The 56,364-nt window shown below is 56.4% G+C and carries 57 protein-coding genes and 1 tRNA gene (1 of these 58 cut by a window edge); 30 read left to right on the top strand and 28 right to left on the bottom strand.

Annotated elements, in window-relative coordinates; translation table 11 throughout:
• From AC2FFP_RS04810 to AC2FFP_RS04725, 18 genes are all read left to right on the top strand, one after another.
• A protein-coding gene (locus tag AC2FFP_RS04810; protein ID WP_496880773.1) for a DUF2182 domain-containing protein crosses the window boundary here: on the top strand, positions 1-155 show its final stretch. 637 nt of this gene lie to the left of the window's left edge; 155 of the gene's 792 nt are visible here — the last part of the coding sequence; its start codon lies beyond the left edge, outside the window; it ends in the stop codon at positions 153-155.
• 4 nt (positions 156-159) lie between these two features.
• On the top strand, positions 160-864 hold the full coding sequence (locus AC2FFP_RS04805; RefSeq protein ID WP_058271563.1) for a DUF1326 domain-containing protein: 705 nt from the start codon (positions 160-162) through the stop codon (positions 862-864).
• Positions 864-1,370 carry a DinB family protein gene (locus AC2FFP_RS04800; RefSeq protein WP_496843884.1) on the top strand — a complete coding sequence of 169 codons (507 nt, stop codon included), beginning with the start codon at positions 864-866 and terminating at the stop codon, positions 1,368-1,370. The genes AC2FFP_RS04805 and AC2FFP_RS04800 overlap by 1 nt, the downstream gene beginning before the upstream one ends.
• On the top strand, positions 1,371-2,474 hold the full coding sequence (locus AC2FFP_RS04795) for a dimethylsulfoniopropionate demethylase (protein ID WP_496843883.1): 1,104 nt from the start codon (positions 1,371-1,373) through the stop codon (positions 2,472-2,474).
• A gap of 59 nt (positions 2,475-2,533) precedes the next feature.
• Complete coding sequence (gene acuI / locus AC2FFP_RS04790) at positions 2,534-3,529, top strand: acryloyl-CoA reductase (RefSeq protein WP_496765015.1); 996 nt, start codon at positions 2,534-2,536, stop codon at positions 3,527-3,529.
• A gap of 185 nt (positions 3,530-3,714) precedes the next feature.
• Positions 3,715-4,278: a ribosome recycling factor gene (gene frr, locus AC2FFP_RS04785; RefSeq protein ID WP_496722742.1), complete on the top strand. Its 564-nt coding sequence runs from the start codon at positions 3,715-3,717 to the stop codon at positions 4,276-4,278.
• Positions 4,279-4,286: 8 nt separating this feature from the next.
• The gene (uppS, locus tag AC2FFP_RS04780) at positions 4,287-5,018 is read left to right on the top strand and encodes a polyprenyl diphosphate synthase (RefSeq protein ID WP_496722744.1); all 732 of its coding nucleotides are present in this window, start codon (positions 4,287-4,289) and stop codon (positions 5,016-5,018) included.
• Complete coding sequence (locus AC2FFP_RS04775) at positions 5,015-5,797, top strand: phosphatidate cytidylyltransferase (RefSeq protein ID WP_496765012.1); 783 nt, start codon at positions 5,015-5,017, stop codon at positions 5,795-5,797. The genes uppS and AC2FFP_RS04775 overlap by 4 nt, the downstream gene beginning before the upstream one ends.
• Positions 5,797-6,969 (top strand): 1-deoxy-D-xylulose-5-phosphate reductoisomerase, encoded by a 1,173-nt coding sequence (dxr, locus tag AC2FFP_RS04770; RefSeq protein WP_496765008.1) that lies wholly within the window; start codon positions 5,797-5,799, stop codon positions 6,967-6,969. The genes AC2FFP_RS04775 and dxr overlap by 1 nt, the downstream gene beginning before the upstream one ends.
• Before the next feature lie 4 nt (positions 6,970-6,973).
• Entirely contained in the window at positions 6,974-8,326 is a 1,353-nt protein-coding gene (gene rseP, locus AC2FFP_RS04765) for an RIP metalloprotease RseP (protein ID WP_496843882.1), read from the top strand.
• 90 nt (positions 8,327-8,416) lie between these two features.
• Positions 8,417-8,545 carry a hypothetical protein gene (locus AC2FFP_RS04760; RefSeq protein ID WP_282151161.1) on the top strand — a complete coding sequence of 43 codons (129 nt, stop codon included), beginning with the start codon at positions 8,417-8,419 and terminating at the stop codon, positions 8,543-8,545.
• A gap of 123 nt (positions 8,546-8,668) precedes the next feature.
• Complete coding sequence (bamA, locus tag AC2FFP_RS04755) at positions 8,669-11,029, top strand: outer membrane protein assembly factor BamA (RefSeq protein WP_496765001.1); 2,361 nt, start codon at positions 8,669-8,671, stop codon at positions 11,027-11,029.
• Between the two features lie 7 nt (positions 11,030-11,036).
• Positions 11,037-11,621 carry an OmpH/Skp family outer membrane protein gene (locus AC2FFP_RS04750; protein WP_496880772.1) on the top strand — a complete coding sequence of 195 codons (585 nt, stop codon included), beginning with the start codon at positions 11,037-11,039 and terminating at the stop codon, positions 11,619-11,621.
• Positions 11,622-11,693: 72 nt separating this feature from the next.
• Positions 11,694-12,167: a 3-hydroxyacyl-ACP dehydratase FabZ gene (gene fabZ / locus AC2FFP_RS04745; RefSeq protein WP_496843880.1), complete on the top strand. Its 474-nt coding sequence runs from the start codon at positions 11,694-11,696 to the stop codon at positions 12,165-12,167.
• The gene (gene lpxA / locus AC2FFP_RS04740; protein ID WP_496776783.1) at positions 12,164-12,949 is read left to right on the top strand and encodes an acyl-ACP--UDP-N-acetylglucosamine O-acyltransferase; all 786 of its coding nucleotides are present in this window, start codon (positions 12,164-12,166) and stop codon (positions 12,947-12,949) included. Before fabZ ends, lpxA begins: the two co-directional genes overlap by 4 nt.
• Before the next feature lie 3 nt (positions 12,950-12,952).
• Positions 12,953-13,747 carry an LpxI family protein gene (locus AC2FFP_RS04735; protein ID WP_496843879.1) on the top strand — a complete coding sequence of 265 codons (795 nt, stop codon included), beginning with the start codon at positions 12,953-12,955 and terminating at the stop codon, positions 13,745-13,747.
• Positions 13,747-14,913 (top strand): lipid-A-disaccharide synthase, encoded by a 1,167-nt coding sequence (lpxB, locus tag AC2FFP_RS04730; protein ID WP_496880771.1) that lies wholly within the window; start codon positions 13,747-13,749, stop codon positions 14,911-14,913. The genes AC2FFP_RS04735 and lpxB overlap by 1 nt, the downstream gene beginning before the upstream one ends.
• Positions 14,906-15,481 carry a hypothetical protein gene (locus AC2FFP_RS04725; protein ID WP_496704259.1) on the top strand — a complete coding sequence of 192 codons (576 nt, stop codon included), beginning with the start codon at positions 14,906-14,908 and terminating at the stop codon, positions 15,479-15,481. The genes lpxB and AC2FFP_RS04725 overlap by 8 nt, the downstream gene beginning before the upstream one ends.
• Before the next feature lie 10 nt (positions 15,482-15,491).
• Here the strand turns inward: AC2FFP_RS04725 and mnmA are convergent, their stop codons facing one another.
• Positions 15,492-16,637, bottom strand: coding sequence for a tRNA 2-thiouridine(34) synthase MnmA (gene mnmA / locus AC2FFP_RS04720; protein WP_496764986.1), 1,146 nt, complete (start codon positions 16,635-16,637; stop codon positions 15,492-15,494).
• A 129-nt stretch (positions 16,638-16,766) separates the two neighbouring features.
• Between mnmA and sciP the strand changes: the two genes are divergently transcribed.
• From sciP to AC2FFP_RS04695, 5 genes are all read left to right on the top strand, one after another.
• Positions 16,767-17,045: a CtrA inhibitor SciP gene (sciP, locus tag AC2FFP_RS04715; RefSeq protein WP_496722773.1), complete on the top strand. Its 279-nt coding sequence runs from the start codon at positions 16,767-16,769 to the stop codon at positions 17,043-17,045.
• A gap of 97 nt (positions 17,046-17,142) precedes the next feature.
• The gene (ctrA, locus tag AC2FFP_RS04710; protein ID WP_496733195.1) at positions 17,143-17,859 is read left to right on the top strand and encodes a response regulator transcription factor CtrA; all 717 of its coding nucleotides are present in this window, start codon (positions 17,143-17,145) and stop codon (positions 17,857-17,859) included.
• A gap of 124 nt (positions 17,860-17,983) precedes the next feature.
• A complete protein-coding gene (gene ligA / locus AC2FFP_RS04705; protein WP_496764982.1) occupies positions 17,984-20,110 on the top strand; it encodes an NAD-dependent DNA ligase LigA in 2,127 nt (708 codons plus the stop codon).
• Entirely contained in the window at positions 20,107-22,197 is a 2,091-nt protein-coding gene (recG, locus tag AC2FFP_RS04700) for an ATP-dependent DNA helicase RecG (protein ID WP_496844041.1), read from the top strand. The genes ligA and recG overlap by 4 nt, the downstream gene beginning before the upstream one ends.
• 111 nt (positions 22,198-22,308) lie before the next feature.
• The gene (locus AC2FFP_RS04695) at positions 22,309-22,431 is read left to right on the top strand and encodes a hypothetical protein (protein ID WP_496720389.1); all 123 of its coding nucleotides are present in this window, start codon (positions 22,309-22,311) and stop codon (positions 22,429-22,431) included.
• A gap of 185 nt (positions 22,432-22,616) precedes the next feature.
• On the opposite strand, the gene AC2FFP_RS04690 is transcribed toward AC2FFP_RS04695, so the two are convergent.
• Positions 22,617-23,255 carry a MarC family protein gene (locus AC2FFP_RS04690; RefSeq protein ID WP_058271582.1) on the bottom strand — a complete coding sequence of 213 codons (639 nt, stop codon included), beginning with the start codon at positions 23,253-23,255 and terminating at the stop codon, positions 22,617-22,619.
• 59 nt (positions 23,256-23,314) lie between these two features.
• Positions 23,315-23,767 (bottom strand): iron-sulfur cluster assembly scaffold protein, encoded by a 453-nt coding sequence (locus AC2FFP_RS04685; protein ID WP_496843876.1) that lies wholly within the window; start codon positions 23,765-23,767, stop codon positions 23,315-23,317.
• Positions 23,768-23,815: 48 nt separating this feature from the next.
• Here AC2FFP_RS04685 and hisI point away from each other — a divergent pair, with 48 nt between their 5' ends.
• A complete protein-coding gene (hisI, locus tag AC2FFP_RS04680; RefSeq protein ID WP_496695431.1) occupies positions 23,816-24,205 on the top strand; it encodes a phosphoribosyl-AMP cyclohydrolase in 390 nt (129 codons plus the stop codon).
• 5 nt (positions 24,206-24,210) lie between these two features.
• Here hisI and gluQRS read toward each other — a convergent pair whose 3' ends face one another.
• From gluQRS to AC2FFP_RS04660, 4 genes are all read right to left on the bottom strand, one after another.
• The gene (gene gluQRS / locus AC2FFP_RS04675; RefSeq protein WP_496764977.1) at positions 24,211-25,107 is read right to left on the bottom strand and encodes a tRNA glutamyl-Q(34) synthetase GluQRS; all 897 of its coding nucleotides are present in this window, start codon (positions 25,105-25,107) and stop codon (positions 24,211-24,213) included.
• Positions 25,104-25,718: a class I SAM-dependent DNA methyltransferase gene (locus tag AC2FFP_RS04670; RefSeq protein ID WP_496880770.1), complete on the bottom strand. Its 615-nt coding sequence runs from the start codon at positions 25,716-25,718 to the stop codon at positions 25,104-25,106. The genes gluQRS and AC2FFP_RS04670 overlap by 4 nt, the downstream gene beginning before the upstream one ends.
• 37 nt (positions 25,719-25,755) lie before the next feature.
• Complete coding sequence (trmFO, locus tag AC2FFP_RS04665; RefSeq protein ID WP_496764972.1) at positions 25,756-27,096, bottom strand: methylenetetrahydrofolate--tRNA-(uracil(54)-C(5))-methyltransferase (FADH(2)-oxidizing) TrmFO; 1,341 nt, start codon at positions 27,094-27,096, stop codon at positions 25,756-25,758.
• Positions 27,097-27,360: 264 nt separating this feature from the next.
• The gene (locus AC2FFP_RS04660) at positions 27,361-28,146 is read right to left on the bottom strand and encodes an enoyl-CoA hydratase (protein ID WP_282168336.1); all 786 of its coding nucleotides are present in this window, start codon (positions 28,144-28,146) and stop codon (positions 27,361-27,363) included.
• Positions 28,147-28,204: 58 nt separating this feature from the next.
• Here AC2FFP_RS04660 and AC2FFP_RS04655 point away from each other — a divergent pair, with 58 nt between their 5' ends.
• A complete protein-coding gene (locus AC2FFP_RS04655; RefSeq protein WP_282118460.1) occupies positions 28,205-28,648 on the top strand; it encodes a PaaI family thioesterase in 444 nt (147 codons plus the stop codon).
• Between the two features lie 58 nt (positions 28,649-28,706).
• Here the strand turns inward: AC2FFP_RS04655 and AC2FFP_RS04650 are convergent, their stop codons facing one another.
• Positions 28,707-28,934, bottom strand: coding sequence for a DUF1127 domain-containing protein (locus AC2FFP_RS04650; RefSeq protein WP_108858650.1), 228 nt, complete (start codon positions 28,932-28,934; stop codon positions 28,707-28,709).
• 99 nt (positions 28,935-29,033) lie between these two features.
• Here AC2FFP_RS04650 and AC2FFP_RS04645 point away from each other — a divergent pair, with 99 nt between their 5' ends.
• Entirely contained in the window at positions 29,034-30,437 is a 1,404-nt protein-coding gene (locus tag AC2FFP_RS04645) for an aminotransferase-like domain-containing protein (protein ID WP_496843874.1), read from the top strand.
• Positions 30,438-30,441: 4 nt separating this feature from the next.
• On the opposite strand, the gene AC2FFP_RS04640 is transcribed toward AC2FFP_RS04645, so the two are convergent.
• Complete coding sequence (locus AC2FFP_RS04640) at positions 30,442-30,804, bottom strand: nuclear transport factor 2 family protein (RefSeq protein ID WP_496843873.1); 363 nt, start codon at positions 30,802-30,804, stop codon at positions 30,442-30,444.
• A 237-nt stretch (positions 30,805-31,041) separates the two neighbouring features.
• Here AC2FFP_RS04640 and rplM point away from each other — a divergent pair, with 237 nt between their 5' ends.
• Complete coding sequence (gene rplM / locus AC2FFP_RS04635; RefSeq protein WP_496722805.1) at positions 31,042-31,500, top strand: 50S ribosomal protein L13; 459 nt, start codon at positions 31,042-31,044, stop codon at positions 31,498-31,500.
• A 5-nt stretch (positions 31,501-31,505) separates the two neighbouring features.
• On the top strand, positions 31,506-31,991 hold the full coding sequence (gene rpsI, locus AC2FFP_RS04630; RefSeq protein WP_058271904.1) for a 30S ribosomal protein S9: 486 nt from the start codon (positions 31,506-31,508) through the stop codon (positions 31,989-31,991).
• Positions 31,992-32,062: 71 nt separating this feature from the next.
• Here the strand turns inward: rpsI and AC2FFP_RS04625 are convergent, their stop codons facing one another.
• The 15 genes from AC2FFP_RS04625 to AC2FFP_RS04555 all read right to left on the bottom strand — a co-directional run bounded on the left by AC2FFP_RS04625 (position 32,063) and on the right by AC2FFP_RS04555 (position 50,056).
• Positions 32,063-33,223, bottom strand: a complete 1,161-nt coding sequence (locus AC2FFP_RS04625; RefSeq protein ID WP_496722807.1) for an ABC transporter substrate-binding protein — start codon at positions 33,221-33,223, stop codon at positions 32,063-32,065.
• Between the two features lie 30 nt (positions 33,224-33,253).
• The gene (locus AC2FFP_RS04620) at positions 33,254-35,140 is read right to left on the bottom strand and encodes an AMP-dependent synthetase/ligase (protein WP_496880769.1); all 1,887 of its coding nucleotides are present in this window, start codon (positions 35,138-35,140) and stop codon (positions 33,254-33,256) included.
• Between the two features lie 5 nt (positions 35,141-35,145).
• Positions 35,146-35,919, bottom strand: coding sequence for an ABC transporter ATP-binding protein (locus tag AC2FFP_RS04615; protein ID WP_496722812.1), 774 nt, complete (start codon positions 35,917-35,919; stop codon positions 35,146-35,148).
• Positions 35,916-36,680, bottom strand: a complete 765-nt coding sequence (locus AC2FFP_RS04610) for an ABC transporter ATP-binding protein (RefSeq protein WP_496880768.1) — start codon at positions 36,678-36,680, stop codon at positions 35,916-35,918. Before AC2FFP_RS04610 ends, AC2FFP_RS04615 begins: the two co-directional genes overlap by 4 nt.
• Positions 36,677-37,774: a branched-chain amino acid ABC transporter permease gene (locus AC2FFP_RS04605; RefSeq protein ID WP_496764964.1), complete on the bottom strand. Its 1,098-nt coding sequence runs from the start codon at positions 37,772-37,774 to the stop codon at positions 36,677-36,679. Before AC2FFP_RS04605 ends, AC2FFP_RS04610 begins: the two co-directional genes overlap by 4 nt.
• Before the next feature lie 3 nt (positions 37,775-37,777).
• Positions 37,778-38,653, bottom strand: coding sequence for a branched-chain amino acid ABC transporter permease (locus tag AC2FFP_RS04600; RefSeq protein WP_496764962.1), 876 nt, complete (start codon positions 38,651-38,653; stop codon positions 37,778-37,780).
• Between the two features lie 75 nt (positions 38,654-38,728).
• On the bottom strand, positions 38,729-39,757 hold the full coding sequence (locus AC2FFP_RS04595) for an alcohol dehydrogenase catalytic domain-containing protein (protein WP_496764959.1): 1,029 nt from the start codon (positions 39,755-39,757) through the stop codon (positions 38,729-38,731).
• Between the two features lie 183 nt (positions 39,758-39,940).
• Complete coding sequence (locus tag AC2FFP_RS04590) at positions 39,941-40,435, bottom strand: hypothetical protein (RefSeq protein WP_496722821.1); 495 nt, start codon at positions 40,433-40,435, stop codon at positions 39,941-39,943.
• A gap of 344 nt (positions 40,436-40,779) precedes the next feature.
• The gene (locus tag AC2FFP_RS04585; RefSeq protein WP_496764956.1) at positions 40,780-42,201 is read right to left on the bottom strand and encodes an AMP-binding protein; all 1,422 of its coding nucleotides are present in this window, start codon (positions 42,199-42,201) and stop codon (positions 40,780-40,782) included.
• The gene (locus AC2FFP_RS04580; RefSeq protein ID WP_496764952.1) at positions 42,194-43,039 is read right to left on the bottom strand and encodes a hypothetical protein; all 846 of its coding nucleotides are present in this window, start codon (positions 43,037-43,039) and stop codon (positions 42,194-42,196) included. Before AC2FFP_RS04580 ends, AC2FFP_RS04585 begins: the two co-directional genes overlap by 8 nt.
• Complete coding sequence (locus AC2FFP_RS04575; protein ID WP_496880767.1) at positions 43,036-44,367, bottom strand: hypothetical protein; 1,332 nt, start codon at positions 44,365-44,367, stop codon at positions 43,036-43,038. The genes AC2FFP_RS04580 and AC2FFP_RS04575 overlap by 4 nt, the downstream gene beginning before the upstream one ends.
• A complete protein-coding gene (locus AC2FFP_RS04570) occupies positions 44,364-45,464 on the bottom strand; it encodes a BtaA family protein (protein WP_496880766.1) in 1,101 nt (366 codons plus the stop codon). The genes AC2FFP_RS04575 and AC2FFP_RS04570 overlap by 4 nt, the downstream gene beginning before the upstream one ends.
• Positions 45,457-47,913, bottom strand: a complete 2,457-nt coding sequence (locus AC2FFP_RS04565) for a PEP/pyruvate-binding domain-containing protein (protein ID WP_496843863.1) — start codon at positions 47,911-47,913, stop codon at positions 45,457-45,459. Before AC2FFP_RS04565 ends, AC2FFP_RS04570 begins: the two co-directional genes overlap by 8 nt.
• Complete coding sequence (locus AC2FFP_RS04560; protein ID WP_496843861.1) at positions 47,910-48,821, bottom strand: UbiA family prenyltransferase; 912 nt, start codon at positions 48,819-48,821, stop codon at positions 47,910-47,912. The genes AC2FFP_RS04565 and AC2FFP_RS04560 overlap by 4 nt, the downstream gene beginning before the upstream one ends.
• Positions 48,818-50,056 (bottom strand): hydroxymethylglutaryl-CoA reductase, encoded by a 1,239-nt coding sequence (locus AC2FFP_RS04555; protein ID WP_496843859.1) that lies wholly within the window; start codon positions 50,054-50,056, stop codon positions 48,818-48,820. The genes AC2FFP_RS04560 and AC2FFP_RS04555 overlap by 4 nt, the downstream gene beginning before the upstream one ends.
• 236 nt (positions 50,057-50,292) lie before the next feature.
• On the opposite strand from AC2FFP_RS04555, the gene AC2FFP_RS04550 reads away from it, so the two are divergent.
• On the top strand, positions 50,293-50,679 hold the full coding sequence (locus AC2FFP_RS04550) for a hypothetical protein (protein WP_496764930.1): 387 nt from the start codon (positions 50,293-50,295) through the stop codon (positions 50,677-50,679).
• 192 nt (positions 50,680-50,871) lie between these two features.
• Here the strand turns inward: AC2FFP_RS04550 and AC2FFP_RS04545 are convergent, their stop codons facing one another.
• From AC2FFP_RS04545 to AC2FFP_RS04535, 3 genes are all read right to left on the bottom strand, one after another.
• On the bottom strand, positions 50,872-51,939 hold the full coding sequence (locus AC2FFP_RS04545) for a 2,5-dihydroxypyridine 5,6-dioxygenase NicX family protein (RefSeq protein WP_496764927.1): 1,068 nt from the start codon (positions 51,937-51,939) through the stop codon (positions 50,872-50,874).
• Between the two features lie 12 nt (positions 51,940-51,951).
• On the bottom strand, positions 51,952-53,412 hold the full coding sequence (pepD, locus tag AC2FFP_RS04540) for a beta-Ala-His dipeptidase (RefSeq protein WP_496880765.1): 1,461 nt from the start codon (positions 53,410-53,412) through the stop codon (positions 51,952-51,954).
• Positions 53,413-53,476: 64 nt separating this feature from the next.
• Positions 53,477-54,778, bottom strand: coding sequence for a purine-cytosine permease family protein (locus AC2FFP_RS04535; protein ID WP_496843856.1), 1,302 nt, complete (start codon positions 54,776-54,778; stop codon positions 53,477-53,479).
• 174 nt (positions 54,779-54,952) lie between these two features.
• On the opposite strand from AC2FFP_RS04535, the gene AC2FFP_RS04530 reads away from it, so the two are divergent.
• Positions 54,953-55,519, top strand: coding sequence for a TetR/AcrR family transcriptional regulator (locus tag AC2FFP_RS04530; RefSeq protein WP_496764914.1), 567 nt, complete (start codon positions 54,953-54,955; stop codon positions 55,517-55,519).
• 727 nt (positions 55,520-56,246) lie between these two features.
• On the opposite strand, the gene AC2FFP_RS04525 is transcribed toward AC2FFP_RS04530, so the two are convergent.
• Positions 56,247-56,336: transfer RNA gene (locus AC2FFP_RS04525), tRNA-Ser, on the bottom strand.
• Positions 56,337-56,364 lie beyond the last annotated feature (28 nt).

Here is a 56,364-nt window from a genome sequence, read left to right as displayed (position 1 = left end):
GTGTCATGAGCCTGTTGTGGATGGGTCTCGCGACCCTGTTCATGGTTTTTGAGAAACTACCCCAGATCGGGCACGCAGTGACCCGACCGATGGGATTTGCATTGATTGCGGGCGGTCTTGTTCTGCTCGTCTATCCAATAAGCTACGGAGGATAAGCCTATGGCTAAGAACAGAAAACCCGAGGCCGACAAGCTGCCGATCAGTCAGCGCATTGATAGCCGTATGCCCAATCCCAAGCGGCGTGAGATGAGTCCGACAGATTGGGCAATCAAAGGCGAATTGATCCTGAACTGCTCGTGCGATGTGTTCTGCCCCTGCGTGGTTTCATTGGGCGCGCACCCTCCGACCGAGGGGCATTGCCACGCGTGGATGGGTATTATCGTTGACGAGGGCCACTATGAGGGCGAAGACCTGTCCGGTCTGAACGTCGGGTTGCTGGTCGATATTCCGGGCCGCATGGGCGAGGGCCAGTGGAAAGTGGCCGCTTATGTCGATGAGCGTGCCAGCGGCAAGGCCTACAACGGGCTGTTGCAAATCTTCAGCGGTCAGGCAGGCGGGACCACCGGTTTGTTTACCATGCTGGTCAGCGAGATTATCGGGGCCGAGCGCGCGCCGGTTCAGATTGAGCGCGACGGCACCAAGCGCCGCATCGCGATCGGCCGCAAGATACAGGGTGAAATTGAGATGCTGGGCGGCAAAGATCCGGAACACCCGGTCATGGTGTCAAACTCGAAATACTGGATGGGTCCGGACATCATTGTGGCTCGTGGCACCAAGTCCAAGGTCCGCGATTACGGTCGTGTTTGGGACTTTGGCGGCAAATCCGCCGAAATCTGCCCAATCGACTGGCACGGGCCAAAGTGATGATCACCGCCGCCTATGCGCAAGAGATGGCCCGATATAATCACTGGCAAAACAGCCAGTTGAAGGGGTTTCTTACCGCACTTTCGAATGAGGAACTGACCCGCGAGCGCGGAGCGTTTTTTGGTTCGGTCCTGGGCACGGCAAATCATTTGCTTTGGGGTGACTGGATATGGATGTCGCGGTTTGACAAAGGGCAGGGTCCCGGCGGCGGCATCCCGGAAAGCCCGTCACTGTGCATCGATCTGGCAGAATGGTTGCCTCTGCGCGATCAGATTGACCAGCGGACTACCCAATGGGCCGCGTCCTTGAATGACGAGGACCTGCGCGGCCCGTTCAAATGGTTCTCGGCCGCCAAAGAAGCCGATGTCACGAAACCGTATGCGCAATGCGTCATTCATTTCTTCAACCACCAAACACATCACCGGGGCCAACTGCATCAAATGCTGACCGAAACAGGTTCTGCTGCACCGGTGAGCGATCTGGTTTTTCTGCCTGAGGAGGCTTAAGTGGCTCAGATCTCACTCTCGCGTCGCCTGCGCCGAACACCTTTTTCTGATGGTGTCGAAGCTGCCGGAGTTAAGGGATATACGGTTTATAATCGTATGTTATTGCCCACTGTTTTTGAATCCGTCGAAGCGGACTACCGGCATCTGAAAACCCATGTGCAGGTTTGGGATGTTTCCTGCGAACGGCAGGTCGAACTGCGTGGGCCGGATGCCGCGCGGCTGATGCAAATGCTGACGCCACGGGACCTGCGGAGGATGTTGCCCGGCCAGTGCTTTTACGTTCCCATTGTCGATGAAACAGGCGGAATGCTGAATGATCCTGTGGCGGTGAAGCTCTCGGAAGATCGGTGGTGGATTTCGATTGCCGACAGTGACTTGCTGCTTTGGGTCAAGGGCATTGCCAACGGATACCGCCTGGATGTGCTGGTCGACGAACCCGATGTGTCTCCGCTGGCAATACAGGGGCCGAAGGCGAATGACCTGCTGGCCCGTGTTTTTGGCGACCGGGTGCGTGACATTCGCTTTTTTAAGTTCGACAAGTTCGAGTTCGAGGGGTGTGAACTCGCAATCGCACGGTCTGGTTATTCCAAACAAGGTGGTTTCGAAATCTATGTCGAGGGTTCGGACATCGGTATGCCCTTGTGGAATGCGCTGTTTGCGGCGGGCGAAGACCTGCAAGTCCGTGCGGGCTGTCCAAATCTGATCGAACGGATTGAGGGTGGGTTATTGTCATACGGCAACGATATGACCGACGACAACACGCCGCATGAATGCGGACTGGGCAAGTTCTGCAACACGCATACGGCGATCGGGTGTATTGGCCGAGACGCGCTGCTGCGCGTGGCTAAGGAGGGTCCGGTTCAGCAAATCCGTCCAATCGCAATCGACGGTGACGCCGTGCCACCATGCGATCGCCCTTGGCCGATTGTTGCGGGCGGCAAGAGGATTGGTCAGATCACGTCGGCCGCATGGTCCCCTGATTTCAACACAAACGTCTCCATAGGAATGGTCAAACTGAGCCATTGGGAGCCCGGCACACGGATCGAAGTAGAAACTCCGGACGGGATGCGCGGCGCAGTCGTACGAGACAAATTCTGGATTTGAACGGCATATCTCAGATCAGCAAAGGCTGATGACTGATTGAAAACGAAAGGAAAGTTGAAATGTTCAATGCTTTGGTAATGGATAAGGACGAAGACAGCGGACTGGCAAGCGCTTCGGTCAAAAAGCTTTCCGATGGGGATCTGCCCCATGGCGAAGTGACAATCGCTGTTGAGTATTCAACCGTAAACTACAAAGACGGCCTTTGCATGTCGCCGAAGGGCGGCGGGCTGGTACGCAGCTATCCGCACGTGCCCGGCGTTGACTACAGCGGCACGGTCGAGGCGTCCTCGGACGATCGCTATAAGCCGGGCGACAAGGTCGTTCTGACTGGCTGGCGCGTAGGTGAAGCGCATTGGGGTGGGTATTCCCAGAAAGCCAACGCCCTGGCGGATTGGCTGGTTCCCTTGCCGGAAGGTCTGGACACACGTCAGGCCATGGCAGTGGGCACTGCCGGTTTCACAGCGATGTTGGCGGTTATGGCGCTTGAGGATCAAGGCATGCAGCCGGGACATGGTCCGGTGCTAGTTACCGGGGCCGCTGGCGGTGTTGGTTCGGTTGCGACTGCCATTCTGGCCAATTTGGGCTATGAGGTGGCTGCCGTGACCGGCCGGCCAGAGGCGGGTGACTACCTGAAATCATTGGGCGCCACCACGATTGTCCCACGAGAAGATCTCAATGAAACCGTGAAACGCCCGTTGGAAAGCGAGTCCTGGGCCGGGTGCATTGACGCGGTGGGTGGCGAGATGTTGGCCCGTGTGCTGGGTCAGATGAAATACGGTGCCTCAGTCGCAGCCGTTGGTCTGGCCGGAGGGGCAGGGCTGCCTGCCAGCGTCATTCCGTTCCTGTTGCGCGGTGTCAGCCTGCTGGGCATCGATAGTGTGATGCAGCCCTATGACAACCGGGTTCGCGCATGGCAACGCGTCGCAACCGACCTGCCGATGGACAAGCTTGAGGCAATGGTTCATCCCGCAACCCTGGGCGATCTGCCTCAATTGGGTACGGATATCCTAAAAGGGCAGGTCAAAGGCCGTGTTGTTGTCGATGTAAACGCCTGATTCCTATGCACATGGTCGAACCGGCTGACATCAATGTTGGCCGGTTCAGTTGCCATTGAAAGAACCTGAAAATGCCAGAAACACCTCTGGTCATTGGCTCAATTCCAGATCATCATTGCTATACATCCCAATTGCGATGGACTATGAGCCATGCAAACAGCACCTGAAGACGGGGAGTGAGCAGCATGTCTGACGATTTTGAACTGGACACCGACGATCTGAAGCGCCGCATGGAAGGCGCGATGGGCAACCTGAGAACCGAGTTCGCCTCGTTGCGAACGGGCCGCGCGTCGGCCTCGATGTTGGAACCGGTCATGGTTGACGCTTATGGGTCGATGACCCCGATCAATCAGGTCGGCACCGTAAACGTCCCCGAGCCACGCATGGTGACGGTGAATGTTTGGGACAAAGGCCTTGTCGGCAAGGTCGAGAAAGCCATCCGCGAAAGCGGTCTGGGTATCAACCCCCAGCTGAACGGCACAATCATCATGCTGCCAATCCCCGAATTGAACGAAGAACGCCGCCGCGAGCTGGGTAAGGTTGCCGGGCAATATGCCGAGCACGCCCGTGTTTCGATCCGTAACGTCCGTCGCGATGGCATGGATCAGATCAAGAAAGCCAAAGCTGACGGCATGTCAGAAGACGATCAGAAGTTCTGGGAAAGCGAAGTCCAGGACCTGACCGACCAGATGATCAAGAACGTAGATGCCGCGCTTGAAACCAAGCAGGCAGAGATCATGCAGGTCTGATCCACGAAATGCCTGACACGTCGCAACCCTCACCCGCTACCGGACCACGCCACGTCGCCATCATCATGGATGGCAACGGTCGTTGGGCTCAGGCGCGCAACCGGCCCAGGCTGTTTGGGCATCAGGCCGGTGCCCGGCGGGTAAGGGAAGTAGTCGAGGCCTGTCCGGGGTTGGGTATCAAGTATCTGACAGTATTTGCTTTTTCGACTGAAAACTGGAAACGGACCCAGGTTGAAGTCGCCGGATTGATGAGCCTGTTTCGACGGTACATCATCAAGGAAGCTCGCAACCTGACCAAAGCCGGTGTGCGCGTGCGCTTTATCGGCGATCGGGTTCGTCTGGATTCCAAGCTGACCGAACTGATGGACACTTTGGAGGTAGCAACCCAGCACAACGATCTGGTGCACTTGACCATTGCGTTGAATTACGGCGGGCGGGATGAGGTTGCCCGGGCGACCAAACGGCTGGCGCGTGACGTGGCCGAAGGCCGCCTGCGACCCGATGACGTGGATGAGGAAACTCTGCCCAAGTATTTGGATACGCATGTTCTTCCCGACCCGGATTTGGTGATCCGAACCAGTGGCGAAGCCCGTATATCCAACTTTCTTTTGTGGCAATCCGCCTATTCGGAATACGAATTCATCGACACGCTATGGCCCGACTTCACCTCGGCCGAATTGGAACGGCTGTGCCGAAACTTTGGAAGCCGTGACCGGCGGTTCGGAGCGGTTCCGGCATGAGTGAGGGCCGATGGTCTGACCTAACCGCCCGTGTTCTGTCTGCCGCGGTGCTTGTGTGCATCGGTTCAGTCGAAGTGTGGCTGGGCGGGCTGTGGTTCGAAGCCTTTATTGCAATCGCCTGCGGCTTGATGACCTGGGAACTGGTGCGGATGATCGATCCGGACCGCAATGGTATCGCGATCCAGTTGGGCATTCTCACCGGTGTTGCGGTCGTGCTCAGCTATCATCTTCCGCCGCTTTATACGTTGCCATTCCTGCTTGCACCGGCATTGGTCGGGGCAGGGCAAATCAGTCGATCCAAGGGTATCTACGCACTCTTTGCTCTCTGGATCGCTGCGTCGGGTCTGGGCTTCATCTCAATCCGCGAGAACATGGGGTTCGGCTGGATGGTCTGGCTGATCTCGGTGGTCGTGGCAACGGATGTTGCGGGATACTTTGTTGGCAAAACCTTTGGCGGCCCTAAATTCTGGCCAAAGGTCAGCCCAAAGAAAACATGGTCGGGCACTGCAGGCGGGTGGGCTGCAGCAGCTGTGGTTGGCATGATCTTTGCCGTGAATGCCGGTTTTGGCGTCATGTTTGTGGTGATTTCGGTACTTGCGTCGATGGCCAGTCAGGCTGGGGACATTGTCGAAAGCGCGACAAAGCGCAAGTTTGGGGTCAAAGACAGCTCGAACTTGATCCCAGGGCATGGCGGGTTTCTGGATCGCTTTGACGGCATGATGGGTGCGGCCTTGTTCGTTTTGATAGCCGGGATTCTCTATTCCCCCGGAGCGATGTGATGCGCAAAATCTCAATCTTCGGCGCGACCGGATCAATTGGACAGAACACGATTGATCTGATTGATCGCGACCCCGCGTCCTATGACGTCGTCGCTCTGACGGGTGGGGCGAATATCGAAAAAATGGCGGAAGATGCCCGGCGTTTGAACGCAGATGTGGCGGTTACGGCCTATGAAAATCGGCTGGATGATCTGCGCGCGGCCCTTGCGGGTTCGGGCGTCGAAGTGGCTGCCGGTCAAAATGCGCTGACAGAAGCTGCAGCGCGGCCTGCCGATTGGGTTATGTCGGCCATTGTCGGTGCAGCCGGTTTAGAGCCTGGTCTTGAAGTGCTCAGGCAGGGCGGCACGCTGGCGTTGGCCAATAAGGAAACGCTTGTCTGCGCCGGTGCGTTGGTTCTTGAGACTGCCAAGGCGAACAATGCGCGGCTTTTGCCGGTCGACAGCGAACACTCGGCCGTTTTTCAGGCGCTTGTCGGCGAGGATATGGCCGCGGTCGAGCGTATCATCATCACAGCAAGTGGCGGCGCGTTCCGTGACTGGCCACTGAGCAAACTGGCACATGCGACGGTTGAGCAAGCCTCGAGCCATCCGAACTGGGATATGGGGCAGCGGATCACAATCGACAGCGCGTCTATGTTCAACAAAGCGCTGGAGCTGATTGAAACCAAAGAATTCTTCGGCGTGTCTCCGGATCAGATCGAAGTGCTGGTGCACCCGGAATCCATCGTTCACGCTCTGGTCGGGTTCCAGGACGGCGCTGTCATGGCCCATATGGGCGCCCCAGATATGCGCCATGCCATCGGGTACGCTTTGCACTGGCCCGATCGGAAGGACTTGCCGGTCGAACGACTGGATCTTGGAAAACTGAAGCAGCTTAGGTTCAATGAACCTGATGAGGCGCGGTATCCCGCGCTGCGCTTGGCACGCGCCGTGATGGAACGCGGTGGCCTGTCAGGTGCTGTATTCAACGCCGCCAAAGAACGGGCGTTGGATCGGTTCATTGCGCGTGAAATCGGTTTCCTTCAGATGGCCGACATAGTCGAGACCGTTCTGGACAGGTTTGAGGCCGCAGGCGACCTTATTGATGCCCCTTTAACCCTTGATAACGTGCTGCAAACGGACCATTTGGCACGTACATGGGTCGATGACATCGTCATCCAACGAGCAGGATAGAATTTTGGACGTACTTTCTCTGATCCCTCAGTTCGGCAATTTGCTGTATACGATCATTGCCTTTGTCATCGCACTTTCGGTGATCGTGGCGGTGCACGAGTACGGCCACTACATTGTTGGACGCTGGTCCGGTATTCATGCCGAGGTGTTCTCGGTCGGGTTTGGCCCGGTTCTTTGGAGCCGCATCGACAAGCGCGGCACGCGGTGGCAGATCGCCGCGCTGCCTTTTGGTGGGTATGTCAAATTTCTGGGCGACGCGAACGCGGCGTCGGGCAAAGACGAAACGGCGATGGAGGAAATTTCCGAGCAAAGCCCGGAGGATCTGCGTCGCACCATGCATGGGGCACCTCTTTGGGCCCGGTCGGCCACGGTTGCCGCAGGTCCGGTTTTCAATTTCATCATGTCGATCCTGGTGTTTGGTTTGATTTTCCTGACCCAGGGCGTGACCAAAGATCCACTGACAGTTGGGACCTTGCACCCTTTGCCCGGCACTGTTCAGCAATTGCAGGACGGTGACGAAATCGTCGCCATTGGCGGCGTTGCGGTGCCCGATTTCGACGAGGAGGGCGCATGGACAGACTTTGTTGACGCGCTGCCGGTGGAACCTGTTCTGGATTATACGGTCATCCGCGATGATCAGACCATGGATGTGACGGGCCCCTGGCTGTTTCCGCCACTGATCCAGCAGGTTAGCCCGCGCAGTGCGGCCATGGATATCGACCTTCAGCGCGGTGATGTCATCACTTCGGTCAACGGAGACCCAATTTATGCTTTCGATCAGTTGAAAGAGCATGTCGAAGGGTCCGACGGGAAAGTTCTGCTCTTGAATGTCTGGCGCGACGGGGCCGATCTTGAATTCGCCCTTGCCCCGCGCCGCACCGATGAACCACAGGCAGAAGGCGGCTTTGTCACGCATTGGCGCATTGGTATCGTTGGCGGCATGATGCTGGAACCTGCGACTGAATCGGCTGGTGTTCTCGAATCCATTTCGGGCGGCGCACGTCAAACTCTGCGTGTCATAGACGGCTCACTGTCAGGTATCTGGCACATGATTACCGGTGCCATCAGCACCTGCAACATGACCGGCCCGATTGGTATTGCCGAAACTTCGGGGGCGATGGCCAGCCAGGGTGCGCAAAGCTTCATCTTCTTTATTGCTGTGCTGTCTACAGCAGTCGGTTTGCTGAATCTGTTTCCGATCCCGGCCTTGGACGGCGGTCATCTGGTGTTTTATGCCTATGAAGCTGTAACTGGCAAACCGCCAAGCGATGGCGCGCTGAAGATTTTGATGGGGGTAGGGGTCTCCTTGATCCTCGGCTTGATGATCTTCGCACTGACCAACGATCTGTTTTGCTGATTATGGCCTTACGCGCCAACAAAAGCCGCAATTTCGCCTCAATCCGCAGATAATTTTATCGCGTCTCAATTTTATGTGGCAGATACTCAAATGACCAAGGCACTTCGAAAATCGTATCAAAGCTTTAGCTTCCTGTTCATGTTGAACTGGGACTTTTTGCTGTTTTTCGGTGCGACTGCGCTCGCCATCGGCGGCTGGACTTTCTTGGCCAACATGTGATTCTTACCAAAAATTGAACATGATTAGCAGCGGCCCACTGGGCCGCTTTGTGTTTTCGTCTTTTGACAAGGAAACCTAATCTCGCTACTCAACAATAAAGTCCTAAAATTCGGGTAGAAAAAAATGACTGATAGGCGAGGCGCAGGCACATCCTGCGGGGGGCAGAAGCCAGCAAACAATATTTTGTGGCAGACGCTACGTATTTTTTCTTTTGTTTTTGTAGCAAGCTTTACCTTCCTGCCGGAGGTTGCGCGCGCGCAAAGCTACACTATCAATTCGTTCGATGTTGAGGGTAACAGGCGGATCGAAAGTTCGACAATCATTGCCCGGACTGGAATCCAACCCGGCCAGACAGTGACCGCCGGACAGTTAAACGATGCGTTTCAGCGTTTGCTTGACAGTGGTGTTTTTGAGACAGTTGAACTGACGCCGCGTGGAAGCACTCTGGTGATCGAGGTCGAGGAATATCCGACGATCAACCAGATCAGCATCGAAGGCAATCGTCGCGTAAAGGACGATGTTCTGCTTGAGGCGATCAATTCTCAGCCCCGCCGGGTTTTCACTCCACAGCTTGCTGAAGCCGACGCGGATCAGATCGCCGAAATCTATTCCGCGCAGGGCCGCGTTTCCGCGACCGTCATCCCGCGCATCATTCGCCGCAGCGACAACCGCGTCGATCTTGTCTTTGAAATTGCCGAGGGCACCACGATCGAGGTCGAGCGTGTTAGCTTTGTCGGCAACCGGGCATATTCGGATCGCCGCTTGCGCCGAGTTCTTGAGACTAAGCAAGCCAACATTCTGCGCACGTTCCTGCGCGGCGACACGTTTATCGCTGACCGAATCGAATTTGATAAACAGGTCATCCGCGACTTTTATCTGTCGCGCGGATACGTCGATTTCCGTGTGAACAGCGCAAACGTCGAATTTACCCGCGAACGTGACGCCTTCTTTCTGGTGATGAACATCACCGAAGGGCAAAAATTTTCGTTCGGTAAGATTTCGACCGTCAGTGAAATTCCCGGGGTGGACCCTGCCGCATATCAAGCAGCGTTAAAAATCCGTCCAGGTGTGACCTATTCCCCGTCGCTGATCGAAAGCTCGATCGCCCGCCAGGAACGGTTGGGTTTGAAACAGGGTGTTGATTTCCTGCGGGTCGAACCGCGGGTCACGCGCAATCCACGTGATCTGACGCTGGATGTTCAGTTTGTTCTGACCAGAGGTCCGCGGATCTTTGTTGAACGTATCGACATCGAAGGCAACACAACGACACTTGACCGCGTGATCCGCCGTCAGTTCGATACGGTCGAAGGTGATCCGTTCAACCCGCGTGAAATCCGCCAGAGTGCCGAACGTATCCGTGCCCTTGGATTCTTTGCCGTGGCAGATGTTGAGCCGCGCGAAGGCTCCACGCCCAGCCAGGTGATTGTGGATGTGGACGTCGAAGAACAGCCCACCGGCTCGTTAAGCCTTGGTGGTAGCTACTCGATTTCAGACGGTTTCGGGATTGCAATTGGCCTGAACGAATCCAACTTCCTGGGTCGCGGTCAAAACCTTGGGTTGACCCTTTCGACGGCGCAGGATTCCGAGCAATACATCATTAACTTCACCGAACCATATTTGCTGGGTCGCCGGTTGCAGTTCGATCTCGGTCTTGGTCTGGCATCGACGAATTCGAGTTTTGCAAGCTACGATACCAAGCGCGTCTTCTTCGAGCCGCAGCTGAGCTACGCAATCAGCGAATTGTCTTCGCTCCGTCTCCGCTATGGATGGAACCGCAGCGAGATGACGCAGCAGGACGATGAAGTGAACGGTGCTGTTATCGCTTCGGAAATCGAGCAGGGCAAGCGGACATCCAGCACGCTGGGCGTATCCTACCTCTATGATAGCCGTCGCGGTGGTTTGAACCCGAATGCGGGCGTTTTGTTTGAGGTAGGCGTTGATGCAGCCGGTCTTGGCGGCGACAACGAGTTCTACAAGACCACAGCGCGCGGCATCGCGCAGACACGTGTCCTGAACGAGGAAGTTGTTCTGCGGGCATCGATGGAAGTAGGTGCCCTGCATTGGCAGGGCGACGACTTCAGCCGCGTGATCGACCGCTTCTTGATTGGTCCGAACACGTTCCGTGGCTTTGAACCCGCGGGTCTGGGTCCGCGTGACCTGTCGAACGGTCAGGACGATGCGATCGGTGGTAACTATTACTGGGTTGCCCGCTTTGAATCAGACTTCCCTCTTGGCCTGCCCGAAGAACTTGGTCTGCGCGGCGGTGTGTTCTACGATGTTGGTAACGTCTACAACATCAACAACGTGAACACTGCCGGTGCCGACATCGTGGGCGCGGACGGGTCTGTTCGCCACGTGATCGGTGTGTCGGTTCTGTGGGAAACGCCTTTTGGGCCCCTGCGGTTCAACTTCTCGAAAGCTTTGAAGAAAGAAGACTTCGACAAGGAACAGAACTTTGACCTGACCGTTCAGGCGCGGTTCTGATCGCCAGATGCTGAACTTGATAAAATTAATTGCACAGGGCCCATTTCGGGCCCTGTGCGTTTTTCTGGCGCTGGCCTGCGTGTCGACCGCTCAAGCGCAGCAATTGGGCGTTCCTCAGGCGAATGTTCTGACCCTGTCCAGCGACCGGTTGTTTTCCGAGTCGCAATTCGGTCGGCGCGTCATGCGCAAGATCGAAAGTGAAGGCGCATTGCTGGCCGACGAGAATGAACGAATTGTCGCTGAACTGAGTAGGGAAGAAAAAGACCTGACCGAAAAGCGCGCAGAACTGCCAACTGAAGAGTTTCGCCCGCTGGCCGAGGCGTTCGACAACAAGGTTCAGACACATCGCGAAAGTCAGCGCGCCAAACTGGACGCCCTAGCGCGCCGAAGCGAAGAAGCGCGGCAGACCTTTCTGGTTCTTGTGCAACCGATCCTGATCGAGCTGTTGCGCGAATCCGGGGCGTCGGTCGTTATCGAACGTTCCAATGTCTTTCTCAGCTCGGACCGAACCGATGTGACGGACACGGTGATTGCGCGGATCAATGAACAGATTGGCGATGGCAGCCAACTTGAAGACGAAAGCAAAGAATAGGTTTGCTTGCCCTTGAGGCGCGGTGTTGCTAACCACGCGTCAAAGAGAAATCCACAACGGGACGACTGCACTATGACCACGGAAACCAAAAGCGCAGACATTCAGCTGATCCAGCGGATATTGCCCCACCGCTATCCGTTTCTGCTGGTCGACAAGGTCGTCGATATCTCGGGCTTTCAATCGGCGGTTGGCATCAAAAACGTCACCATGAACGAGCCCCATTTCCAAGGGCATTTTCCGGGAACCCCGATCATGCCGGGCGTGACCATTGTCGAGGCGATGGCACAAACCGCAGGCGTCATGCTGGGCGTGGGCATGGATGTGATCGACAGTGAGCTGTTGATCTATTTCATGAACATCGACAAATGCAAATTCCGTCGCAAAGTGATCCCGGGTGACGTGCTTGAAATGCATGTCGAAACGGTCCGCGGCAAAAAGGGCGGCAAGATCTTCAAATTTGCCGGTCGCGCCACAGTCGATGGCGAGGTCGCGGCCGAGGCCGAGTTTTCGGCCTATGTCGACTGGGATATGGAAAAGACCACATGAGCGGCATCCATCCAAGCGCAATCATCGAAGACGGCGCGCAGATTGGTGAAGGCTGCGTCGTAGGTCCGTTTTGCTATGTGGGTCCCCAAGTCAAGTTGGCCGATCGGGTTGAGCTGAAGTCGCATGTTGTCGTGACCGGCGATACTTCGGTTGGTGAAGAGACCGTGATCTTCAACTTTTCGGTCATCGGAGAGATCCCGCAGGATCTGAAGTTCGGCGGTGAAAACACGAGCCTTGAGATCGGTAAACGTAACCGTATCCGCGAACACGTCACCGTAAACACCGGGACCGATGGCGGCGGCGGTGTAACGCGGATCGGCGATGATTGTCTGCTGATGGCAGGCGTACACGTTGCCCACGATGTTCAAATCGGAAATCGTGTCATCATGGTCAACCACGCCGGCGCAGCGGGTCATTGCATCATTGAGGACGACGTGATTGTCGGTGGTATCTCTGGATTGCACCAGTGGGTCCGCGTTGGGCGCGGCGCGATTATCGGCGCGTTGACCATGGTTCCGAATGACGTGATCCCATATGGCCTGGTTCAGGCGCCGCGTGGCGAACTTGACGGCCTGAACCTCGTCGGCCTCAAACGCCGCGGTGTCTCACGCGACGATATTGCCGCTTTGCGGGCGGCCTTCCGCGAACTGTCTACTGGCGATGGCACGTTCATGGAGCGCGCGCATCGGGTCGGCGCGGATAACGAAAGCGAATACGTTCAGCGGATCGTCGATTTCGTGACCGGACATTCGGATCGGTCTTTCCTGACACCGGGGAAATAAACCATGCTGGCGTTGATTGCGGGAACAGGCGTTTTGCCGGGTGAAGTGGTCGCGCAGTTGCCCGACCGCCCGGTGGTCTGTGCGATGGAGGGCTTCGGCCCGGATACTCTGACCCCGGACGTCGAGTTTCCATTGGAGCAGGTTGGAAGCTTTATCGCCGACATCAAGGCGCGGGGTGTGACCCAAATCTGTATGGCAGGTGCGGTGGGTCGCCCGCCCATTGATCCTGCAAGGATTGACGCTGCAACAATGCCTTTGGTCCCAATCCTGCAACAAGCCATCATGTCTGGCGATGACGCGGCGCTGCGCGCCGTTATCGGCATTTTTGAGGATGCAGGTCTGGAGGTTAAGGCTGCCCATGAAATCGCACCTAATCTTCTTCCGAAACTTGGGTGTCTGACGCAGGCGCAACCGTCCGAGGCTGATCTGGCTGATGTCGACCGCGCCGCGGGCATCGTGCGGGCGATGGGTGCTGCGGATGTGGGGCAGGCCTGCGTGGTTTCAAAACGGCAGGCGCTGGCGATTGAGGGTATTTTTGGCACTGCATGGATGTTACAGTCTCTGACTCAGCGCCCCGATGCGGGCGGCGGCGTATTGTTCAAAGCCCCGAAACCGGATCAGGACGTTCGTGCAGATCTGCCGGCGATTGGGCCCGATACCGTGTCTGGCGCAGTTGCGGCGGGGCTGTCGGGAATTGTGATCGAAAAGGGCGGTGTCCTTGTACTTGAGAAAGACCGCGTGATTGCGGAATGTGATCGGCTGGGCCTGTTTTTGTATGTCCGCGAGCGGACGAACTGATGCGGGTTTTCGTTGTCGCCGGTGAACCTTCGGGGGACCGGCTTGGCGGGGCTTTGATGGAAGGCCTGCGCGCGCTGGTACCCGGAGTTGAATTTCAGGGTGTTGGCGGCCCGCTGATGCAGGCACAAGGGTTGGACAGCCTTTTTCCCATGTCCGAATTGTCGGTTATGGGACTGGTTGAGGTTCTCCCCAAGTTTTTTCACCTCAAACGTCGGATTTCCGAGACAGCGCAGGCTGTTCTGGAAAGCAATCCAGACGTTCTGATCACCATCGACAGTCCCGATTTCTCATTGCGGGTTGCCAAGCTGGTCAAAGCGCAAAGTACTGTTCGCACAGTTCACTATGTTGCACCCAGCGTCTGGGCCTGGCGTCCCGGGCGTGCGGACAAGATGGCCAAGGTCATCGATCATGTACTGGCGCTGTTGCCGTTTGAGCCGCCCTACATGCAACGCGCGGGGATGGAATGTGACTTTGTCGGACACCCTGTTGTCAGCGAACCAGTGGCGACCGAACAAGACATTCAGGCCTTTCGCGCTGCGTACGGCCTAGGCCAATCGCCCATCGTTCTGGCCTTGCCCGGTTCGCGGCGGGGTGAGGTGGATCGTCTGGCTCCGGTCTTTGGTCAGGCGTTAAGCCTGTTTTTGAAACAGCACCCTGACACGCGCATTGTCGTGCCAGCCGTGGCCCATATGGTTGATGCGGTCACCGAACATGTTCAGGACTGGCCAGGGTCGCCCGTCGTGGTTGCCCCCCGAGACATGCCCTCTGATCAGGCTCAGGCGCAGAAAAGGGCGGCTTTTGCTGCGGCCGATCTTTCGCTGGCGGCGTCTGGGACAGTTTCATTGGAACTGGCGGCACAGGCCACGCCAATGGTGATTGCCTACAATCTGAACTGGCTGACGACACTGATCGCAAAGCGCATGGTGAATTTGGACACGGCGACCCTTGTCAATCTGGTGTCTGACACGCGCGCGGTTCCCGAATGCCTGTTGGATGATTGCGAGCCGGATAAGATTGCCACGGCATTGTCGGACGTGGCCACCAGTCCGGATGCGCAGCGCAGCGCGATGGATGTGACCATGGACCGTCTGGGGCGCGGTGGTGAGGCACCGGGTCTGCGCGCCGCCCGAGCGGTTTTGAACAGGCTGCCCAATCGCCATGATTGAACACATCCTGTTCGCATTTTCCGCTGCGATCGTGACCATATCAACTAACCTGGACAATCTGGTCATCCTGTTTGGCCTGATCATGGTGATGGAGACACGCCGAGCCGTCTTTGGCTTTGCCGCGGCGCAAATGATAATTCTGAGCCTGTCGCTTGTGATTGCCAGCGGGCTGGATCACAGCCGGTTTCTGAATTGGGTCGGTTATCTTGGGATTATCCCGTTGTCTCTGGGCCTTTATGGCATTTGGCAACAACGGAAAGGGTCGGGCGGGCGTCAACTGCCCGATACTGGGGCCATCACCTCGGTCGTCGCGCTGTTTTTGACGCTATCGATTGATACGCTTGCGGCTATGACTCCGCTGTTCGCGGATTCGACGCCAGCGTTTCGGTTGACGGCCTTGATCGGGGCCGGGTGCGCACTGGCGACGTTAATCGGGATTGCAAGTTGGGGCGCACCACGCGCTCAGGTTTTAGGTCCGCGTTTTGCCCGCCTTGACAGGATTGCACCTTACATCATGGTGGCAGTCGGACTGTATATTCTGGTGAACAGCCCGACCGACGTCTTGTGATCGGGGTTCCTCAGTAACCGCGCCAGATCCAGCCGCCGCCGTATATGCGGCTGCTTTCATTGGAATAGAACACACAGGCCTGACCAGGCGAAATGCCTTCCTCAGGTGTCAGCAATTCGACTTCGGCAGTCGTTTCCGACAGAGGTCGGACAATCGCTTCACGCGGCGGGCGGGTCGACCGCACCTTAACCGACAGATGCCATTCGTCACGCGAAGTAAAAGGTTCATCCCCCAGCCAGTTGATCTCGCGCACCGGAACTGTCCGGGTCGCCAGCAACTCTTTCGGGCCAACCACAACCTGCTTTTTGTCTACGTCCAGCTTCACCACATACAAAGGCTCGCTCAGCCCGCCGATACCCAGACCGCGGCGCTGACCGATGGTGTAGTGGATGACGCCATTATGCTGCGCCAGCACCCGACCGTCGGAATGTACGATCTCACCTGGTTCCGCCGCACCGGGGCGCAGCTTTTCGATCACACTGGCATAGTTGCCATTGGGCACAAAGCAGATGTCCTGACTGTCGGGCTTGTCCGCCACCGACAGCCCGTATTGCGCGGCCATCTCTCGGGTCGCGTCCTTCGAGGGCAAGTGGCCCAGAGGAAATCGCAGAAAGTCCAACTGCTCAGGCGTGGTGGAAAACAGGAAATAAGATTGATCCCGGTTCGCATCCTCGGCGCTGTGCAGCTCTGGCCCGTTCGCGCCCATCTTGCGCTGGATATAGTGACCAGTCGCCATGCAGTCGGCTTCAAGGTCCTTGGCGGTTTCCAGGAGGTCCTTGAACTTCACGCGTTCGTTGCAACGGATGCATGGTACAGGGGTTGCACCAGCCAGATAACTGTCGGCGAATTCGTCGATCACGGCATCTTTGAAGATGTTCTCGTAATCCAGAACATAATGGGGAAAGCCGCGTTCTTCCGCCACACGCCGAGCGTCATGGATATCAATCCCCGCGCAACAGGCACCTTTTTTGGCCAGGGCCGCGCCGTGGTCGTACAGCTGTAGCGTTACGCCAACGACGTCGTAGCCCTGATCGGCCAGATAAGCAGCGACGACAGAGCTGTCCACACCACCGGACATGGCAACAACCACCCGCGTTTCCGACGGGGGTTTGGCAAAGCCAAGCGAGTTCAGCGGTGTCTCGGTATCGAGGGCCATGACGATTCCAGTACGGGTTAAGAAAGACCGGCAGAATATAGGAAAATTCTACACACTCTCAAGGGGCGGTTTCACGCGACATTAAGTAGGCTGTTGGCAGCTTTGTCGCAGCTGAAAAAGGGTCAAGAGATGTATTTGCACAAAGTCGAAGGGCCAAGGTCCGTAACCCTGCCGGATGGAACGGTTTTATCGCGTAGCGATCTACCACCTGCAGAGACGACCAGATGGGTCGCATCGCGCAAGGTGGTTGTGGTGCGCGGCGTTCTTTACGGGCTGATTTCGTTGTCAGACGCCAAGAAGCGGTATGGGCTTAGCGATGAAGAGTTCAATTCCTGGGTTTCTGCAGTCGCTGAGCACGGAACAGACGCTTTGAAAGTCACGGCCTTAAAAAAATATCGACAACTTTAAGATGAATGTGAATAAATGATTCAACGGTAACGTCAGATTAACCATTTTTGATCAGGCTCATTATGAAATTGGTAAGTTGACTAAATTGGAGCAGTAAATGCGTATACTTCTTGTCGAGGATGATCCGACCACATCGAAAAGCATCGAATTGATGCTGACGCATGCCAATCTAAACGTTTATGCGACGGACCTGGGCGAGGAAGGCATCGATCTTGCCAAGTTGTACGACTATGACCTGATCCTTCTGGATCTGAATCTGCCTGACATGAACGGGCACGAAGTGCTGAGACAGCTGCGCATCGCGCGTGTTGAAACCCCCATCTTGATCCTGTCGGGCGCTGACGATACCGAAAGCAAGATCAAAGGTTTCGGCTTTGGCGCCGACGACTATATGACCAAACCGTTCCACCGCGAGGAACTGGTCGCTCGTATTCACGCGATCATTCGGCGGTCCAAAGGGCACTCGCAATCTGTCATTCATACGGGCCGCGTCGCGGTAAATCTGGACGCCAAAACGGTTGAGGTCGAAGGCAAGGCCGTTCATCTGACCGGCAAGGAATACCAGATGCTGGAATTGCTGAGCCTGCGGAAGGGTACAACGCTGACCAAAGAGATGTTCCTGAACCATCTCTATGGAGGTATGGACGAGCCCGAATTGAAAATTATCGACGTTTTTATCTGCAAACTTCGCAAGAAACTCAGCAATGCGACCGGCGGCGAAAACTATATCGAAACTGTTTGGGGCAGGGGCTATGTGCTGCGCGATCCGCAAAGCAACAGTTTAGACGAACGTCGGATCGCTGTTGGAGCCTGACCTAAAATGAAATCCGGTCGCCGTTGGTCCAGGGCGACCCCCTCACTCATGGTACAGCACATCTGGACCTAGCCATGGCCTCGCCCTATCACTGGGTTCAAAGACTATGTGACAGGGCGAGGCCATGAGCGACTCAATTGCGGTAACAGAGCTGACTGAAGATCAAGCACGTGCCGAGCTGGCGCGGCTCGCGGAATTGATTGCGCGGGCCAACACGCTGTATCACGCCGAGGACGCCCCCGAGATCTCGGATGCGGACTACGATGCGCTAAAGCGGCGAAACGCGGACATCGAGGCGCGTTTTCCGGAGTTGAAGCGGTCCGACAGCCCCACAGATCAAGTGGGCGCAAGACCGGCGGAGGGATTTTCAAAACTCGTACATGCCGTCAGAATGATGTCGTTGGGCAATGCGTTCAACGATGAGGACGTTGCTGATTTTGACAGGTCAATCCGCAAATATCTGGGATTGAGCGACACGGCCGAGCTGGGTTTTACTGCTGAACCCAAGATTGACGGTCTGTCCCTATCGCTAAGATATGAACAGGGGAAGCTCGTGCAGGCGGCAACCCGAGGCGACGGCGAGATTGGTGAAAACGTGACTTCGAACGCGCGGACGATCTCGGACATTCCGCACAGCGTCCAAAACGCTCCGGATGTTCTGGAAGTACGCGGTGAAGTTTACATGTCGCATGAAGACTTCGATAAGCTGAACTCGCGACAGACGGAGTTGGGCGAAAAGGTATTTTCAAATCCACGAAACGCTGCCGCAGGGTCGTTGAGGCAGCTTGACGCGAAAATCACACGATCCCGTCCGCTGCGGTTTTTCGCTTATGCCTGGGGTGAGTTGTCGGCCCCTTTGGCCGATACACAAATGGGTGCCATCGAACGGTTGGCGGAATTCGGTTTCTCAACCAACCCACTGACAGCATTGTGCGAAACAACAGATCAGTTGATCGGACATTACCGCAGAATCGAAGCCCAACGCGCCACTCTTGGCTATGACATCGACGGCGTTGTCTACAAGGTGAACGACTTGGCGCTGCAGGCCCGGTTGGGGTTCAGGTCCACGACCCCAAGATGGGCCATTGCGCATAAGTTTCCCGCTGAACTTGCATGGACAAGGCTAGAGGCCATCGACATTCAAGTGGGTCGCACGGGTGCGCTCAGCCCGGTTGCCCGGCTGCACCCGGTAACTGTTGGTGGCGTCGTAGTGTCCAATGCCACGCTGCATAACGAGGATTATGTCGCCGGTCGCGATGCAAAGGGCGGTACGATCCGTGATGGGAAAGATATTAGGGTCGGCGACTGGGTGCAGGTTTATCGCGCGGGCGACGTGATCCCAAAAGTGGCGGATGTCGATATTTCGAAACGTCCAGATGGCGCGCAACCTTATGATTTTCCCACAACCTGTCCGGAATGCGGCAGTGATGCGGTTCGGGAAGAAGGCGATGCCGTTAGACGTTGCACCGGTGGGATTATTTGCCCGGCGCAGGCTGTTGAAAAATTGAAACATTTCGTATCTCGGAAAGCGTTCGATATCGAAGGGCTGGGCGCCAAGCAGATTGAAATGTTCTACGATGACCCGGACTTGCCAATTAAAACTCCGGTGGACATCTTTACACTGCAGACCAGAGATGCGGCCAATCTCAACAAGCTCGCCAACCGTAAGGGTTGGGGTGCCCAAAGTGCCGGGAACCTTTGGGCTGCAATTGATGAAAAACGCCAAATCCCATTCGGACGCCTTCTTTTTGCATTGGGCATTCGACATGTCGGAGAGGCCGCATCGAACCTGATCGCGAACCACTATGGCTCCTGGCCAGAATTTGAACGCGCCGTCACCGCAGCCGCTGATTTCGAAGGTCTTGAGTGGGACGAGCTTTTGGGTATTGATGGCGTAGGTGACGTCATGGCGCGCGCGTTGGTTTCTGCATTTGCTCAGGACGCAGAACGCGCCAGCATCGACGCTTTGGTCGAGCAATTGGACGTGCAGGACGCCAAACGACCCGACACATCGGGCAGTCCGGTGGCTGGCAAGACGGTTGTCTTTACAGGGTCACTTGAAAAGATGACCCGCGCCGAAGCCAAGGCCCGGGCCGAGGCACTGGGGGCCAAGGTCTCTGGTTCGGTCAGCAAGAAGACCGATTTGCTGGTGGCCGGCCCTGGTGCTGGTTCAAAAGCCAAGAAAGCAGCAGAGCTTGGGATCGAGACGCTGGACGAAGATGAATGGCTGCACCTGATCGGTACCGCATGAGTGGCCGTCCTGAGATCCTGTTTCCCCTGTTCGCCGGGCTGGAGACGCTGGAGGGCGTTGGCCCCAAGACTGCGCAGACAATGGTGCAGGCGGGGATCGAGTCGCCGTGCGATGTGCTGTTCGGCTTACCGTATGCTGTCGTTGATCGCAGGCGGCGCGATACAATCCAGGGGGCTGATCTGCCAACGACATTGACGGTTGAAGTCACAGTCGGCACCCACAGGCCGTCGCGAAACAAGGGCGGGGCTTACCGCGTTCACGTCGAAGACACGCAGATCGAGTTTCAGTTGGTCTTTTTCCACGCACGTGGAGATTATTTGAATAAAGTTTTGCCGCAAGGCAGTCGTCGTGTGATCTCTGGCAAGCTCGAACTGTTCGACGGCATGGCGCAGATGGTCCATCCAGATCACATGCTGCCCGTGGAAAGCGCGGATGACATAGCAGAATTTGAACCGGTCTATCACCTGACACAGGGCATCACCCAAAAAACGGCGTACAAGGCGGCACGTAGCGCATTGGCCCGCGCGCCACAGCTGGCTGAGTGGATTGACCCTGCGCAAGTGTCAAAACAGGGCTGGGCGGATTGGGCGACGGCTGTATCCGCGGCGCATAACCCACAGGGGGCGGATGACGTGGCCGCGCACGCGCCAGCCCGGGAACGCCTTGCCTATGACGAACTGTTTGCCCATCAGGTGACGCTGGCTCTGGCGCGACAGCGCGAGCGTAAGGCTCGGGGCATCGTGAGCGTCGGCACTGGTGCTCTGCAGGCCAAAGTTCTTGCTAATCTGCCTTACAAACCAACCGGGGCCCAGACACGTGCGATCAAGGAAATAACTGCCGACATGGGCTCAGACTCGCGGATGAACCGATTGCTGCAAGGCGATGTGGGTGCAGGGAAAACTCTGGTCGCCTTCATGGCACTTCTGGTCGCGGTCGAGGCTGGTGGGCAGGGTGTTATGATGGCCCCGACCGAGATCCTCGCTAGGCAGCATCTGGAAGGCCTGCGCCCGCTTGCCGAAGAAGCCGGGGTGGTTCTGGAAATCCTGACTGGGCGGGACAAGGGCGCTGAACGGCGTGCAAAGCTGGCCGCTCTGAAACAGGGTAACATTCACATCCTTGTCGGCACCCATGCAGTGTTTCAGAGCGATGTTGAATTTCATGCCCTGCGACTGGCCATTGTGGATGAACAGCACCGGTTCGGGGTGCGGCAACGGATGGAGTTGTCGGAAAAAGGGCAGGGCGCGGATGTTCTGGTGATGACCGCCACCCCGATCCCCCGCAGTTTGGCGCTTGCGCAATACGGGGACATGGACGTCTCTGTTCTGGATGAAAAGCCACCAGGACGGAAACCGATCAAAACGGCGATTATTAGTACCGAGCGTATGGATGACGTCGTAGCGCATTTACGTCGGGCCATCGATGAAGGACGTCAGTGCTATTGGGTCTGTCCGCTGGTCGACGAATCCGAGGTCTCGGACCTGACAGCTGCCGAAGAGCGGTTCAAACGGCTGCGGGCGGTGCTGGGCGAAGGCACAGTCGGGCTGGTCCATGGCCAAATGCCCGCTGCCGAAAAGGACGCCGCGATGGCTGCGTTTCAGAAAGGGCACACAAAGGTTCTGGTCGCAACGACTGTGATCGAGGTCGGAGTGAATGTACCCAACGCCTCGATCATGGTAATCGAACGGGCCGAAATATTCGGTTTGGCGCAGTTACACCAGCTGCGTGGCCGCGTTGGACGGGGCGAGGCGGATTCGACCTGCTTGCTCATGTATCAACCACCGCTAAGCGAGGGCGGGCGGAAGCGGCTGGAGGTTTTGCGAGAGACGGAAGACGGATTCCGGATATCCGAGACCGATTTGCAGATGCGCGGCGCAGGGGATCTGATTGGCACGGCTCAATCCGGGCTACCAAAGTTCCGGATCGCTGATCTGGAGCGTCAGGCCGGATTGATGGCTGTTGCGCAGACGGATGCACGAAACCTGTTGTCCAAAGACCCGAACTTGACCACCGAACGCGGGCAAGCTGTCCGTGTTCTGCTGTGGCTCATGAAACAGGATCAGGCAATCCGTTTAATTTCAGTGGGTTAGCAATATCGTTCCGTAAAGTTCACAAATGTTCTCAAAAAGTTCTTTACCGACTCGGTAAAATATGAGAACAAAAGGTCAACAAAGGATTAAAACAAGACCGGAGGTGAGACCATGCTGACCCAGATCAAGACCGCCATAAGCCGTTCGCATTCCACGCTATTGCAGGATGCGGCAGGTGCGGTGTCATTGGTGGTGATGCTGGTGGTTGCCCTTCACCTTCCCGGAACGTTCTGACCCTTTCTGCCTGCGATCTCGTGCCGAAAACACCGTGCTGTCGTCCCCATTTCAGTCAAGGGTGACCTGCCTGTCCCAATTCCCTTGAAAGGGCCATGCCTCGGCCCTGCGCGGAAATACGGATCCCACATGAGACACGCATTGCCTACCGCCGCCCTTTCCGCCCGGAAGGTGCGGCGGTTTTTTTATAGCTGTCCGGTTTTGAAGATTTCCAGCATCGCAGACAGTACCGAATTCACGGCAACCGACGCCAGGATCATTCCCATGATGCGGCTGATAATGGCGGCACCTGAATGGCCAATCAGTCGAATGATCGGCTCGGCCAGCAGCATCAAAACGAAGGCGATGGCCACAACGGATAACATAACCATTGCCGTGATACCTTGATCCGCCACGCTGAACCGGTTGTTGTCGGTCAGGATAACAACGGCCAGCATTGCACCCGGTGACGCCAATGAAGGTACCGCCAACGGAAAGATCGCAGGGTTGGGCTTGTGGAATTTGTCTTCCTGATCGTCTTCCGCTGCGCGTTGTTCAACCTCTTGCTTGCTTTCGCCAAAGATCATCGTCAGGGCAAACAGAAACAGGATGATCCCTCCGGCCACTTGGAACGAGTTCAACCCGATATCCAGCGCCTCGATCAGCAATTGCCCAAATACAAGGAAGAACAGCAAAACTCCGGCACTGATGAGCGCGGCCAACAGGGCAGTTTTGCGGCGCGCCGCAGCCCCAAGCCCGGCTGTAACGGCGATAAAAACGGGAATTGTTCCAATCGGATCAATAACGACCCACAGGGTAACAAAATGCTCCAGCAAACTATTCAAACCAAATTCTCCCCAAAACTATGGCGGAGGTTAGATGGGTTTGAATTGAATTACCATCTTCAGGCGCAGTTGGCCTGTTCGGCTTGTTCCATAGCTTCAGCAGTGGCATCCAACGCCAGCAGGATCGAAGCGTGACGGTTCTTATAATCACGCGCAGGCATGAGAACTTCCAGCCCGTCAAACGGTGCGTCCGGAGCAGGGCCGTCTTTCTTCAACATAGCCGACAGCTGATCCCGCGCGGTTTCGATTTGCGCGCGCGTGGTGCCAATTACAGCGGATCCAACGACCGAGGCCGAGGCCTGACCCAAGGCGCAGGCCTTAACGTCCTGACCGAATCCGGAAACGCGGCCGTCCTCAACCTTGACGTCCACGGTTACGGTAGACCCACACAAAGGCGAACGTTTCTTTACGGTTGCATCTGGGTTTTCCAGCCGTTCCAGATGCGGAATATCCGCAGCCAGGGCCAGAATGCGCCCGGAATAGAGCTTTATCAGGTCGTTCTCGCCAGACATGGCTTTCCCTCGTTGCGTGTTCCCCATACATAGTGAGCATCCAACGGGATGCAAAAGGTTTTTACAATGTCTGAGACCGTCACCTTCGATCCGTCCAGCCTGACGTACAACGACGCTGGTCTGATTCCAGCCATCGCACAAGATGAGGCCTCGGGCGAGGTATTAATGATGGCGTGGATGAACGCCGAAGCGATTGAAAAAACACTGGAAACGCGCCGCGTAACGTATTGGTCGCGGTCGCGTCAATCGTTCTGGATCAAGGGAGAAACCTCAGGCCACATGCAAGAGTTGGTCGATTTTCGCGTTGATTGTGACCGCGACTGCCTGCTTGTTTTGGTGCGACAGACAGGCGCGGCCTGCCACACCAACCGGCGCACTTGTTTCTACACTGCTGTTCGGGATGATGCAGAAGTCGAACTTATGGGCCCAATGGAATAGGTCAATTAAAGCCCGACCATTGCCCGTATCTGTTTCGCGGAAACGCCTTCGGCGCGGTATTTGGAAATGGCGCGAGCATCGTCACGTTTGGCCAAACGTTTGCCCAAGTCATCTCGGATCAGCTTATGATGGTGATAGACAGGTGTCGGCAAGCCTAGCAGGGCCTGCAACAGAACATGGATACGCGTCGCCTCGAATAGGTCCTGACCGCGTACGACGTGGGACACGCCTTGTTCCGCATCATCCAGAACGACGGATAGATGGTAGGATGTTCTCATATCGCGCCGGGACAATACCACGTCTCCGATTGTGTCTCGTAACTCATCGGCCGTGAAAGCGACTGTGCCCGATTCCCCGTTTGGTCCCACGCCATTTTCTTCGAAGAACGGCTTTTGGGCAGATGGTTGAGTGGCGATCCTAAACAGATCTGGAACCACACGCGCAGCCATTTTAATGTCCAATCGAAGGGGCGTTTCGTGCGGGATCGGCCCCGTTCGATCTGACACATCCCTGCACGTGCCCGGATAAATGATCCCATCCGGCCCATGAAGAGGTATACCTTCCTGTGGTGCCCCGGCGGCTGCGGCAATGTCCCGACGATTGCACGTGCACGGGTACAGCAAGCCCCGCGACCACAATGCCCTCAGAGCGTCTTCGTAGGTCGACACACGAGACGATTGCTGCATCACGGGTTCTGGCCAGGTCAATCCTAGCCAAGTCAGATCGTCATAAATCTGCTCTTCCCAATTTGCCCGGCAGCGGGAGCGGTCGATGTCTTCGATCCGCAATAAAAATTGACCGCCTGCAGCGGCGGCCATATCACTGGCAAGAAGTGCAGAATAGGCATGGCCAAGATGAAGCGGCCCAGTAGGAGATGGGGCAAATCTGGTAATGAATGTCACGTCTTCTCAACAACATATACGTCAGATTTAAGGTCCATACCGGGAAGGTGCGGCCCGTATTCCCGAAACAACAACCGCGCAGCGCCCATGTCCAGCCAATCGTTCAAACGGGTGGTGAAGGACGAATCGTCAAGCGTGTGATCGTTGAAGGAAAAGGCCAGCAAGCCACCTTTGGGTAGCGCCTTCATCAACAGGTCGAATGTCTCTGGCGGGGCGGCACCGGTTCCGATCACGCCAATCGCGGTGATTGCCTTATAGGCATCTTGCTCCAGCGGTTCCGGATCGGTGATCTCAAACGTCGTGAGGTTTCTGTAAACCTCCTTAGCGGCCGCCCCTTCAAGCATCTTGGGCGTGGGATCCACACCATCGATTACCTGAAATCCCGTATCATGCAGGGCCTTGCCGGACAGACCCGTGCCACAACCGTAATCCAGAACAGGCGTCTGCGGTTCGGGCATCTGGGACCAAAGCGCCTCGGCCACGCGACCAGGCGTGGCGTAGCCATGTGCTCCAACTTCGGCGTCGTATGACGAGGCCCATTTCTGATAATGCGTACGGGTCGCCTCGGGCGTATCAAGCCCGTAGGCGTCTTTGAGGTATTTGTCGCTCATACCCGTATGTTAGGCCGGTAGGGTGCAATGCGTCCAGTCAGCAATGCGCCAACCAGTCGGTCCATTCCGTCTTGGCCCGGTCGGTGTAGGCCTTGTACCGGTCCTTACGGCCCCGGCGACCGCCTTTGAGGCCATCAACCGGGCGAAACAGACCAAAGTTGACGTTCATGGGTTGAAAGGTCTTGGCTTCGGCCCCGCCGGTAATGTGGTGTATCAACGCGCCCATGGCACTGTCCTGCGGGATCTCGGGCAGGGAACGCCCCAGGATCTCGGCAGCAGCCAGCCGCCCAGCCAACAAGCCCATTGCAGCGCTTTCCACATAACCCTCGACGCCGGTGATCTGGCCGGCAAACCGAATATTCGGTTTTGATTTCAGCCGCATCTGCGCGTCCAGCAATGTCGGAGAGTTGATGAACGTGTTGCGATGAATCCCGCCCAGGCGCGCGAAACTGGCGTTCTCAAGCCCCGGGATCATGCGAAACACTTCGGTCTGAGCGCCGTATTTCATCTTGGTCTGAAAACCGACGATGTTGAACAAAGTGCCCAGCGCGTTGTCTCGGCGCAGTTGCACAACGGCATGAGGTTTGACGTCAGGCTGATGCGGGTTGGTCAGGCCGACTGGCTTCATGGGACCGTGGCGCAGCGTTTCGCGGCCCCGTTCCGCCATAACCTCGATGGGCAGGCAGCCGTCAAAATACCCGGCAGTTTCACCTTCGTGGAATTCTGTTTTGTCCGCCGCCAACAGGGCGTCGATGAACGCCTCATACTGATCGCGGTCCATGGGACAGTTCAGATAGGCCGTCCGCTCCTCTTCGGTTTCGCCCTTGTCATAACGGGACTGCATCCACGCCTGGCTCATGTCGATGCTGTCGGCATAGACAATGGGCGCGATCGCGTCGAAGAACGCCAGAGCCTCGGCACCTGTCTGGGCCCTGATCGACTCGCCCAGCGACGAGGACGTCAACGGACCCGTCGCAATGATCCAGTGGCCGTCGTCGGGCAGGGCGGTGACTTCTTCGCCTGTCACTTCCACCCGCGGATGGGCCTGCAGCTTGGCGGTCACTGCTTCAGCAAACGGATCACGATCCACGGCCAATGCGCCACCGGCGGGCAGGCGATGCGTATCGGCGGTGCCCATGATGATGCCGTTGGCTTCGCGCATTTCCCAATGCAGCAGACCGACGGCATTTTGTTCGTCGTCATCCGAGCGGAAGGAGTTCGAGCACACCATCTCGGCCAGATTACCGGTCTGGTGCGCAAAAGTGCCCACTTTGGGCCGCATTTCGTGGATTACAACATCCACGCCCATTTCCGCTGCTTGCCAGGCCGCCTCGGACCCCGCCATGCCGCCGCCAACTATATGCAATTTCTGTGTCATGAGGTGCCACATAGGGCACAGCATCGCGCAACGCAACACACGCCAAGTTTCGCGTTGATTAGCTAGTAATTTAAGGAGGGTACTTGGGGTCGCCGCAGCGGGAATGTCAGCGCCGGTGAGAGAAACCAGCTTGGAGGGACCTTCCGCCTACAGCGACCCAAAAGCGTATTTGGGCCTAAGCCATGTCTCAGCTTTGCCACAGTGTGGCCCTTTTGAAAAGGACTAAATTGCGAACAGTCGTGAAAATTTCCTTAAATAATCTCGTTATTGTTCCCAATTTGGCGGTCTTTTTTCGATAAATGCAGATATTCCTTCTTCGGTATCCCGATGCATCATATTCTGTGCCATCACCTCGCCGGTATAGGCGTAGGCCTGTTCGATCGGCATATCCAATTGCTTGTAATAGGCCTGTTTGCCCACTTTGACCGCTGATCCAAGCTTGTCCGCCAGTTGTTCGGCCAGCGCCATCGTTTCATGTTCCAACAACATTTCGGGTACTGCGCGATTGACCAGGCCCAGCTCTGTCGCGCGTTCTGCGGAGATGAACGCGCCTGTCGTCAACATCTCAAATGCCTGTTTCCGGGGGATATTCCGGCTGAGGGCCACCATAGGGGTCGAGCAAAACAACCCGATATTGACCCCGTTTACACCAAAGCGCGTGCCTTCGGCTGCAATCGCAAGATCACAAGTGGCCACCAGTTGGCAGCCGGCGGCCGTGGCGATGCCGTGGACTTGCGCGATCACGGGTTGGGGCAGAGATTGAATCGACAGCATCATTTTGGCGCACTGCGCGAACAAGTCCTGGAAGTAGGCTTTTCCCCCATCCTCGCTCTGACGTCCCGCAGTCATCTGTTTCAGATCGTGACCTGCGCAAAACGCCTTGCCTTCGCCGGACAGGATCACAGCGCGAATACTCGAGTCGTTGCTTAAGGCGTCGAATTCAGCCTGAAGTGCTGCCAGCATCTCTTCGCTCAGGGCATTCAAGCGCTCTGGCGCGTTCATTTTCAACCGGGCAACGCCATTCATGTCGTTACGTTCCAGAATTCCCATCTTGCTCTCCGATCTGATGTCGGGCCAACTCTAGGGTGGCAATTCGAGGAGGGGAAGTATGTCGTTGGTTTTGAACCGCGAACAACTGTCAGATTATCTGGTCGAGGTTTTTCCACAGGTCGAGAAGGACTTTGTCATCGACAGCCTGGATGAAAACTCAATCACCATGCGGCTGAAGGTCGGGGACAGGCATCTGCGGCCAGGGGGGACAGTTTCAGGCCCGTCGATGTTCGGTCTGGCCGATGTCAGCGTCTATGCAATGATCCTTGCATTGAAAGGACGTCAGTCGCTGGCGGTGACGACGGGGTGTTCGATGGATTTCATGCGCAAACCCGATGGGGCCAACGATATGATCGCGCGCTGCAGCTTGCTAAAACTGGGCAAAACGCTTGCGGTAGGCGATGTTCTGATGTTCTCGGAAGGCTCAGACAAACCCGTTGCGCGGGCTACGATGACCTACTCATTGCCACCTGCGGGGTCTGCAGCATCGGCGTTTGGATAAAAAAGGGCCGGGTATGAAACCCGGCCTAGGAAGAGGTCCCTATAGGGACTGGGGATAATTAATACTGCCAGAAATAGCGTTTGATCTCGCGGTCGGCCGCGGGGCGGGTCAGGCCGACATCTTTAAGCATGCGATCATCCAGCTTTGACAGGTTGACCCTGCTGCGGCGCTGTCGTTCCCACTGTGTGACAGTCGCCGCAAACCGCACGGCCAGCGCGGCGATCATCGGCAGCCGAGGGCTATCGTTCAGCAGCATGAGGGCGGGGTTGTGCATATGGCGTGTCATCTTGGGTATCCTTTCAAATTGTATTGACACAAAGTACTAATGTTCGGTACATGTGTGTGATACATTCAGGATTGTGCCAAAAGCAAAGGAAGAATTGTAATGGATACAATTTGGCCAGAGGCGTTACCAAAATCCAAAGGTCCCAAGTACACACTGGTCGCCGACACAATACGAAAAGCGATTGAGAACAAAGCGCTGGAGGTAGGATCTAAACTGCCTCCAGTCCGGGAGCTTGCGTATCGGTTACAAATAACGCCCGGCACGGTTGCCCGGGCATATACGATTCTGACGGAAGAAGGCTTGCTACAAGCCGAGGTTGGACGTGGTACATTTGTCGCCCCTCCAAAATCACCTTTGCTGGACGATGTGTGGGCAAGACAACTTCACCTGCGCGACGACAAGTACAACGCCGATGTCAGCCTGTTCAGCCCCAGATTACCGGACGTGGGGCAGGTGGCATTGATCAGGGAATGTCTTAAGAAAGTGTCCCAAGCCGATCCGCGTTTGCTGATGAATTACCCGACGCGCGATGCGTACCAACCCATGCGGCAGGCGGTCGTTGAATGGCTCTCAGATCTGCCGCTTGGCGCAGTGACCCATGATGATGTGGTTCTGACGCATGGTGGGCAAAATGGTCTTTGCCTTGTGTTTCAGACGATCCTGCGCGGCCCCAAGCCGGTCGTTCTGGTTGAAGATCTGTCATATGCCGGTTTCCGTCGGGCAGGTGAGTTGATGCGAGCCGAGGTTGTCGGCGTGAAGATGGACAAGTGGGGCGTTGACCCTCAGGCTATGGATCACATTTTGCGTCAGACCCAGGCGCAAGCGGTTTGCGTCTCGCCCGAGGTGCAAAACCCAACCGGTACACATACGCCGCTGGAGCGTCGAAAAGAGGTTGTGGAAGTCGCCCGCCGCCATGATTTGCAGATCATTGAAGACGATTGTTATCGGATGGGGGATGCCCGCGAGCCCAGCTATCGTGCATTGGCGCCTGAACGAGGTTGGCATGTCTCGTCGATCTCAAAGATCCTGACGCCAGCCCTGCGCGTTGGGTTCGCCATCGCTCCGCGCGAACGCAGCGTCGATCTTCGGCGTTCAGCCGAATACGGCTATTTCGGTTTGGCACAACCGCTTGCAGAGCTGACCCGGCTGTTGTTGTCTGATCCACGGACACGGCAGATCGCGAGGGACGTCCGCGCCCGGATGGGCGATTATGTCCGGGTGACGGTCAATGCGCTTGGCGGCTTTGATCTGAACTGGGCGCCGGACGTGCCATTTGTCTGGCTGAACTTGCCGTCGGGTTGGCGTGCCGCCGCATTCAGCCGAGCAGCCGAGCGGGAAGGTATTCAACTTAGATCCGCAGACGAGTTCGCGCTGCGGGACGGGCGTGCCCCCAACGCCGTTCGCATTGCGATGAATGGGCACGTGTCATTGGAGCGGTTCGAGGCCGCAATGCAGCGCCTGCGTGCACTTTTAGATAATCCGCCGGAACAGATCAGCGTTTAAAGACTCAGCTCGTTGGTTCGGGGTCGCCGAAAAATCCGGCCAGATGTGAGATCTTTCCCTCATCATCCAAATGCGCAAAATCGTGGCCGGCGACAACTACACTGCCGTCCGGGCCAACCAGACGCCATGTGAAGTGAATGACATCGTTGTGGCCATTGGCCTTGCTGGTCAACTCAAGCATTCCGCCCGTGCTTTGCGCCACCTCTCCGATATGATCGCATAGGTTTGAGCGGCCTTTGACCTCGGCCATGGGATCGACATAGATGCCATCTTCAGCAAAGCACCCAGCCAATATCTCAAGCCGTTTCGCCCGGTTAGGTTCTTTCCATGCTGCCCCATAGTCGTTTGCGGTCTGCTGCCAGTTCATTGCGCAATATCTCCCTTTCTGGATCTTGTCGGGTTAATTAACGTTCAATCATGTATTGCGGTTTATATGTTGAGTTGTGGGGTAAAATAATACCTATTTTATAACATACTGTAATTGCTTATTAAAATAAGTTTCAGCGTTCTTGACGCGCATTACGCCTGCATCTAAATACCCAACATCGAATTCGGGCCGCTCCGTATGTGGGCGGTCTTTCACATCAAACAGGACTATCCTGCCATGAAAACCTTTTCTGCAACACCTGCAGACATCGACAAGAAATGGATCCTGATCGACGCCGAGGGCGTTGTTCTGGGCCGTCTTGCCTCGATCGTCGCCATGCGCCTGCGTGGCAAGCACAAAGCGTCGTTCACCCCGAACATGGACATGGGCGACAATGTCATCGTGATCAACGCTGACAAAATCCAGATGACCGGCAAGAAGCGCGAAGAAAACTTCTACTGGCACACTGGCCACCCAGGCGGCATCAAGTCGCGCACCAAGCAGCAGATCCTTGAAGGCAAGCACCCCGAGCGCGTCGTGACCCAAGCGGTCAAGCGCATGCTGCCGGGCAACCGTCTGGCACGTCAGCAGATGACCAATCTGCGCGTTTATGCCGGTGCCGAGCATCCCCATGAGGCGCAAGCGCCCGAAGTTCTGGATGTTGCATCCATGAACAAGAAAAACACCCGGAGCTAATGACCATGGCTGATCAGATCAATACTCTCGAAGAGCTGAGCGCCGTTGCAGGCGTTGAGGTTGTGGCCGAAGAAGTCATCGTGCGTGAACCCGTACGTGACGAGCTGGGTCGTTCTTATGCCACCGGCAAGCGTAAAGACGCTGTTGCCCGCGTTTGGATCAAGCCGGGTTCCGGCAAGGTCACCGTGAACGGCAAGGACCAGGACAAGTATTTTGCGCGTCCCGTTCTGCAGCTGATCCTGCGCCAGCCGTTCCAGGTTGCCGGTGTTGAAGGTGAATTCGACGTTGTCGCAACCGTCAAAGGCGGTGGCCTGACCGGTCAGGCCGGTGCGGTCAAGCACGGCATCTCGAAAGCGCTGCAACTGTACGATCCGTCGCTGCGTGGTGCTCTGAAAGCTGCTGGCTTCCTGACCCGCGACAGCCGCGTTGTGGAACGTAAGAAATACGGTAAGCGCAAAGCGCGTCGTTCGTTCCAGTTCTCGAAGCGTTAATTCGCTGCCGAGTGCACAAATTCAAAGGGCTCGCAGTTGCGAGCCCTTTTTCGTTTGGGATGCGTGTACGGTTATTCTTCGTACACCATCTTCCAGGCGCCATCCTCGACAACGCTCACGTACACTGAGTCGGCCCCCTGATGGTCATCAGGTCCAAAAGTCATGTGGTTTCCAACCAGTTCATCCTGATAGTCCAGCGTTTCCATGGCCGCGATAAAGCTTTCATGAGTCAGATCGGGGCCAGCAGCCTCAAGCGCTTTGACCATCGTTTCAGCAGCAGAATATCCCAGCATTGCGAACCCGACGGGATCTTCACCGGTTGCCGCTTTATATTCCTCGATAAAGGCGGCAGGGGCGGGATCTTCCGCGCGGGACCACAGATCCTGCCAGGATGCGGCGGCATAAAAACCGTCGGTCACACCGCCCGGCACTTGCGCGACGACGGTCAGGAAGCTGGCCGAGGTGCCAAGGAACTTCATATCTGCAAGGCCCATCTTTTTGGCCGTGCCGACAACTGTGATAGCCTGTCGTACGCCCAGAGCGATCGTTACGATATCGCAGCCTTCTTCTTTTAACTTGCTGAGTGAGCCCACGAAATCCGTTTCATCGGGTTTGTGCGTGGTCTCAGCGACGAAAGCGATCCCGGCTTCTTCGGCACCGGCCTTGGTGCCTTCGACGATCTCCTCACCAAAATCGGTTGGCAGATACATCGAACACACAGACTGACCACCAAACTGCTCAGCGAGATATTTCACACCGACACGGCTTTGGTCAAAATATGTGGAAAAGGCCGTGAACTTGTTGTCCATCGGCTCCTGCAACATCTGCCGTGCAGCAGACAAAGGGGCAACATTGGGAATACCTTTTGGATCCAACAGCTTGAACCCCGCGACATTCATCGGCGTTCCCAGCGACTGCAGCATTGCGAACACCTTGTCGCGGTTCAGCAGCTTGTTATAGCCCTGCATCGCACGCGGCATCTGATACCCATTGTCCTCAACAACATAGCGGATCGTCCGCCCGTGTATGCCACCATTAGCGTTCACGCGGTCAAACACCACATTTGCACCCTTGGTCGCCGGAACACCGACGGCTGCGAAGATACCGCTCAGGTCATTGACCGACCCGATGATAATCTCATCATCCGTGACACCCTGGGTCTGTGCATTGGCAAGGGTCGCCGAAGCCGTCAAGGCGGTGGCCGCCGCCAGCCGCATGATCACATTCTTCATCTTTCTCCTCCCTTTAGGTTATCTCTTTGATTAACTGTACATGTCTTCAATAAGATGGCCGTGTTTCTTTTCGACAAAACTGCGTTTCAGCTTCATTGTTGCGGTCAGTTCATCGTCATCTGCGGTCAGAAGTACATCAATCAGGCGAAAATCCTTGATCTGCTCGACCCGTGCAAAATCCTTATTCACCGCGTCGATTTCCCCCTGAATCTGATCTTTGATATCAGGGGCCGCACAGAGGGATGCAAAATTTGAAAAGGGGATTTTCCGATCCTGCGCAAATTTTTCGACGTTTTCCTGATCAATCATGATCAGCGCGGTCAGGAACTTTCGCTTGTCACCGATTATCACCGCGTCCGAGATGTAGTGGCTGAATTTCAACCGGCTTTCGATCTCGGCCGGGGTGATATTCTTGCCGCCAGCAGTGATGATGATGTCTTTCATTCGGCCTGAGATGGTGACGTAGCCATCCTCATCAATATGCCCGAGGTCGCCAGTTCGCAGCCATCCGTCGGCAGTGAAAGTTTCGGCCGTTTTTGCGTTATTGCGCCAATAACCCTGAAAAATGTTGAGGCCCTTTAGCTGAATCTCACCGTCGTCGGATATCCGGATGTCATTTCCAGGAACGGCGCGTCCGATGGTTCCGACCTTGTTGTTTTCGATTGTGTTAAGCGTCGCCAAGCCCGAGGTTTCGGTCATCCCGAACCCTTCGACCAACGGCACACCAATGGCCCAGTACCACTTTAACAGGTCCGTCGAAATCGGGGCCGCGCCCGAACCGCCACGCCGCATCTTGTCCATCCCCAACATACGGCGCAAATTACGCAGAACCAGCCTGTCCCACACCCAGAACTGTGCAGCAACGCCAGCAGGGACGGGTTTTCCAGCCAATATGTATTCCGCGCGCTTGAACCCTGCTCTCAGCGCCATGCCAAAGGCTGCGCGACCGGTGGGCGTTGCGTCCTGCGTCATGATCTGAACATACGAATAGATCTTTTCCCAAACCCGTGGAACGGCCGTGAAGGTCGACGGTGAGATTTCTTGCAAGTTCGCAAACACCGTCTCGGGACTTTCGGCAAAGTTAACGACGCATTTTGCAGCCAGTGGGAAATAGATAGATACGTCCCGCTCAAGAATATGGCACAGCGGTAGAAAGCAAAGCTGTTCGTCAGACTCGAGCGCGGGCAGCGCATGGGCCCCGCATTCAATCGCGGCCAAGATGTTCTCGTGGCTCAGCATCGCGCCTTTCGGCATTCCTGTGGTGCCCGAGGTGTAAATCAGAAGTGCAGTGTCCTGCGGTGATGCCAGAGCTATCTCGGCCTCAAAGCGATCGGGTTCTTCAGCCTCGGCCTGCTGACCCAAAGTATATAACGCGTCGATCATCATGCAGCGCGCATGGTCCAGATCGTGCAGCCCCTCATCGTCCAGAATGATGACATTCAGAAGGCCGGGAACCTCGTCTTCGACCTGCAGAAATTTGTCCAGTTGCTCTTCATTCTCGACGATCAGAAAGCGGCTGTCGCTGTCATTAATCAGGTATTTTAGCTGGTTGGCCGAGTCGGTGGTGTAGACACCAGACGCGATGCCACCAACGGCCTGAATGCCCATGTCGAACCAGGCCCATTCCTTGCGGTCCTCTGACAGGATCGATACAACCTCGCCCCGTTGCAGTCCCAATTTGCGCAGTGCAAGCCCAATCCACTTGGCATGCTGCCAATAGTCCGCCCAGGAATACGACTTCCAGATGCCAAGGTCCTTTTCACGGTGCGCTGTGCGATCGCCAAGCTCGGCGCAGCGGTTCCGAAACAGTTCGCAAATCGTGGTGCTTCCGTCGACACAAACCGGGCGTTGGCCGGGGGTTGCGTTCAGGCGAACGCCGTTGACCGTGATCTGAGGGGGCAGGGTGCTGATGTTCATCTGTTTCACCTCCACGTCTTTTTTCGTTTCCAGCGGCGGTTTTCGCGTGCGCCTTCCTCCTGCACGCCCAGATAGAAGTTCTGGATGTCCTCTGACCGCATCAGAACATCTGCTGCGCCGTCCATGACGATGCGTCCGACCTCCATCACATAGCCATGGTGGGCCAGTTCCAGGGCGGCGTTGGCGTTCTGTTCGACCAGCATCATGGTCATGCTCTGTTCGTCATTCAGTCGCTTGAGGATGCCAAAAATCTCCTGAACCAGCAGCGGTGACAAGCCAAGCGAGGGTTCATCCAACAGCATGATCTTTGGGTTGGCCATCAAGCCACGGCCGATTGCCAGCATCTGTTGCTGCCCGCCAGATAATGTTCCCGCCTCTTGGTTGCGACGTTCCTTGAGGATCGGAAAGTATGAGAACACCAGATCCCGATCGTGATCGATCTGACCCTTGTCCTTCAGGGTATAGGCCCCGAGGCTGAGGTTTTCGTCGACCGTCAGCAGTGGAAACACCTCACGCCCTTCGGGCACATGAACGATGCCTTTCTGCACGACCTTGTGTGGCTCGGACCCCTGAATTTCGTCGCCTTCAAACGTGATCTTGCCCTTTTCCGGATCCATCACGCCAGAAACGGTTTTCATCAGCGTGGTCTTGCCCGCGCCATTGGCGCCAAGGATCGAGACAATTTGGCCCTGATGAACATCCAGAGAAACACCCCGGATCGCCATGATCGGACCATAAAAACTTTCGATGTTGCGGATTGTCAGGATCGGCTCGCTCATGAGGCTTTCCCCAAATAGGCCTCGACCACCGCCGGGTGCGACTGAACCTCAGCAGGTGTTCCCAGCGCCAGTTTTGCGCCGTCCGCCATTGCCAGAACGCGATCCGAGACGCCGGAAACCAGCCCCATATCATGCTCGACCATCAAAACCGTGATCTCCATCTGCCGCCGGATATCATCGATCCACCAGCGCATGTCGGTTGTTTCTTCGACCGAGAGACCCGAGGCTGGTTCGTCCAGCAAAAGCAGCTTTGGATCGGTGGCCAGAGCACGTGCCACCTCGACAACCTTTCGCACGCCATAGGGCAGGCCAGAGATCATCTTGTCGCGGAATGCCTGCAGGTCGAGGAAGTCGATGATCTCCTCTACTTTTTCGCGGTTCTCCAATTCCTGCCGCCGCGCGGAGGGCAGAAACAACACCTCGGACAGCATGTTGGTTTTGCGGTGACGGTGCCGTCCGACAAGGAGGTTCTGCAGGACCGTCGCATGCTCGAAGAGTTCGATGTTTTGAAATGTCCGCGCCACACCATATGCGGCCACGCCGGACGGTTTGGCCTTGAGCAAGTCGTGACCGTTATACCGGATCGACCCGGCAAAAGGGTCGTAGAAACGCGAGATCAGATTGAAGACGGTGGATTTTCCTGCACCATTTGGTCCGACGATAGCAAAAACCTCGCCTTCTTCGACCTCGAAAGACAGTTCGTTGACAGCCGTCAGTCCACCGAATTTCAGAGTGACGTTTTCGAACTCAAGCAAGCTCATCTCAGGCGCTCCGTCTTGAGATAGGATTTTTGACGTTTGAACATGTCTTTCCGATAAAACGGAAACAGTTCGAACCACGTCCGGATTTTCAGCCAGCGCCCGTACAGACCCATCGGTTCAAAAAGGATGAAGGCGATCAGGATCATTCCGAAGATGCCAAATTCCAGCCCCGGAATGGCGACGGTGTTGCCACCGAAAAGGGCACCCACGTATTCCTTGGAGATAGATAAGAACTGAGGCAGGAACCCTATCACAATGGCGCCAAGAAACGCGCCGTGGATGGACCCCAGACCGCCGATCACGATCATCATCAGCAACTGGATTGAAATCAGGACGCTGAATGTCTCATTGTTGAATGCGCCCGAGAACATGCCCATCAGCGCGCCTGCCCATCCGCTGACAGCGCAGGACAACGCGAATGAGATCATCTTGGTCCTGGCAATATCCACGCCCATTGCCTGCGCCGATACCTCTGAGTCGCGCACAGCGATAAAGCTGCGTCCTAAAGGTGCCCGCAACAGGTTGATGTAGCCAAGTGTGACCAACACCGCCACACTGAGGACCAGCCAGAAGAACTGAACCGGAGTGCCCCAGCGGTCGACCAGAAACCCGAATATTTCGACACCGCCCAGATATTTACCCGCGACCCCGCCTGTGATCGGCTCGGCCAGAACAATGACGTCATCCATCAGGATGGACAGGGCCATGGTGAAGATCGCAAGGTAGATGCCATGCAGCCGCAGGGCCGGGATTGCTACGGTCACGCCAACCAATCCGGTTAGGATGCCAGCCAACGGAAAGGCGATCAGAAATGGTACGCCCGCTTCCAAAAGGATGACATTGGCGTAGCACCCAAAGGCCAGAAAAGCTGCGTGACCCAGACTGACCTGACCGGTGTGACCTGTTAAGATCATCAGACCGAGTCCCGCTATGGCCCATATCAGCACGTTTGTCAGCTCGCCTAGATAGAAATCATCCAGCCACCACGGCGCGGCTGCGACGGCTGTCAGTAAGATCATATACAGGCACAGCTGATAGGTGTCCTTCCAAGGTCGGATATCCTGCATATAGTTGGTTTTGAACACAATCCGCATGACTTAAACCTTCTTGACCCGAACCTGACTGAACAGCCCGTTGGGGCGGAAAACCAACACTGCCAAGAGCAGCGCATAAGGCGCGATCTGACTGTATCCTGCTGCGATGTAACGGCTGGCAAAGGGTTCAATTACCCCAACGATCAGCCCGCCTGCGAGGGCACCGGGCAGGCTGCCGAAACCACCAATAACGGCTGCGGCAAAGGCCTTGATGCCAAGCAAACCTGTGGTTGGATCAACCGAGCCTTTGGCCGCGAACAAGATCCCTGCAATCCCCGCGACAACCCCAGCCAAAGCCCAGATGAAACCCTGAACGCGCTTTACCGGGATGCCCATGTAATATGCTGCCAACTGGTTTTGTGACGCGCCTTGCATCGCCAGGCCCAATTTGGTCCGGCTGAAGAAAACATACAGACCCCAGGTCAGAAGGATGGTAACGACAATAACGGCGACGTCCTCCATCCCCAGCACCAGCCCTCCAAACCGAACTTCTTTGCCTGCCAATGGGTTTTGAAGTGTCTGCGGCTCGTGCCCCCAGATCAGCCCGGCCACAAACCGGATTACGAACCCCAAAGCGATGGTCAGAATGACGACAGCTGTTTGGCTTTCCCCAAACAAACGGCGAATGATCAGGCGATCTACCAAGTAACCTAACGCGCCCATGATCCCCAGCGAAATCGGAAGAGCCAACCAGAAAGGCAAGCCCATATATTCGGTATTCGTAAGCCCGATTGTCACAAAGGCGCCCAGCATCATGAAATCGCCTTGCGCGAAATTCACCGCCTCAGTGGCCTTGTAAATCAGAACAAAGCCAAGAGCGATAAGGCCGTAGACACAGCCATTCGCCAGCCCGCTGATCAGCAGCTGCGCGTTATCCAAGTCTGTCCTCCCATGCCGGTATGTCCGGCGTTCCTTACGCCCCGGACATCCTCCTTCGTCCGGGGCTTTGTTCTACTATGGCGTGATAATCACCTTCCCGTCACTCTTTTTCAGAGCATTGGCCAGATTTGCCACCACATCGCGCAAGCCAAGCCGTTCAGAAACATCCGTTTTCCAGCGTCCGTCAGCAAACCGGGCCTGTACTTCTCCAACAACTCTCATCTGGTCCGCCGGAGGCGTTGACGTCATCCACTTGGTCAACCAGAACCCCTCGATCCGCTTGCCCATAAAGATCAACTGACCGGTCTGTGTCAGTTTTGGCAATTCGGGGCTGAGCTTGCCGTAGATGACCCACCGTGCACCGTTGGGCATCGAACAAAAAATCTGCTCGGAAACCTGATCCGTCACGGCATCCAAAAAGACACGTGGTTTTAGTTCCATGCTGAGCGCTGCGAATTTCTGTATCATGTCCGGGTCGGACGTGACCAAGACCTCATGAGCGCCAAGTTCCTTCAAGGATTCAACTGCCTCGGCCCGACGCACGATTGCGATGGGTTTCAGTCCCAAATCGCGCCCCAATGAGCACATGAGTTTGCCCAACTGGCTGGTGGCCGCCGAAACGACAAAAGCATCGCCCGCACCCCGCGCGATGTCCACCATGGCCATCGCAGTCATGGGATTGATGACCTGGGCGGAACCATCTTCGTCCGAGATATCGGGTCGCAGTGGGATGCACATCAACGCCTGCGTCACGACATACTCCGCCCACGCCCCGGAACCAGCCGCCACAAAGGCAACCCGTTGATCCTGCAATGCTTCGGCACCGGCGCCGGTGGCCACCACGTCGCCACAGCCTTCGAACCCGGCGGGCGTGCCTTTTACACGCGGCTGCCCGTATTCGCCTTTGATAAAGTGGATGTCGGACGGGTTCACCGACGATGCCCGCAATTTAATCAGGACCTGACCGGGGCCGGGTTGGGGCACAGGAAGCTCGGCCTCGGCCAGCCAATCGGCGGCATCTTCGATAAACGGACCGGTGGCCGATCCGGAATAACCGTCATGGGTTTGAATGACAGCGAACATGTTTGGGGGCAGGGTGGTCATTTTGTTTCCTATCTCCTGTGCGGACACCGCACAGAACGGGTCTGTTGCCAATGGTGTTGCGTTGGATTTAGGGGCAGCCAATCAAACGGGTGTTGGGACGTCAATCAGAGTTGCGTCTGACGTTGCGGGAGCGTGCGCGCCGTATGGAATAAGGGCCGCTCAATTCCGAACGGCCCTTGGAAATTATTGTTGTCCGGTCAAAAGCACACGGAGCTCTTCGATCTTCTGGGCAATCAACTGAGGGGATGCTTTGATTTCATCCAGGATACCCAGAGCCTTTGTTTTGAGGTCCTGCGACAACTGGCTGTCCTGAACCGAAGTCACCATGGCGTCATAGTCAAAATTCTGGACGGAAAGCGTACCTTCTTCGATCCAGGAATTCAGCAGATCTTGCCCCTGATTGGCCAAAGCGGCGACCTGATCTCCGGCCTGGTTGGCCAGATCAGTAGCTGCTTGTCCGGCTTGCTCGGCCGCTTCGTTGGCTTGGTCTGCAATGGAAGATGCGGCTTCGCTCGCCTGCTCGGTCGCGGCTTCTACGGCATCGTTCACAGCCTCACCGGCTTCTTGGGCCGCCGATTGCAGTTGTTCGGCAGGTGTGGGTTCGGGTTGATTGAGATAATAGTAAGCTCCGGCGCCAAGTCCGGCGACGATAACAGCTAATATGAGAGTACGCGACATGGGGTTCTCCTTGAAATATGTGCCGCTTAGATGAGGGTAAATTATCGGTGATCAAAGGGGAATTCCCAGAAATTCATTTCAATTCGGGGGTTTGAGCCAGCCTGCGCCGATCTGATGGAACCAGGTGGCAATAACACGCCGTCATGCGGACAGCACAGCAGGTGAGCTTGATTATTCGCTAAAATCCGAGACGGAATTGGGCCGGAAGCAGACACATTCTGCACAAAGGCCGCGAAGCTGCCGTTCACCGCGCTGCGAAGCCCAATTTCTCGCTGTACAGGCGCGGACACTCAGGTCTGAAATTCAAGCCAACTGAAAACGGTGCGGTTTCGGCCCATTTTTCGTTAAGAACCCAAGAAGCGTTCAAGTTTCGCGCGATCGACCTTGGAGGCGTGACGCTTGTCCATGGGGATTTTGTCAATTGAAATCACCTTGGGAACACCAAAACTAAGCGCACAACTACTCCAAGCCTCAACTTGAGCAGGGAACCCTTGAATGCAAAGCGCCGGGCCTGCTTTCGTATTCACAAGTGCGCAGTGTTCTACACCTGGCCATTGCCTTGCCGCGACTTCGATTGCGAAGGGAAATAATGAACCCGAGTGCACTTCAATTTCGGACCCCATCCGTCCCCATAACCACAATCGACCGTGCTCGTCCAACGTGCCAGCGTCACCGGTTCGGTGCCAAACGACGCCGCCTTCTTTAATTTTGTTTTCCACTGATTGGGCCGGATCAAGATAACCGTTGTTCACATGTGCCCCTGCGACCTGAATTTCATTGTCGCAAATACGGAGCTTGATCTCAGGCACTGGATATCCGACGAGAAGCCCATCGCCACCGGACATCCGACGGTAATCCTCCTCCGAGATGTCCCTGGCGTCGAGATGGGCAATCGGTTCAGCCTCGGTCGATCCGTAGACGCAAATAACCGAAAGCTTGTGCCGGGTTCTCAACGTCTCCACCAGGTCCGGGAACACCGGGCCACCGCCCGTGAACACCGTGCGCAACGCACCGGTGTCGCCGGATTGAGCAAGTTTTTCACAAAGTGACGGCGGGATGAGGGTTCGGGTGATTTGCTGCACATGGATCCAGCTGTCCAACTGTTCCGGCGACAAGCGGTCCAGCTTGCTCAACTTCCAGTTCGGGAGAACACTTGTGCGCCCAGCCGCCAGATTGATCAGTGTGAACACCGGAAAGGCCACCAGATCGCGCTCGACTTGATCGCTGTTAAGGAGGGGTGCGATGGCATCGTGTTGCGCCATCAAAAACGCATGCGAGCGGGGAATGGCTTTCGGCTGGCCCGTCGTCCCGGAGGTAAAAGAAATAAGGGCGATATCCTCCGGTTGAACTTTGTGGACCACCGGATCGCAGCGACTTTCCCCCGGCTTCAGCAGAGGTAGGGACCAAAGGTTTGGAAACAGAAACTTCAGCAAAGAATACGCGCCCGCTGCACAGAACGCTTTTGGATTCGTGGTCCGGGCGGCGTGGCGCAGACCGGCCAACCCCATGGCCGGTTCCGGCAAGACTACGGTGGCGCCAAGGGACCATAGGGCGGCCAGACTTGCATACAGGTCCGCATCGACAGGCATGGCCAAAAGCACGCGATCACCTGGTTGGATACCCTTGTCCTGCCACCTACCTGCCAAGTGCTGAACCCGCATGTGCAGTGTTTGAAAACTTATCTGGCGGCCCTTGCCGTCCACTATTGCGGTCCTGTCCGGAAACCGTTCAACCGCAGCCGAGAAATGGGCGAGCAGGTCAGCCATTCAGCTTCCGCCCAAGCAGGGAATATCGCCGGAAAATCGTTGCACCTTCCGCGGCACTGCGGTCGGCCGAGTTATTGTCATCATGGATCAGCGCATGAATGGCTGTGTCGTACCCCATGCTGAATGCCGTCTTGTGGAACCTGTGTGCCAGATGCCGCCCGGCGCCGGGTTCGAGACTTGCATAGGTCTTAAGGATTGCGGATGTCGGATCGGGGCCTTCGGCATAGTTGGGAATGCCGAACAGAAACCCGGCCAATGACCCGTCGCGGCGGCGCGCAAACAGGATCAGCTCGCGCTTCATCATTGGCACAACCGGCATATACATGGCCAGGAAGTCCGCCTCAGATATCGGCTTATAGAATGCGTTGTTTGAGAATGCCCGGGTTGAAAGTTCGAATACCTGGCGGAACAGGGCCTCGGGATCTGTTCCATCCCACTCTTCCACCACGAACCCTTCGGTTTCCGGCGGTGCCGACCGGGCGGCGGCCTGCAGCGGCACTCGGGCCGAGAAGTACCGGCTGATCTCTTTAAATCCGGCCGACCGGAACACCTTGGGCTCATGAGGTTTGTTGGTGGGTTCCATCAGGAACGAAGCAGACCCGTCGCTGCCCGAGACAAACCGGTAGCTGTGCCAGGTATCGCCGGACATCGGCCCGATGATCCGGTCGAGGCCCGCGTCTCTGACTCGCCGTATCCCCTTGTGCAGGATCTCGGCTCCGGCCTCGGGGGTTTTGCAGGAAAAATCACCGAAGGTTGCGGTGGGAACGCCGTCCCAGTTTGGGCCGTTCAGATACACGGTCAGCTTTGCATCAGCGGTTTTGATCGTCTCTTTGGTCATGAAACAACTCCGGCAAAGAACCCCGCTCCAAGCGATCCAGCAACGACCCAAACATAGTAGAGCAAGGGCAGGGCGAGGGCCAACAGCGTCAACCTAAGAACCCGGTCTTTTTCGAACCAGTGTGGCCGGGCCAATGGAACCGCGACTGTGCACAGCAGTGAGAGCAGGGTCAGAGCCGTCAGCGGCTCAGCCCAGTTCGACTGTTCAGAATTCTGGGAAACAGCCCAAGTCCTAATTATGAACAGGAAAGCCGCAGCAAACGGTATCGCAATAGGATTGGCACACAGCGCCACAGCAGTGAGCCCCATAGCCAACCCCATCGCACTGAGCCCAAAAAAAGAAATCGCATCCCATCCCGTTGCATTTCCTGCCGCAAGCCACCCGAATCCCAAAAACCCTAATGCGGCTACGATATCCAGATCGGGGTACTTACTGTCACAAGGAGAAGCGGTGCGCGCCCAGCCATGTGCGGCAAGAACCATAATCGGCAGTACTGTGTTCTGCAGTTTAGCGGCCGCAAGCAGCAAAAAAACCGCGACAACATACACTCGGGTCGTATGCTTAGTCAGGCCCAGCTTGGTTCCCACCACGCCGAAACTGGCAAGGGCGGCAAAGAACATGGCGGCCAACAGGGCGAGCTCTGCCAAAGAGCTGTGATAGTGGCCGTTCAGAAAAATTAGCAAGCCAAGCGGCAGGAACAAGTTATCAAACCCCCGCCAACTTTGCGCCTCGACCAATGTGCCAAAGGCCGCAACCATAAGACACAACATCATGACGTTAGATGGCGGGAGTTTCGACAAGAACAAGAAGCAGATGATCGCAACCAATAGCGTTACGACAAAAAACACTACTGACCCTTCTAAGCTCTTGTCACCATCTTCCACCACGTAGCGTTTGGTTCCATACGTGGTCCCGGCAAGCGCTGCGGCAGCATCCGCGAGTGTCAGAACTGCGATTGGCAGCAAGTAGAACAGTATGTTTTCGCCCGCCAGCAAGAAGCAAAGCCCAACGGACAAGGCGAGTAGAAAGTCACCGTAGGATGTGCGTTCGACCCCGTGAAGGGTCGCGCCAAGACCCGATGAAAAACGCGGTAGGCGCAGCACAAGCATCACCAGCATTGTGGCTGCGATCAGCATATAAACCGGCCAGCGATCGGGAAAGAGCCAGGGCAGCAGCAACGCAAAGAGGCCCGTGCTGACATGCATCAGCTTGCGCTGCACTTCGGGGCTTAGGCCCGCCGTGTTGGCCAGACTTCGGATGACCATCATTACTCCGACAAGAGCCAATACGGACCCCGCCGCCAGCAGAACTTGACCAGGAACGGTCACGGCTGCACCTCTTCTACGACGAAATCCGAATAGAAGAATGCCATGTCACGGGCTTTCTGCTGCGTTTCGATGTCGGTCAGGGTGTCTATCTGATCCCTGTATTCCGGCGGAACCCGCCGGGGTGCCATCATGTTCCAATAGACCAGTCGGGCGTGTGGCTCTGCGGCGGTTAGGATGGCACCGTAAACCTGTCGGAAGGTTTCGAGCGACATGTACTCGAAAATGTCGGAAAGGTTGAACCCGCTGGCTTTCTCACCGGCCGACACAAAAGCCTCCAGCGATCCGAGGCGAACGTCCAGACGATCCAGCCGAGATCGGATCGTCTCATAATGTTCGGGACGCCATGCTAATGGCAGCGCGTTACCGTGGTTGCCCTTAAGAATCCAATGCAGATAAGGATTTTGAGACGGATCGGTGGCGACCCCCGCATGACGGATGCGGCGGGCGACATGTTGGGCCGGGCTGCCTTCGACATGATCGAAAAATGCGCTGTCCCGGCCCATGCGCCCCATGACGAAGCGAGAAAAGAAGATGTTCAGCAGAAGACGCCAACGGAATGTGTTGAACCGCGTGTCGAAAAAGGTTTTCCGTGCTTCTGGGCTGCGTGGAGTGAACACTTCGTCGATGGTTCGGCGTGAATGCACCAGCGGCAAAAGCCGGGTCCGAAAGACGCGAAAATAGCGTTCAAATTTGCCGACGCCCCCAATGCCGTGTTTTTTGACCTCCGGAGTCAGAGCCTCCCAGAAGGCGCGTGTGTCGGTATCTGTGGCGTCCAAAACCCGGCCCAGCAATGTACCCCGTCGGGTACTTGGGCGCGAGCCAGTAAGTTCGATGAATTCGGAATGAGTCAGCCGCTGATAGGCCGCGATTCTGAGTTTGAGGCAGGCGATCTGTGCCGGTGACAGGTCCAGAACCACGACGCGCACGGGATCGAGTGTCAGCATAGCCAGCGCATTGTCTCCGGCCGAGCAGATGGACACCAATGTTTTGCCCGCACAATCGCCTAGTGCAGAAGTCAGGACATCTGCGTCCTCCCACAGTTGGGCATAGCGGACATAGTCGAAATCCGCTTTATCCTCAATCTCACTGCTACCCATCGCACCGCTCCACCGCGCCGCTTGCCCCGTCGACCGAGATCATCTCGCCATCTTCGATCCAGTGCGTGGCGCCTTTCAGGCCAACCACGCAGGGGATACCAAGTTCACGCGCCACAATGGCCGAATGTGACAACAGAGATCCCCGCTCGACGACGATTGCCGATGCGTTTGAGAATACGGCGATCCAGCCCGGGTCGGTGTGGCGCGCCACCAGTATATCTCCGGGGTCCAGGGCCTCGGTGCGTGGATCACGGATCACACGCGCACGCGCTTTGATCTGTCCTGCGGAACAGCCCGTGCCGTGCTTCGCCCGTGCCGTGTCCACCTCGAGTTCCGCGTTGTCGGACCAGATAGGCGCGATGGCGGGACCACGGATTTCGATGCGTTCCGGCGGGTCGGGGCGTCGGGATGAGGCTTCATCCTCTTGTTTGCGCCGCGCAACGATGCCTTTCAGATCAGGTGACAGGCTATAGCCTTCGACTGCTCCGAGAACCTCATGTGTTGTCAGGAAAAAAACATCCTTTGGTGATGAAAGCAGATCGTGGGCGGCGAATTCCCGGCCGATGCCCAAAAACACACGTCGTGCATAACCAAAGATTCGCGTGCGTTCAAAACGCAGGTTTTCGCGGTCGCGCACACGCGCCTTGGTCCAGCCAAGAATCCATTTGGCCGACTGCCGTTTGAGGGGGGTTGCTGGAAACAGAGCTTGCCAGTCCGGTTCAGCGCCTTCCTGACGCCCAGACGGGGGACGCTCGGCGCTGGCTGCAATCGCCAGCAAAAGGCTGGTTGGGTCGTCGCGCAGCGGAACGCTTTCCAGCTTGAGCTCTTCGGTGCACCGGTCGCCGAATTTCTCAAGATACGCATCAACCTCGGCTTCGATTTGCCGGTGCCCGGACAAAACTGACAGCTCTGCATTGGCTTTCAAAGTTGCGGCAAGACCTGCCTGCCTAACCAACTTTCCCATTTGGGCAATGCGCTGAGCGGGTTCCGCTGAAACGATATCGCCTTGCCCGATCATGAGGTCATTGTGCAGGGTCAACCCGTCCTCGCCCAGCCACTTTTGTAGCAGGTTGCGCGAGCCGCCAAAGGCAATCATGCATAGAAAATCGTTGATCAGCGGGGCGTCCCAACGATCCAGCAAGGTGCTTTCGATGCGCCTGTACTCGGCCGCCAGTTCGGTCGCGTTGGACGTGTTCACATCGAGCCCCGCCAGCAATATGTCGTTCAGCCTATGATAAAAATTGCGCCGGGTCTGCGGCAGCCGGACAGCCTGCCAGATCAGACCGCCCGCAACCTTGGCGAGTTTCGCGTATTCCACGACCCTAGTCCAACCAGTGGTGGGGGGCGGAGCAAGAGCATCCGTGACCTCACGCGGCATCGGTTCAGAAACGCCCATCATCGTTTCCATATAGTCGCGGTTCATCGAAAACCCTGGCAACAGCGCCAGCGCGCGATACCAGTTGATCAGATTGTAATAGGCACGCCCATCCACGCGCCCCAGCAAATTGTCAAAAACAGTTGGGTTCCGGGCAACCGTGTGCCGGGAAACGCCCAGCAACCTGACGAAAGCGCGATACACCTGAGAATAAACATGCAGAGCAAAAGAATAGGTCAGCGGGCTGACGATGCCCGGATAGCTTTCTACGATATTGGAGTTGTCGAAAATAGTAAGTGTCTGGTCTTCGAGCGGCTCAGGACGTAAGGCCGTGGTAATCGGTCGTGCCTGCAAAATATGTAGCCCTTGCGCATCAATGGCCCATTCGATGTCCTGAGGTGATCCGAACAGAGCTTCGGCCTTTTGGGCAAGGGCCGCGATGGATTGCGCCTCGTTCACGTTCAAATGTGTTGGGGTGTTTGGTGCGCTTTCCGGTGTGCCATCCGCACCGATGATCCAGCCCTCACCGTCCGCTTCACCTGACACAAGCTGGTCTGCAAGGCCTTCAATGGCCGAGATCACGACCACATTGCGCCGACCACTGACCGGATCGGCGGAAAAGGCGACACCGGCCGTCTTTGCATCGACCATGCATTGTACGATGATCGCAGGAGCCTCGGCTTGGCCGCCGGATTTGACCGCCCGGTAGGTTTCGACCGTTGCCGAGAAACCGGATTGCCACACCTGCTTGGCCGCTGCGATCACACTCTTGCCAGGAACGTTCAGGACAGACTCGAACTGTCCCGCGTGACTGTGATCCACGCCATCTTCGGACCGGCCAGAGCTGCGCACCGCGTAAGGCCCGGGCCCGAGCGTTTTAAGCGCGGCAGTCACTGCCGATCGCAGGCCCTTTTTCGCGATGGGCCCGGATTGCCCCATGCGAAATGCGTCTTTGGTGATGACAAAGAACTCGGGCGGGGAAAAACCGTGCTGCGTCAGATGTGACAGTGCCGCCGCTTTGCCTCCGACAACCGAGACATCGTTGGCATCCGTTTGGGCGACGATGGAAGTCATACAGGGGCTCCGAACAAGAAGGGCAGGAAACCAGCCGTGGCATAGCAGAAGAAAACCCACAGGCCGGAAACAGTGTCCATCCTGTTCTGTGCTTTCTCAGTTGGTGACTGACTATAGCGGAATGCGGCAGCCCCGCAGGGAACCAGCGCCAGCGCGCCGATAAGGGCGCTTGGCCAGCCAACGCCCGTGACGCTGCCCGTGCCGACAAGAAGCGCGAAGGACAGCAGAACGCAGCCGATCCAGATACGCCCCGCCCGACGCGGACCCCATAGGGCGGAATAGGTGTCGACACCGGTAATCTCGTTTTCAGGAGCCCACAGTTTGCGCCCGATCTCAAGGACGCAGCCATTCACAAAAGACAACGCCAGGAACAGCCACAGAGAGGGCGCCGCCCCGCCTGCCGGCAGCCATTCGAGGCCGGTCAGCAACAGATCAATCAAGGGCATGATCGCCATATGGCTTAGCAGGTACAAAACCGGCCGCGCCTTCAGCCAGGCCGGGACACCGAATTCGACCGTCATCGCCGCGAGCCAGATCCAAACCGCGCCCAACAGCCACAAAACCGACGGGTACCAGAACCAGGCAGCCGCAAATGCCAGTGGAATGGTCAGTAAACCCAGGCTTAGAACTTCACCGGTTGAGACTAATCCGCGTGGGATCGGCCTTTCGGGCCGGTAGCGCCGGTCGTCTTCAGCGTCCTTAAACTCGTCACAGACCCGCATCTGGAAGAACAACGCCATGGCCAACACAAAGCCGGCGGCAAAGGCGGGCCATTCGGGCAGGGGGCGGTCTGCGAGACGGGCGGACACGCAGATACTGGCCGAGGAAAACACCAGCAACAGAGGGACGGTTTTCTTCAGTGGAAAACGCTCGGATTGATAAATCCAGAATCGGTTCTGAATGCTCATCTGTGGCGGGCCAGACTTTCATGGGCGCGGGTGAAATGGCCCGCAGCAATCGCGGCGACGATGGAGATTTCACCACATAGGCACGTGGCCGCGGCCACTTCAGCCAAAGCTGTGCCACACCCGCTGCCCCGTAGGCCGAGTATGTTCAGCGCTGCTGCCTGGCTGGGCAATCCAGTGCCCCCGCCGACCGAGCCAACCAAGATGTTCGGAAGTGTAACCGAACAGAAAAGATCGTCGCCCCTTGGTTCCATTCGCGTGATTCCCATCGCGCTTTCGGCAACGCAGGCCGCGTCCTGTCCGGTTGCAATGTAGAATGCCGCCAGCCCGTTGGCATAGTGCGCCTGCGCCCCAAATTGGCCGGACAAAAGCGCCCCCAGATTGGCGACACGGCCATAGTCAAGCATCGCTTCGACCGTCGTTCCAAGCGTCTTTTTGACAACCTCAGCCGGAAGCGTGACCGAGGCGCTGACCTTACGCCCGCGCCCCGTTACCAGCCCCAGCGCCGAAGCCTTTTTATCGCCCGAAAAATTGCCTTCGACATACCAGTTCTCAATCGCGACAGGGCAGCTATCCGCGATTGCGTGGCACAAGGCGTCGGTGGCGATGGTCACCATATTCTGACCCGCTGCATCACCTGTGGTGTAGCGGCAAATCAAAAAAACGACGTTTGTATCAATGAACGGCTCCAGCGATACAAGCTTGCCATGACGGGTCGTCGCTTCGGCCGCAGATTTGAGCATGTCGACATTTGTCACAACCCAATCCACAAATTGCCCGGCCTTGAGAAGGCTCTCGAATACAAACGCTGGTGTCCGCAGAACACCTTCGTACAAAACAGCTGTACTGACGCCGCCCGATCGGGTGGCGGCATAAGCGCCCCGGGCATAAGACGCGACCAGCGCCGCCTCGGTTGTTGCAAGGGGGATATGAAAATCGCCGTTTGCGTTCATTCCGTTCAAACGTAAAGGTCCAATGACCCCGACAGGAAGCTTAACCGTCCCGATGAAGTTCTCAATATTGGTGCCATAGGTTTCGGCATCTTCTACCGTTTCCGGATCAGCGATTTGCGCTTGATCCTCGTCGCTGGCTGTGGGTTTCAACTGCTCCCAAAAGCGCACGACCATCTCTTTGGTAGGCTTGCGGGACGGGCGCAGTGTTGAAAACTCGGCATCATTTGGAGCCATCTGTTTCGGTATCTGATCAGCGTCAAATCGTGCCCTGATGCGTTGAAGCATTTCCCGAACATGAAACGGAATTATCAAGAGTGCACTCCAATAGATTTTCAGCAAAAAGCGATTACAACCACAATCTGATCGGTATGCAAGTTACTAATAGATCGACTAAAAACCAGCCAAATTTTCCTTTATCAAGTATTTGATCCGAAAGGGTCTCGTATATGTTGCGGTTGATACTACTTTCTGCTCGATAAGCGTGTCTACGCAATAGATCAGCCAAAACGCCAACGGGTCAGATGAAACGCATCGCCTTCAAGCCTCTAATCAGAAGATCACAAAACATCATGCAAAAACTGATGAAAGCCATTGTTACATTTTTCGTTCTTCTAAGTGTTACAGCCTGTCAGCCGGGGACGCGAGCATCCGCCAACGACGAGGTGGAACTCAACGAGGTTGAAGTAGAAATCGTTTCGGTTAAGCCTGAAAAGGATGGGAGTACAGTTACCGTTCGCGACAATGCCGGGAACATGTATCAGGCGGTTATTTCAATCCCCAATCTTGGTCCAGATTCCAATTTCGATTTTGATCATCTTGAGCCTGGTAACCGTATGATCGTTTCCGGAGAATCTTGGTTTCTGGGAGCAGAACGGCAACTTACGGTCAGAGAAGCCAATGCAATCTGAGTGCGGAAGCGTTCGGGTTGTCCAAGCGGGCTGTCTGTTCGACGCTCCCGGCGATAATACCGCGCTCGGTGTCCAAACCCGCGTTTTGGGGTGGCACCGAAGGAAGATATTTTTGACCCTAAAGCAAATCCGCTAAAACAGTAAGTATGCCATCCTCGCCAGTCTTGCTGACGAGGATGGGGGCGACGACCGTTACGCGCTCGCGGTTTTTCGGTCGTAGTCATGCAGCAATTGTTCGGCATCTTCCTTGATGTCCGGGTGCACGATCACCCCATTTTCCATAATTTTCAGATCGTCCAGCCAAACGGTTGCCTTGGTTGAAATACCGTCAAAATGAGAACTGGCGGGTTGGCCATGCGGGGGCATGTCCATCGGAGAGGTGTGGCCGAAGCCGAAGTCGACACCACCCCAGATGCGTTCGTCCTCGACGATTTCCCAACTCAGCTCGCGCACGCCAGTGCAGAGCCCGATCATCATATGGCTGATCCTGCGCATGTTTTCTTCGTCGAAGCCTTCGACATAATCGCGCAACAGGTTCCCGTGTTGGCCGCCGTAATCGAGGATGTTGCCGTCTTGCATGGTGAACTCAACTTTGCCGCCTTTCGACAGGTCAGCATGCATAATCATGTCAAACACGATACGGCCTTCCATCGTGCCGGTTTTGGGAACGAGGTTCACATACCCAGGTGCAGTGCCGAATTTCTTCTGCGAGAAATCTCCGCTATCAGCATCGATCACGTTGTTGGGGTCCATTTCAAAGGACACGTCCGTGCCGCTTTCGCTGGTGACGCACACGGTCTTGGCCTTGGCCGCAAGCGCTACGATCTTGTCGATCACTTGGCCCATGCGGGTGATGTCATAGTGGCAGAACACCCGCTCAAGACTGTCGATGGAACTGCCCGCCAGCACATTGTAACGCAGGTTGTCGTTGGCCTCCATCACGCGTTCCCACATTGAGGAGTAGAGCGTGAACGCCTCGTTGTTTTCGATCCAGATGTCGGCGTGACTAAGGGCGGCTTCCATGGCTCCGGCGGGCCAGTCCGGCATTCCTGCCTCGCCGTTGTTGTTCGCCCGCCGGAACTTCATGATCAGCGGCTTGGCATCCACCTCGGCCGCCGCCTGATAAAAGGCTTGCGTGATCAGCGGGTCGGTGCCGTCGTCCTCGGTCAGGGCCACGGTCTCTCCGGGCTTGGCAGCAAACATCTCCTGAATGATACGGCGCGCAACGACCAGATATTGCTTGGGCAGGTTCGGAGTCATGGTTAGAGTTCCTTATGCTGAAGGGAGTGTGGCGAGCGTTTTTTGCAGAACTGCCCAGACTTTCTGGACCGAGATGATCTGCACTCGTTCATCGGTGGAATGAGCGCCCTGAATGTTTGGCCCGTACGAGATCATTTCGGTGGCCGGGAAGGTCTGAGACAGAATGCCGGTTTCCAACCCGGCATGAATTGCGATCACTCCGGGCTTCTCGCCTTGCTGGGAGTGGTAGGCGTCCGACATGAAATGCAACAGCGCGCTATCGGCCTGGGGTTCCCATCCCGGCGCGTCATTGGCCGTCCAGATTTGCGCCCCGGTTCCACCGACGCTGTCTTTCACCTGTTCAATGACCTTTGGTTTGTGGGCTTCGACGCAGCTACGGGCGAGGCAGGTGACCTGAAACCGGCCTTTTTCCGCGACGGCGATAGACAGGTTGTTGGAGGTCTCGACCAGATCGGGCACGTCGTCGCTCATCGAATGGACGCCGCTGTTCACCCGGCCAATTGCAGCCAGAAACTCGGCCTGGAACGCAGGGGTAAAGCCGCGCTCGGCAGTCTCATGTACCCGGTTGCACCGAATGCGGGCATCGGGTTCGCGAGGCACGAACGGTGCCACAAGATCCGGCAAGCCGTGAATAGCCTCCTGCAACGCAGTCTCACTGCCTGGGGTAACCGCAAAATGGGCCTTGGCACGGCGCGGGATGACGTTGGCCACGCCTTCGCCGCCGAACCACGTGACCGTCAAGGGCACGGCTGCGTTAAGTCGAACCAGTGCCTCTGCCAGAACCTTGATGGCGTTCATGCGACCCAGATGGATGTCGAGGCCGGAATGTCCGCCGAGGCCACCCCGCACCTGAATCTCATAGAGATGCGCGTCACCATTCAGCGGCTGCTGATCATATCGGCCCTCGGCCAGGATATCGACGGCACCGGCGCACCCAATGGTCAACTCGTGATCGCTCTCCATATCCAGATTGATCAGATAGGGCGCAGTCAACTGGTCGGCCGTCACCGCCTCGGCTCCGCTCATGCCGACCTCTTCGTCGACGGTGAACAAAGCCTCAATCGCCGGATGCGCCATCTGGGACGAGGTCAGAACGGCCATTGTCAGGGCGACGCCGATACCGTTGTCCGCCCCTAATGTCGTACCCCGAGCGGTCAGCCAGTCGCCGTCCACCACCAGTTCAATGGGATCGCGGTCAAAGTCGAAACCACGCCCTTCTTCCTGCTCCTGCACCATGTCCAGATGGCATTGGAGGGCGACCGCTGGGCGATCTTCCATCCCACGCGTCGCGGGTTTGCGGATGATGACGTTGCCAGTGGCATCGACACGGGTATCCAGATCCAACGCCAGACCAAATCCGCGGACAAAAGCGACTGCCCGCTCTTCCTTGCCTGATCCGCGCGGGATCTGGCTGAGGCCTTCGAAGTGCCGCCAGACGGCGTAGGGCATCAGCCCTGAAAGGGACGTGGGCATTGTCATTGCTCCTTGAAAAGGCCCGCGCGAGGCGCAGCAGCCGCGCACGGGCAGTCGGGGAGGGTTAACCTGTTTTGCGCAGAGCCTTCGCCAATACGAAGTACAGCACTGCTGTGGCGACCAACGCATCGATGGCGGACAGGCCGGTCAGCGTCAGATAACCATTTTGCGTGACGTAGCCGAGTACCGAGCCTGCGGCCCACGCGATCAATGCTGGCCAACCGATAGCCGGAGTGCTTTCCAGTTTGTTCAGGTCATAGTCCCGGTCATTCACCAGGAAGAAGTCGACGGCATAGACGCCGACCAGCGGTGTCACGCAAACCCCGATAAACAGCAGGAAGTCCGAGAAATAACTGGCGAACCCGCCCACGGCGGCAAAGGTTGCGATGATCGCGCCGAAGACAGTGATCTTCCAGCTTGGGGTCTTGGTTGCGAATGTCGAAAGGGTGAGGGTCGAGGAATAGAGGTTGGTGATGTTTGTCGACCAAGTGGCGAAAACCAGAACGAACAGGGCAGCAAAGACCACACCCATTCCAGCCATAATCAGGATCAGGTCTGATTCACCAGTGCGAACTGCAGGGATAGCTGCCATCAGGGCAACCATCGGGAAAGTGAAACCAAGTCCCACAGCTGATGCAATCAGACTTTCCCTGTCGTTAGGGCAGTAGCGCGTGAAATCTGGCATCAGCACAGCTGCAATCACAAACAGGCCGATCACGGTCGAGATCAACGAAATCTCACTCTCGGTTGTTGCCGTGCGGGTCCAGTCCAGCGCGCTGTCGGCATCGCCGGTGGCTTGGAACGCGACGTAGATCATGAACGCCGCAAGCAACGGTACCGAGAAACGCGAGAATTTCTCGATCATCTGAAAGCCGAAGATCGTTGTGATCGTCATCAAAACCGAACCAATAAAGGTCGCGATTTTTACGTTGAAGTCGATGTTGAGCATTGTCTTGAGGGCTTGCGAAATCGCCACGCCGAACTCTTCGCAGGTCACCGCGTACCAGCCCAACAGGATCAGAGCCATCAACAGGTTCACCAGCTTTGCGCCGGTCTGACCAAACGAGAATTGCAGGATCATGTAGGTCGACAGGCGCGAACGTGCACCGACGATTCCCGAAAAGATCGAAATGATCGCGACAATCCAGCTGCCAACCCAGAAGGCAAAGTTGGCGCTGCCCAGTCCATTATCTTGAGCCAGCCAAGAGCTGTAGGCCAGCACCGGAAGCGTGATCCCGATTGCACATTGGATAACTGCGATCTGGATGCCGCGTGTATTCACGTCCGCCGGAACCGGTTCGCGGGTGTAATCTTCGGTGAGTTTTTCGAGGCGCGACACCTCAAGCTGAATATCCGAATTTGACATCTGTCCCTCCCTGTTGGCCCGGCTTCTTACGCGTGGCTCTATCCCCTAATTCCATTAGCCTAACATAATTAGGTTACGTATCCTAACGAAATTAGGTACCGTGGCGAAGCGCTCTGCCCACAGGCGCGACCCGTTTAAATCGGATATTCAAAAGAAGCAGACGAAAAGTTGATTATGATTCAGAAGAAAAACTCCAAAGATCATATACTTGATGTTGTTGAACGCCTGTGTGCCGAGGTGGGCCCCCAGCGACTGCAGCATGCCTTGATCGCCAAAGAGTTGGGGATCAAACCACCTTCTCTTTACGCCCATTTTTCGAGTATGCAGGCGATACTCGAAGCAGTGACGCGCCGAGGCTTAGGCCAAATTCTTCTGTGTTACGACAACGTGGACGAATCACTTGGCGCAATGCAAGCGCTGAACTTCATTCAAGGTCGTCAGGTCGATTTGTTGGTTCAACGCCCTGGCATAGCGCGGCTTGTATTACTGGACCTCAGTCAGCCTGGCGGCACTGAGGCGATTGGCTGGCAGACACCCGAAATTGTACGCATTACAGAAATCGAACTAGAGCTGTTTCAACGGGCTGTGGCAGACGGAGACCTCCCCGACGCAGATTTCTTTCTGTGGTTCAGCCAGCGCATGGGAGCGCTCTATGTGTCATTGTCATATGAATGGCTTCGTCTCGGTGCTTTGGACCCTGAACGAATTGAAATGCTGAAACACAGCCTCGCACAGCAGTAACGCGTTAAGTCGAGTTCGGCGGAACTTAAGCAGGTTGCAACGCCAAGGTGATTTGAATGCAGACGAGCCGGTCCGGATGGAGGGCCCCATCGCAGCATCCAGCAGTGTAAAATGATAACAACAAAATGCGCGGAGGGTACTTAGCCCTTGGTACGGGTTTACAAGAGTACAGTCGCTCACTACGGCTGGTGTTCCCAAAAGTCCTTACTTAACCTGACAGTATGATTAGATCGAGTATTGCAAGTGATCCAAACACCAGTGTCGCCTGGGACTTCGACGGAGTTCTCAACCGCAACATTGTAGACGGAAGGTTCGTATGGGCGGATACATTTGAGAGGGACACAGGGCTTTCGCTCGAACAAATAACAACAAAGATCTTCCGTAGTGGGTTCGACGACATCATTACTGGCACGGTCGATTTGCGCGTTAGGGTTCAAGAGTGGGCGCGCGGAGTTGGCTATCCCATCAAATAATAAGGAAAGAACCCATTCGGCATGTGCGGATGTTTGGAATCTGCGCTGCCTTTGCGGCCATCGAGGTCTGCGGTGCCCCATGGCGACTACCGATGCTCTCGCGCCAAGATTTGAACCCAAGAAATGGCATAGTTGGTGCAAACGAAACCCGAAATGTTGTCATAGTATGACATGTTGCGGCAGCGCAAAGTGGTTTAACGGCGTCCCTCGTGGGAGCAGAAAGCCTGGGAATATCTTTTATTTTTGATAGGTAGTGGCGGAGAGACAGGGATTCGAACCCTGGGTGGGCTTGCACCCACAACGGTTTTCGAGACCGCCCCGTTCGACCACTCCGGCACCTCTCCGCGGGGGTCTGTGAGGGGGGGATTTAGT

The sequence above is a fragment of the Ruegeria sp. YTSC004 genome, assembly GCF_059609805.1.
The sequence above is the reverse complement of the archived record's forward strand: the minus strand, read 5'-3'. Positions and strand labels throughout refer to the sequence as shown.

Excerpts from the sequence above, each read along its gene's own strand:
- bamA (WP_496765001.1), top strand. The coding sequence starts at position 8,669 with ATGACTGATAGGCGAGGCGCAGGCACATCCTGCGGGGGGCAGAAGCCA.
- acuI (WP_496765015.1), top strand. The coding sequence starts at position 2,534 with ATGTTCAATGCTTTGGTAATGGATAAGGACGAAGACAGCGGACTGGCA.
- dxr (WP_496765008.1), top strand. The coding sequence starts at position 5,797 with ATGCGCAAAATCTCAATCTTCGGCGCGACCGGATCAATTGGACAGAAC.
- AC2FFP_RS04605 (WP_496764964.1), bottom strand. The coding sequence starts at position 37,774 with ATGCGGATTGTGTTCAAAACCAACTATATGCAGGATATCCGACCTTGG.
- AC2FFP_RS04555 (WP_496843859.1), bottom strand. The coding sequence starts at position 50,056 with ATGCTTCAACGCATCAGGGCACGATTTGACGCTGATCAGATACCGAAA.
- sciP (WP_496722773.1), top strand. The coding sequence starts at position 16,767 with ATGTATTTGCACAAAGTCGAAGGGCCAAGGTCCGTAACCCTGCCGGAT.
- ctrA (WP_496733195.1), top strand. The coding sequence starts at position 17,143 with ATGCGTATACTTCTTGTCGAGGATGATCCGACCACATCGAAAAGCATC.
- AC2FFP_RS04800 (WP_496843884.1), top strand. The coding sequence starts at position 864 with ATGATCACCGCCGCCTATGCGCAAGAGATGGCCCGATATAATCACTGG.
- AC2FFP_RS04670 (WP_496880770.1), bottom strand. The coding sequence starts at position 25,718 with ATGAGCGACAAATACCTCAAAGACGCCTACGGGCTTGATACGCCCGAG.
- AC2FFP_RS04695 (WP_496720389.1), top strand. The coding sequence starts at position 22,309 with ATGCTGACCCAGATCAAGACCGCCATAAGCCGTTCGCATTCCACGCTA.
- AC2FFP_RS04625 (WP_496722807.1), bottom strand. The coding sequence starts at position 33,223 with ATGAAGAATGTGATCATGCGGCTGGCGGCGGCCACCGCCTTGACGGCT.
- rplM (WP_496722805.1), top strand. The coding sequence starts at position 31,042 with ATGAAAACCTTTTCTGCAACACCTGCAGACATCGACAAGAAATGGATC.
- AC2FFP_RS04660 (WP_282168336.1), bottom strand. The coding sequence starts at position 28,146 with ATGGGAATTCTGGAACGTAACGACATGAATGGCGTTGCCCGGTTGAAA.
- lpxA (WP_496776783.1), top strand. The coding sequence starts at position 12,164 with ATGAGCGGCATCCATCCAAGCGCAATCATCGAAGACGGCGCGCAGATT.
- rpsI (WP_058271904.1), top strand. The coding sequence starts at position 31,506 with ATGGCTGATCAGATCAATACTCTCGAAGAGCTGAGCGCCGTTGCAGGC.
- AC2FFP_RS04595 (WP_496764959.1), bottom strand. The coding sequence starts at position 39,757 with ATGACCACCCTGCCCCCAAACATGTTCGCTGTCATTCAAACCCATGAC.
- recG (WP_496844041.1), top strand. The coding sequence starts at position 20,107 with ATGAGTGGCCGTCCTGAGATCCTGTTTCCCCTGTTCGCCGGGCTGGAG.
- AC2FFP_RS04565 (WP_496843863.1), bottom strand. The coding sequence starts at position 47,913 with ATGACTTCCATCGTCGCCCAAACGGATGCCAACGATGTCTCGGTTGTC.
- ligA (WP_496764982.1), top strand. The coding sequence starts at position 17,984 with ATGAGCGACTCAATTGCGGTAACAGAGCTGACTGAAGATCAAGCACGT.
- frr (WP_496722742.1), top strand. The coding sequence starts at position 3,715 with ATGTCTGACGATTTTGAACTGGACACCGACGATCTGAAGCGCCGCATG.
- AC2FFP_RS04750 (WP_496880772.1), top strand. The coding sequence starts at position 11,037 with ATGCTGAACTTGATAAAATTAATTGCACAGGGCCCATTTCGGGCCCTG.
- AC2FFP_RS04685 (WP_496843876.1), bottom strand. The coding sequence starts at position 23,767 with ATGTCTGGCGAGAACGACCTGATAAAGCTCTATTCCGGGCGCATTCTG.
- AC2FFP_RS04805 (WP_058271563.1), top strand. The coding sequence starts at position 160 with ATGGCTAAGAACAGAAAACCCGAGGCCGACAAGCTGCCGATCAGTCAG.
- AC2FFP_RS04530 (WP_496764914.1), top strand. The coding sequence starts at position 54,953 with ATGATTCAGAAGAAAAACTCCAAAGATCATATACTTGATGTTGTTGAA.
- hisI (WP_496695431.1), top strand. The coding sequence starts at position 23,816 with ATGCAAAAGGTTTTTACAATGTCTGAGACCGTCACCTTCGATCCGTCC.
- AC2FFP_RS04775 (WP_496765012.1), top strand. The coding sequence starts at position 5,015 with ATGAGTGAGGGCCGATGGTCTGACCTAACCGCCCGTGTTCTGTCTGCC.
- AC2FFP_RS04655 (WP_282118460.1), top strand. The coding sequence starts at position 28,205 with ATGTCGTTGGTTTTGAACCGCGAACAACTGTCAGATTATCTGGTCGAG.
- AC2FFP_RS04735 (WP_496843879.1), top strand. The coding sequence starts at position 12,953 with ATGCTGGCGTTGATTGCGGGAACAGGCGTTTTGCCGGGTGAAGTGGTC.
- AC2FFP_RS04760 (WP_282151161.1), top strand. The coding sequence starts at position 8,417 with ATGACCAAGGCACTTCGAAAATCGTATCAAAGCTTTAGCTTCCTGTTC.
- mnmA (WP_496764986.1), bottom strand. The coding sequence starts at position 16,637 with ATGGCCCTCGATACCGAGACACCGCTGAACTCGCTTGGCTTTGCCAAA.
- pepD (WP_496880765.1), bottom strand. The coding sequence starts at position 53,412 with ATGCCCACGTCCCTTTCAGGGCTGATGCCCTACGCCGTCTGGCGGCAC.
- uppS (WP_496722744.1), top strand. The coding sequence starts at position 4,287 with ATGCCTGACACGTCGCAACCCTCACCCGCTACCGGACCACGCCACGTC.
- AC2FFP_RS04580 (WP_496764952.1), bottom strand. The coding sequence starts at position 43,039 with ATGACCAAAGAGACGATCAAAACCGCTGATGCAAAGCTGACCGTGTAT.
- AC2FFP_RS04535 (WP_496843856.1), bottom strand. The coding sequence starts at position 54,778 with ATGTCAAATTCGGATATTCAGCTTGAGGTGTCGCGCCTCGAAAAACTC.
- AC2FFP_RS04645 (WP_496843874.1), top strand. The coding sequence starts at position 29,034 with ATGGATACAATTTGGCCAGAGGCGTTACCAAAATCCAAAGGTCCCAAG.
- AC2FFP_RS04590 (WP_496722821.1), bottom strand. The coding sequence starts at position 40,435 with ATGTCGCGTACTCTCATATTAGCTGTTATCGTCGCCGGACTTGGCGCC.
- lpxB (WP_496880771.1), top strand. The coding sequence starts at position 13,747 with ATGCGGGTTTTCGTTGTCGCCGGTGAACCTTCGGGGGACCGGCTTGGC.
- AC2FFP_RS04640 (WP_496843873.1), bottom strand. The coding sequence starts at position 30,804 with ATGAACTGGCAGCAGACCGCAAACGACTATGGGGCAGCATGGAAAGAA.
- trmFO (WP_496764972.1), bottom strand. The coding sequence starts at position 27,096 with ATGACACAGAAATTGCATATAGTTGGCGGCGGCATGGCGGGGTCCGAG.
- AC2FFP_RS04570 (WP_496880766.1), bottom strand. The coding sequence starts at position 45,464 with ATGGGTAGCAGTGAGATTGAGGATAAAGCGGATTTCGACTATGTCCGC.
- AC2FFP_RS04620 (WP_496880769.1), bottom strand. The coding sequence starts at position 35,140 with ATGAACATCAGCACCCTGCCCCCTCAGATCACGGTCAACGGCGTTCGC.
- AC2FFP_RS04545 (WP_496764927.1), bottom strand. The coding sequence starts at position 51,939 with ATGACTCCGAACCTGCCCAAGCAATATCTGGTCGTTGCGCGCCGTATC.
- fabZ (WP_496843880.1), top strand. The coding sequence starts at position 11,694 with ATGACCACGGAAACCAAAAGCGCAGACATTCAGCTGATCCAGCGGATA.
- AC2FFP_RS04585 (WP_496764956.1), bottom strand. The coding sequence starts at position 42,201 with ATGGCTGACCTGCTCGCCCATTTCTCGGCTGCGGTTGAACGGTTTCCG.
- AC2FFP_RS04615 (WP_496722812.1), bottom strand. The coding sequence starts at position 35,919 with ATGAGCGAGCCGATCCTGACAATCCGCAACATCGAAAGTTTTTATGGT.
- AC2FFP_RS04610 (WP_496880768.1), bottom strand. The coding sequence starts at position 36,680 with ATGAGCTTGCTTGAGTTCGAAAACGTCACTCTGAAATTCGGTGGACTG.
- AC2FFP_RS04550 (WP_496764930.1), top strand. The coding sequence starts at position 50,293 with ATGAAACGCATCGCCTTCAAGCCTCTAATCAGAAGATCACAAAACATC.
- AC2FFP_RS04650 (WP_108858650.1), bottom strand. The coding sequence starts at position 28,934 with ATGACACGCCATATGCACAACCCCGCCCTCATGCTGCTGAACGATAGC.
- AC2FFP_RS04560 (WP_496843861.1), bottom strand. The coding sequence starts at position 48,821 with ATGAGCATTCAGAACCGATTCTGGATTTATCAATCCGAGCGTTTTCCA.
- AC2FFP_RS04725 (WP_496704259.1), top strand. The coding sequence starts at position 14,906 with ATGATTGAACACATCCTGTTCGCATTTTCCGCTGCGATCGTGACCATA.